Origin of the sequence: Treponema pallidum subsp. pallidum str. Nichols (assembly GCF_000410535.2) — a bacterium.
In the GTDB taxonomy this organism is placed as follows: Bacteria; Spirochaetota; Spirochaetia; order Treponematales; family Treponemataceae; genus Treponema; species Treponema pallidum.
The window spans coordinates 916,886-974,556 of the sequence record NC_021490.2 but is presented as its reverse complement, the minus strand read 5'-3'; the positions used below and the strand labels follow the sequence as shown (position 1 = coordinate 974,556).

At 52.3% G+C, this 57,671-nt stretch carries 49 protein-coding genes (2 of these 49 running past the window's edge); 34 read left to right on the top strand and 15 right to left on the bottom strand.

Annotation, left to right across the window (positions count from 1 at the left end):
* The 17 genes from TPANIC_RS04410 to TPANIC_RS04330 form a co-directional block, all read left to right on the top strand.
* Nucleotides 1-327, top strand: partial view of an NYN domain-containing protein gene (locus tag TPANIC_RS04410; RefSeq protein WP_010882337.1) — the final stretch only. It extends 696 nt beyond the left edge of the window; the window shows 327 of its 1,023 coding nt (coding positions 697-1,023); its start codon lies off the left edge, out of view; its stop codon occupies nt 325-327.
* A gap of 173 nt (nt 328-500) precedes the next feature.
* Nucleotides 501-971 carry a ribosome maturation factor RimP gene (gene rimP / locus TPANIC_RS04405; protein ID WP_010882336.1) on the top strand — a complete coding sequence of 157 codons (471 nt, stop codon included), beginning with the start codon at nt 501-503 and terminating at the stop codon, nt 969-971.
* Nucleotides 972-1,020: 49 nt separating this feature from the next.
* Nucleotides 1,021-2,478 carry a transcription termination factor NusA gene (nusA, locus tag TPANIC_RS04400; RefSeq protein WP_010882335.1) on the top strand — a complete coding sequence of 486 codons (1,458 nt, stop codon included), beginning with the start codon at nt 1,021-1,023 and terminating at the stop codon, nt 2,476-2,478.
* A gap of 175 nt (nt 2,479-2,653) precedes the next feature.
* Nucleotides 2,654-5,182, top strand: a complete 2,529-nt coding sequence (gene infB / locus TPANIC_RS04395) for a translation initiation factor IF-2 (RefSeq protein ID WP_010882334.1) — start codon at nt 2,654-2,656, stop codon at nt 5,180-5,182.
* On the top strand, nt 5,179-5,559 hold the full coding sequence (gene rbfA / locus TPANIC_RS04390) for a 30S ribosome-binding factor RbfA (RefSeq protein WP_010882333.1): 381 nt from the start codon (nt 5,179-5,181) through the stop codon (nt 5,557-5,559). Before infB ends, rbfA begins: the two co-directional genes overlap by 4 nt.
* Entirely contained in the window at nt 5,537-6,637 is a 1,101-nt protein-coding gene (gene truB / locus TPANIC_RS04385) for a tRNA pseudouridine(55) synthase TruB (protein ID WP_010882332.1), read from the top strand. Before rbfA ends, truB begins: the two co-directional genes overlap by 23 nt.
* A 3-nt stretch (nt 6,638-6,640) precedes the next feature.
* The gene (locus TPANIC_RS04380; RefSeq protein WP_010882331.1) at nt 6,641-7,468 is read left to right on the top strand and encodes an FAD synthetase family protein; all 828 of its coding nucleotides are present in this window, start codon (nt 6,641-6,643) and stop codon (nt 7,466-7,468) included.
* A 15-nt stretch (nt 7,469-7,483) separates the two neighbouring features.
* On the top strand, nt 7,484-7,753 hold the full coding sequence (gene rpsO / locus TPANIC_RS04375) for a 30S ribosomal protein S15 (protein ID WP_010882330.1): 270 nt from the start codon (nt 7,484-7,486) through the stop codon (nt 7,751-7,753).
* A 147-nt stretch (nt 7,754-7,900) separates the two neighbouring features.
* Nucleotides 7,901-10,009, top strand: coding sequence for a polyribonucleotide nucleotidyltransferase (gene pnp / locus TPANIC_RS04370; protein WP_010882329.1), 2,109 nt, complete (start codon nt 7,901-7,903; stop codon nt 10,007-10,009).
* Nucleotides 10,006-10,446, top strand: coding sequence for a dUTP diphosphatase (gene dut / locus TPANIC_RS04365; RefSeq protein WP_010882328.1), 441 nt, complete (start codon nt 10,006-10,008; stop codon nt 10,444-10,446). The genes pnp and dut overlap by 4 nt, the downstream gene beginning before the upstream one ends.
* Before the next feature lie 20 nt (nt 10,447-10,466).
* A complete protein-coding gene (locus TPANIC_RS04360; RefSeq protein ID WP_014342629.1) occupies nt 10,467-11,564 on the top strand; it encodes an LptF/LptG family permease in 1,098 nt (365 codons plus the stop codon).
* Nucleotides 11,561-12,679 carry an LptF/LptG family permease gene (locus tag TPANIC_RS04355; protein ID WP_013945460.1) on the top strand — a complete coding sequence of 373 codons (1,119 nt, stop codon included), beginning with the start codon at nt 11,561-11,563 and terminating at the stop codon, nt 12,677-12,679. Before TPANIC_RS04360 ends, TPANIC_RS04355 begins: the two co-directional genes overlap by 4 nt.
* Nucleotides 12,680-12,695: 16 nt before the next feature.
* Entirely contained in the window at nt 12,696-14,147 is a 1,452-nt protein-coding gene (locus TPANIC_RS04350; protein WP_014505642.1) for a HEAT repeat domain-containing protein, read from the top strand.
* Between the two features lie 78 nt (nt 14,148-14,225).
* A complete protein-coding gene (locus TPANIC_RS04345) occupies nt 14,226-15,032 on the top strand; it encodes an ABC transporter ATP-binding protein (RefSeq protein ID WP_010882324.1) in 807 nt (268 codons plus the stop codon).
* Nucleotides 15,010-15,747, top strand: a complete 738-nt coding sequence (locus TPANIC_RS04340; RefSeq protein WP_237249912.1) for an ABC transporter permease — start codon at nt 15,010-15,012, stop codon at nt 15,745-15,747. The genes TPANIC_RS04345 and TPANIC_RS04340 overlap by 23 nt, the downstream gene beginning before the upstream one ends.
* The gene (locus TPANIC_RS04335; protein WP_010882322.1) at nt 15,744-17,225 is read left to right on the top strand and encodes a GldG family protein; all 1,482 of its coding nucleotides are present in this window, start codon (nt 15,744-15,746) and stop codon (nt 17,223-17,225) included. Before TPANIC_RS04340 ends, TPANIC_RS04335 begins: the two co-directional genes overlap by 4 nt.
* A gap of 5 nt (nt 17,226-17,230) precedes the next feature.
* Nucleotides 17,231-18,181 (top strand): DUF4340 domain-containing protein, encoded by a 951-nt coding sequence (locus tag TPANIC_RS04330; RefSeq protein ID WP_010882321.1) that lies wholly within the window; start codon nt 17,231-17,233, stop codon nt 18,179-18,181.
* 12 nt (nt 18,182-18,193) lie between these two features.
* Here TPANIC_RS04330 and TPANIC_RS04325 read toward each other — a convergent pair whose 3' ends face one another.
* The 9 genes from TPANIC_RS04325 to TPANIC_RS04285 all read right to left on the bottom strand — a co-directional run bounded on the left by TPANIC_RS04325 (nt 18,194) and on the right by TPANIC_RS04285 (nt 25,803).
* Complete coding sequence (locus TPANIC_RS04325) at nt 18,194-19,291, bottom strand: HD-GYP domain-containing protein (protein WP_010882320.1); 1,098 nt, start codon at nt 19,289-19,291, stop codon at nt 18,194-18,196.
* A gap of 4 nt (nt 19,292-19,295) precedes the next feature.
* Nucleotides 19,296-19,961, bottom strand: coding sequence for a tRNA (adenosine(37)-N6)-threonylcarbamoyltransferase complex dimerization subunit type 1 TsaB (tsaB, locus tag TPANIC_RS04320; RefSeq protein ID WP_010882319.1), 666 nt, complete (start codon nt 19,959-19,961; stop codon nt 19,296-19,298).
* 46 nt (nt 19,962-20,007) lie between these two features.
* Entirely contained in the window at nt 20,008-20,415 is a 408-nt protein-coding gene (gene tsaE, locus TPANIC_RS04315) for a tRNA (adenosine(37)-N6)-threonylcarbamoyltransferase complex ATPase subunit type 1 TsaE (protein ID WP_010882318.1), read from the bottom strand.
* A 39-nt stretch (nt 20,416-20,454) separates the two neighbouring features.
* On the bottom strand, nt 20,455-20,730 hold the full coding sequence (locus TPANIC_RS04310; protein WP_010882317.1) for a hypothetical protein: 276 nt from the start codon (nt 20,728-20,730) through the stop codon (nt 20,455-20,457).
* Nucleotides 20,727-21,329, bottom strand: coding sequence for a hypothetical protein (locus tag TPANIC_RS04305; protein WP_010882316.1), 603 nt, complete (start codon nt 21,327-21,329; stop codon nt 20,727-20,729). The genes TPANIC_RS04310 and TPANIC_RS04305 overlap by 4 nt, the downstream gene beginning before the upstream one ends.
* 11 nt (nt 21,330-21,340) lie before the next feature.
* Nucleotides 21,341-23,509, bottom strand: coding sequence for a flagellar filament capping protein FliD (fliD, locus tag TPANIC_RS04300; protein WP_010882315.1), 2,169 nt, complete (start codon nt 23,507-23,509; stop codon nt 21,341-21,343).
* Between the two features lie 297 nt (nt 23,510-23,806).
* On the bottom strand, nt 23,807-24,664 hold the full coding sequence (locus tag TPANIC_RS04295; RefSeq protein ID WP_010882313.1) for a flagellin N-terminal helical domain-containing protein: 858 nt from the start codon (nt 24,662-24,664) through the stop codon (nt 23,807-23,809).
* A gap of 27 nt (nt 24,665-24,691) precedes the next feature.
* The gene (locus TPANIC_RS04290) at nt 24,692-24,928 is read right to left on the bottom strand and encodes a hypothetical protein (RefSeq protein WP_010882312.1); all 237 of its coding nucleotides are present in this window, start codon (nt 24,926-24,928) and stop codon (nt 24,692-24,694) included.
* Nucleotides 24,929-24,942: 14 nt separating this feature from the next.
* Nucleotides 24,943-25,803, bottom strand: coding sequence for a flagellin N-terminal helical domain-containing protein (locus TPANIC_RS04285; RefSeq protein WP_010882311.1), 861 nt, complete (start codon nt 25,801-25,803; stop codon nt 24,943-24,945).
* 319 nt (nt 25,804-26,122) lie between these two features.
* Here TPANIC_RS04285 and TPANIC_RS04275 point away from each other — a divergent pair, with 319 nt between their 5' ends.
* The 3 genes from TPANIC_RS04275 to TPANIC_RS04265 all read left to right on the top strand — a co-directional run bounded on the left by TPANIC_RS04275 (nt 26,123) and on the right by TPANIC_RS04265 (nt 31,264).
* Nucleotides 26,123-28,063, top strand: a complete 1,941-nt coding sequence (locus tag TPANIC_RS04275; RefSeq protein ID WP_014505635.1) for a YifB family Mg chelatase-like AAA ATPase — start codon at nt 26,123-26,125, stop codon at nt 28,061-28,063.
* Between the two features lie 87 nt (nt 28,064-28,150).
* Complete coding sequence (locus tag TPANIC_RS04270) at nt 28,151-29,590, top strand: UPF0164 family protein (RefSeq protein ID WP_010882309.1); 1,440 nt, start codon at nt 28,151-28,153, stop codon at nt 29,588-29,590.
* Between the two features lie 33 nt (nt 29,591-29,623).
* A complete protein-coding gene (locus TPANIC_RS04265; protein WP_010882308.1) occupies nt 29,624-31,264 on the top strand; it encodes a peptidoglycan DD-metalloendopeptidase family protein in 1,641 nt (546 codons plus the stop codon).
* Nucleotides 31,265-31,322: 58 nt separating this feature from the next.
* On the opposite strand, the gene TPANIC_RS04260 is transcribed toward TPANIC_RS04265, so the two are convergent.
* Complete coding sequence (locus TPANIC_RS04260; RefSeq protein ID WP_010882307.1) at nt 31,323-32,606, bottom strand: cysteine desulfurase family protein; 1,284 nt, start codon at nt 32,604-32,606, stop codon at nt 31,323-31,325.
* 134 nt (nt 32,607-32,740) lie between these two features.
* On the opposite strand from TPANIC_RS04260, the gene TPANIC_RS04255 reads away from it, so the two are divergent.
* Nucleotides 32,741-33,535 (top strand): FKBP-type peptidyl-prolyl cis-trans isomerase, encoded by a 795-nt coding sequence (locus TPANIC_RS04255; RefSeq protein WP_010882306.1) that lies wholly within the window; start codon nt 32,741-32,743, stop codon nt 33,533-33,535.
* A gap of 236 nt (nt 33,536-33,771) precedes the next feature.
* Nucleotides 33,772-35,679 carry a glutamine--fructose-6-phosphate transaminase (isomerizing) gene (glmS, locus tag TPANIC_RS04250; RefSeq protein WP_010882305.1) on the top strand — a complete coding sequence of 636 codons (1,908 nt, stop codon included), beginning with the start codon at nt 33,772-33,774 and terminating at the stop codon, nt 35,677-35,679.
* A gap of 74 nt (nt 35,680-35,753) precedes the next feature.
* Here the strand turns inward: glmS and TPANIC_RS04245 are convergent, their stop codons facing one another.
* The 3 genes from TPANIC_RS04245 to TPANIC_RS04235 all read right to left on the bottom strand — a co-directional run bounded on the left by TPANIC_RS04245 (nt 35,754) and on the right by TPANIC_RS04235 (nt 39,832).
* Nucleotides 35,754-37,238, bottom strand: coding sequence for a UPF0164 family protein (locus TPANIC_RS04245; protein WP_014342835.1), 1,485 nt, complete (start codon nt 37,236-37,238; stop codon nt 35,754-35,756).
* A gap of 81 nt (nt 37,239-37,319) precedes the next feature.
* Entirely contained in the window at nt 37,320-38,546 is a 1,227-nt protein-coding gene (locus TPANIC_RS04240) for a UPF0164 family protein (RefSeq protein WP_010882302.1), read from the bottom strand.
* A gap of 101 nt (nt 38,547-38,647) precedes the next feature.
* Nucleotides 38,648-39,832, bottom strand: a complete 1,185-nt coding sequence (locus TPANIC_RS04235) for a UPF0164 family protein (RefSeq protein WP_014342833.1) — start codon at nt 39,830-39,832, stop codon at nt 38,648-38,650.
* A 155-nt stretch (nt 39,833-39,987) separates the two neighbouring features.
* Here TPANIC_RS04235 and TPANIC_RS04230 point away from each other — a divergent pair, with 155 nt between their 5' ends.
* From TPANIC_RS04230 to lgt, 4 genes are all read left to right on the top strand, one after another.
* Nucleotides 39,988-43,371 carry a hypothetical protein gene (locus TPANIC_RS04230; RefSeq protein ID WP_010882299.1) on the top strand — a complete coding sequence of 1,128 codons (3,384 nt, stop codon included), beginning with the start codon at nt 39,988-39,990 and terminating at the stop codon, nt 43,369-43,371.
* Nucleotides 43,368-47,969, top strand: coding sequence for a SpoIIE family protein phosphatase (locus tag TPANIC_RS04225; protein ID WP_010882298.1), 4,602 nt, complete (start codon nt 43,368-43,370; stop codon nt 47,967-47,969). Before TPANIC_RS04230 ends, TPANIC_RS04225 begins: the two co-directional genes overlap by 4 nt.
* Before the next feature lie 54 nt (nt 47,970-48,023).
* The gene (locus TPANIC_RS04220; RefSeq protein WP_010882297.1) at nt 48,024-49,160 is read left to right on the top strand and encodes a nucleotide-binding protein; all 1,137 of its coding nucleotides are present in this window, start codon (nt 48,024-48,026) and stop codon (nt 49,158-49,160) included.
* A gap of 150 nt (nt 49,161-49,310) precedes the next feature.
* On the top strand, nt 49,311-50,309 hold the full coding sequence (lgt, locus tag TPANIC_RS04215) for a prolipoprotein diacylglyceryl transferase (RefSeq protein WP_010882296.1): 999 nt from the start codon (nt 49,311-49,313) through the stop codon (nt 50,307-50,309).
* 28 nt (nt 50,310-50,337) lie between these two features.
* Here the strand turns inward: lgt and TPANIC_RS04210 are convergent, their stop codons facing one another.
* Nucleotides 50,338-52,512: a DUF4954 family protein gene (locus TPANIC_RS04210; protein ID WP_010882295.1), complete on the bottom strand. Its 2,175-nt coding sequence runs from the start codon at nt 52,510-52,512 to the stop codon at nt 50,338-50,340.
* Nucleotides 52,513-52,674: 162 nt separating this feature from the next.
* Between TPANIC_RS04210 and infC the strand changes: the two genes are divergently transcribed.
* The 6 genes from infC to TPANIC_RS04180 are packed head-to-tail and all read left to right on the top strand — an operon-like array spanning nt 52,675 to nt 55,094.
* Entirely contained in the window at nt 52,675-53,214 is a 540-nt protein-coding gene (gene infC / locus TPANIC_RS04205) for a translation initiation factor IF-3 (RefSeq protein WP_010882294.1), read from the top strand.
* A 52-nt stretch (nt 53,215-53,266) separates the two neighbouring features.
* The gene (gene rpmI / locus TPANIC_RS04200; RefSeq protein WP_010882293.1) at nt 53,267-53,467 is read left to right on the top strand and encodes a 50S ribosomal protein L35; all 201 of its coding nucleotides are present in this window, start codon (nt 53,267-53,269) and stop codon (nt 53,465-53,467) included.
* Nucleotides 53,468-53,499: 32 nt separating this feature from the next.
* Complete coding sequence (rplT, locus tag TPANIC_RS04195; RefSeq protein ID WP_010882292.1) at nt 53,500-53,868, top strand: 50S ribosomal protein L20; 369 nt, start codon at nt 53,500-53,502, stop codon at nt 53,866-53,868.
* On the top strand, nt 53,862-54,197 hold the full coding sequence (gene zapB, locus TPANIC_RS04190) for a cell division protein ZapB (RefSeq protein ID WP_014342609.1): 336 nt from the start codon (nt 53,862-53,864) through the stop codon (nt 54,195-54,197). The genes rplT and zapB overlap by 7 nt, the downstream gene beginning before the upstream one ends.
* A complete protein-coding gene (locus TPANIC_RS04185; RefSeq protein ID WP_010882290.1) occupies nt 54,197-54,523 on the top strand; it encodes a cell division protein ZapA in 327 nt (108 codons plus the stop codon). Before zapB ends, TPANIC_RS04185 begins: the two co-directional genes overlap by 1 nt.
* A 37-nt stretch (nt 54,524-54,560) precedes the next feature.
* On the top strand, nt 54,561-55,094 hold the full coding sequence (locus TPANIC_RS04180) for a YaiI/YqxD family protein (protein ID WP_014342608.1): 534 nt from the start codon (nt 54,561-54,563) through the stop codon (nt 55,092-55,094).
* Nucleotides 55,095-55,148: 54 nt separating this feature from the next.
* On the opposite strand, the gene gap is transcribed toward TPANIC_RS04180, so the two are convergent.
* The gene (gap, locus tag TPANIC_RS04175) at nt 55,149-56,201 is read right to left on the bottom strand and encodes a type I glyceraldehyde-3-phosphate dehydrogenase (protein WP_010882288.1); all 1,053 of its coding nucleotides are present in this window, start codon (nt 56,199-56,201) and stop codon (nt 55,149-55,151) included.
* Between the two features lie 149 nt (nt 56,202-56,350).
* Here gap and TPANIC_RS04170 point away from each other — a divergent pair, with 149 nt between their 5' ends.
* Complete coding sequence (locus TPANIC_RS04170; RefSeq protein WP_014505625.1) at nt 56,351-57,118, top strand: J domain-containing protein; 768 nt, start codon at nt 56,351-56,353, stop codon at nt 57,116-57,118.
* 123 nt (nt 57,119-57,241) lie between these two features.
* Nucleotides 57,242-57,671 carry the 5' portion of a type I methionyl aminopeptidase gene (gene map / locus TPANIC_RS04165; RefSeq protein WP_010882286.1) on the top strand. 338 nt of this gene lie beyond the right edge of the window, so only the first 430 of its 768 coding nucleotides appear in the window; the start codon lies at nt 57,242-57,244; its stop codon lies beyond the right edge, outside the window.

Below are 57,671 nucleotides of genomic sequence, written 5' to 3'. Positions count from 1 at the left end.
GAGCTTTTTGAGGTGCAGTCTGACCGACGTATCCCTCCCAATTATTGGGTGCGTGCAGTGCGTGGTGCCCACAAGCGCACGGTGCTCTACGGTGTTATCAAGCGTTTTCGTGAGCGTGATCGGTGGGGTGTTATCAGTCATGAAGAGCTTGGTGATTTTCGTTTTGTGTACAGCAATCTCAAGCGTGAGTGTCGTGCTACTGCCTTGCCTGAAGGTACAACGGTCAGCTTCTCTGTGTTTCGTATGCCCAACGATCAGGGTAAAAGTGATGAAGAGCGTCACGGGCGCGCTGCCGACGTACTCGTGGTGAAACGGGTGGCCGGCTAGCAGACGGGAGTCTGTAACGTGCACCGGCGTGGTGCGGAGGTGCCGCCCGAGTGCGTTAGCACCCTCACAGTAACCGAGGCCCGCGTAGTGTGTAGCGGGCGTATCCTCATTTTTGTGGGCCCTTGTGTGAGAGTTTTAAACATGCTAGAGTGAGCCCCGCGAGGGGTGCGTGCGTGAACTTCAGTCCTAATACGCTGGGATCCTTTGAAAGCTGCGCTGAGGTTGTGAGGTCGCTCGGGTGTGCCCTTGTCGATCTGCAGTGGAGCGTTTCCGCTGTTTCTCGGCGTGTGCAGCAGGCTCAGGGAAGGGCGCGTGCCGTTATTTACAGCGCAGGGGGAGTGACGCTCGACGTGTGCGCGCGCGTTCATCGAATACTGGTGCCGCGCCTTCAGGCTCTCGGTGGTGTGCGCACTGTTTTTCTTGAAGTCGGCTCCCCCGGGGAGCGGGTTATTCGCAACGCCGCGGAGTTTTCCATCTTTTTAGGGGAGACTGTGAAGGTCTGGTTTTGCACGGGGCAGTTTCAGGTTGGGACTCTTGCGTTTGCGGATGAGACTTGCCTTACCCTGACCGCCGGCGGAGTGCCCGTTACTATCCCGTATGTTCAGCTAACAAAAGCGCAGTTACATCCTGCAGTCCGCGCTTGAAAGGGCTTTTGGTCTGCACCTTCGCCCAAAATCGCCTAAGGAGCCGCCTATGTTCGGCGTCAGTAACGATGACATTAGAAAGTATGCGCAGGAGAAGGGGCTTGATGAAGACTTTGCCTTTAAAATCGTCGAGCAAACACTGAAGGCCGCTTATAAGACTACATTTAAGACAGATGAAAACGCCGTCGTTACCTTTGGTGAGGAGCGGGTGTGTATCTATGCGCGCAAGCGCGTGGTTGAAGAGGTGTACGACCGCGTCTCGGAAGTGGATTTGTCTACGGCACTTGAGCTTGATCCCACTACTTCTTTAGATAGCGAAGTGCTGGTGGAGCTTGAGTCCGAAGATTTTAAGCGTGGATCTGTGCAGGCTGCCGTCCAGCGTATCACTGAGCTGAGCAGAGAAATTCAAAAGGACGCTCTGTATGCTGAGTACAAGAGCAAAGAAGGAGAGATTATCGTTGGCTACTACCAACGCGCGCGAAACGAGCATATCTACGTTGACCTAGGAAAAGTTGAGGGCCTGATGCCAAAGTCGCACCAGCTGCCCCAGGATGATTATCGTCAAAACGACCGCATTAAGTCGCTTGTGCGTGAGGTGCGCAAACATCCAAAGTCGAGCGTTGTCCAGCTCATTCTTTCACGAACTGACTCTGCTTTTGTAAAAGAGCTGCTCGCCGTGGAGGTGCCGGAGATCTACGACGGTATTGTTGAGGTGGCAAAAATAGTGCGGGAGCCAGGGTACCGTACAAAGATCGCCGTCACCAGTAGGCGTGATGATGTGGATCCTGTTGGTGCCTGCGTAGGTCCTCGGGGCATACGCATCCGCATGGTTATTAAAGAATTGAATGACGAGAAGATAGATGTGCTTGAGTATTCTCCGGATCCAGTTATTTTCATCAAAAATGCGCTTTCTCCTGCTGAGGTGCTGAACGTCGTGGTACTTGATGAGGAGAAGCGTTCTGCACTTGCCATTGTTGCTGAAAGCCAGCTGTCTATCGCGATAGGAAAGCAAGGTTTGAACGTGCGTTTAGCGAATCGGCTTGTGGACTGGAATATCGATGTGAAGACAGAGAGTCAGTTTGAAGAGATGGATGTGTACACTGACACGCGTCGTGCGGCAGAAAATCTTTTTGATAACGATTATCAAGAAGAGTCTGAGTTTTCTTCATACGTGGGATTTACGCCGGAGCTCATTAAGATTCTGCAGGACAACGGTATCCAAGACGTACAGACTTTGGTAGATTTGGGCGAGGAAGGCTTGCGTGCGCTTGAGGGCATGGACGAGGCGCACGTACAAGAATTGCTCGCCGCCATTGAGGAGAATTTTGAAGTTGTCGAGGAGGGGGAGGAGGCTTCAGTTACATCTTCTCCCGGGACTGGTGGTGATGAGGATCAGGCGTTGCAGTGTCCTGAGTGTGGGGTGCGCATTACTACTGACATGAGTGAGTGTCCTCACTGTGGTATTGGCCTCAGCTTTGAGTTTGAATACGAAGAGAACGAGGAATAGGAGAGCTATGACCCTACGAGACAATACGCCTAAAGACACTTCCCGTGTTGCTAGTGAGCAGGCTGTGCGTTCACCGGTGACGTCTGGTCAAACTACCTCTCGTACACGGGCGGATGTTGACGTAAAGGAGAAAAGACTCGTAATAAAGAAGACAATCAAAGTGCGCGCAAAGAAAGTGGTTGCCAAAGTTACTGCTGCGCGGCGTGTGTCGTGCGCGGATGAAAATCGCACGCCGGGCGACGCGAGTCAGGCGACTATTTCTGCCGCGCCCGAAGATAAAAAGCAAGGTTTCCCTGACATTCGGGAGGATGGCGTTGCGCGTGGTGTATCTGCCTCGTGTGGCGCTGTGCAGAACGCTGCGTCTGCACAGGTTCCCGGTGCCCGTACTCCGGGGGTTATAGGCGTTCCTGTTGCCAGCAAAACGGTGGAGGAAGCAAGGGGTGGGGGAGCTAAGCGGGTAATCACTAAGCGTGTGGGTGGGGTTTTCGTGCTTGATGACTCTGCGGCACGCCCTAACCGAAAGGCAGGAAACCTTGCATCTGGCGCGCGCCTTTCTCGGTTTAGCCGCAGTGATCGTCAGCGCAGCGATGGGTTTTCTGGTACTCAAGCGCGTGCTAACGCAGGTGGTGTGCGGCGTGGAGAGGGCCGTCCGTTTGCTCGCGATTTCAGTCGTGGGTCCACGGGTGGGTATCGGCCCGCAGTGAGAGGTCCGGCTCGGCCGGCTGGACGTGTTGGTTCGGGTCCAAGAGGGCCGGCGCCCCTGCAAGTAGGTGCTGGTAAGCCTGCCCAGAACAAAAGGTCTTTCCGGGGCAGAAAGCAGCAGACATATCAGTATCAGCATAAGGATCGTCTTGAACTGGAAGAAAAGCTTCTCCAGCAGAAGAAGAAAAATAAGGAAAAGCTTGCGGCGGTCCCGCGCTCTGTTGAGATCATGGAGTCCGTTTCGGTTGCAGATCTCGCAAAGAAGATGAATTTAAAAGCCTCAGAGCTTATCGGTAAGCTTTTTGGCATGGGCATGATGGTTACCATGAATCAGTCTATCGATGCGGACACCGCCACGATTCTTGCTTCTGAGTACGGGTGTGAGGTAAGGATTGTCAGTCTTTACGATGAAACAATTATCGAAAGTGTAGGTGACGAGCATGCGGTGCTCCGCGCACGTCCGCCAGTAGTGACTGTTATGGGACATGTTGATCACGGAAAAACTAAAACGCTCGATGCCATCAGAAGTACGCGCGTTGCTGAGGGGGAGTTTGGCGGTATCACGCAGCATATTGGTGCTTATGCAGTCTCTACTCCGAAAGGCTCAATTACCTTTTTGGACACGCCAGGTCACGAAGCTTTTACCATGATGCGCGCGCGTGGAGCAGAAATTACCGATATTGTGGTGCTCATCGTAGCTGCAGACGATGGGGTAATGCCCCAGACGATCGAAGCGATCAATCACGCAAAGGCTTCGAAGGTTCCCATTATTGTTGCAATCAACAAGATTGACCGTGCGGATGCGAACCCGAATAAGGTCATGACGCGCCTTGCTGAGCTTGGCTTAGCTCCAGAGGAGTGGGGTGGTGATACCATGTACGTGAGTATTTCTGCGCTGCAAGGTATTGGGTTAGATCTGTTGCTAGATGCCATCATGCTGCAGGCGGAGGTGATGGAGCTTCGTGCAAATTACGGGTGTTGTGCAGAAGGGCGCATTATAGAGTCTAGGATTGATCACGGGCGGGGGATTGTCGCGAGCGTTATCGTGCGTCGTGGGGTGCTTCGTGTTGGTGACACGTACGTTGCAGGTGTGTACTCAGGGCGTGTGCGGGCAATTTTTAATGATCAAGGGGAGAAGATTCAGGAGGCGACTCCTAGTATGCCCGTTGAAATTTTAGGGCTTGAGGGAATGCCCAATGCGGGTGATCCTTTTCAGGTTACGGATTCTGAGCGTATTGCACGGCAAATTTCGCTTAAGCGTCAGGAGTTGAGGCGTTACGAAAATGCGCGCAACGTGAAAAGGATAACGCTTGACAAGCTGTACGAGTCTATCGAGAAGGGTTCGGTTTCGGAGTTCAAGGTTATTATTAAGGGGGACGTGCAAGGATCGGTTGAAGCGCTCAAGCAATCGCTTGAAAAACTTTCTACCGATGAGGTGCAGTTGCGTGTCATTCATTCGTCGGTTGGTGCGATAAATGATTCTGATGTTATGCTCGCAGCTGCTGATTCAAATGTGACCATTGTTGGTTTTAATGTACGTCCCACTCCCCAGGCTGCGGTTCTTGCAGAAAGGGAAAGAGTAGAAATCAAAAAGTATACTGTCATCTACCAGGCGGTGGAGGAGATGGAGCGAGCTATGGAGGGTATGCTCAAACCATCCCTCAAAGAGGTAGTGCTCGGTTCGGCGGAGGTGCGCAAGGTGTTCAAGATTCCCAAAGTGGGAAGCGTTGCAGGAGTATATGTGCTTGAAGGGGTAATGAAGAGGAACGCCATTGTTCACGTTGTGCGCGATGGGATTGTCCTGCATTCGGGGAAGGTTTCCTCATTGCGGAGAGAAAAGGATGATGTGAAAGAGGTACACAGCGGCTTTGAGTGTGGGGTTGGAGTTGAAAATTATTTTGATTTTAGGGAGCGTGATCGGCTTGAATGCGCGGAGATGAAGGAGGTGTCGAGGAAACTGAAGGATGCCGCTCTTTCCGATGCGGCGCGCTTACAGGGATGAAACAGGTAAGTCAGTTAAGGGTGCGCAAATTGGGGGAGCATATCCGCGCAGAAATAGCGCAGCTTATTATGCTCGGCAAAATAAAGGATCCACGTGTTTCTCCCTTTCTCTCTGTGAATTGGGTGGATGTGTCTGGGGGGATGGTCTGTGCGCGGGTATATGTGTCGAGTTTTATGGGTAAGTACAAAACGAAGCAGGGAGTGCAAGGCTTAGAAAGCGCGGCAGGTTTTATTCGCTCTGTCTTGGCTAAGAAACTCCGTCTGCGGCAGTGTCCGCGTCTTAGCTTTGTGTATGACGAGAGTGTGAGGGATGGATTTTCTCTTTCGAGAAAAATAGATCGGTTAGAATCCGGCGGTGTGCAGACTGAGCATGCCTGACGCTATTGTTCCTTTCGCAAAGGTTTCCGGTCTTACGAGTTTTGCGGCACTGGCACAGGTCAGGCGTCTTCTGGGAGTAAAAAAGGTAGGGCATACGGGGACGCTTGATCGCTTTGCTGATGGGCTGCTGTTGCTTTTGGTAGGGGGCTTTACCAAACTCGCGCCGGTGATGACTCGCTTGGAAAAGAGTTACGAGGCTCGTATCCAGTTTGGGGTACAAACAGACACTCTAGATCCGGAGGGGGCTGTCGTGCGGTGCTCCTTGTTCCCAACATTTGCGCGCGTGCGTGCGGCGCTGCCTCACTTCACTGGGAGTATTGATCAGGTGCCGCCTGAATATTCGGCGCTAAAATTCGGAGGTGTGCGTGCGTCCGACCGGGTGCGGCGTGGGGAAGCAGTGTGCATGAAGGCTCGGCGTGTGTTCGTCTTTGACTTGCAGGTACTAGGTTGCGAGGCGGATCTGGGTGAATTCAAAAAGACGCAGGCGGGGAGGGGGGCTGCGATTGCTGATCTTGATCTGACGCGCGTGCGTGCTGTAACGCTGTACGTACGTTGTTCGGCAGGCTTCTACGTGCGTGCACTTGCGCGCGACATAGCAGCCGCTTGCGGCTCTTGCGCGTATGTTTCACATTTACGGAGAACACGCATTGGACCCTTTGATCTTGCACAGGCGGCGGGTGTGTCTCGTCTCGGGTCCTGGACATGGGGCAAAGAGCGTGCGTCTTGCGGTGCCGCTTGCTTTGATGTGGGTGCTCCACCGCCTCCGTCCTCAGGCGGCGTGGCGACCGATTCAGTCTCTTTCGGGTGTGAAGACTTGACGGTGCGTGAGATTAAGCAGGCAGTGGTTAGCTGTGATGTGGACTTTGCGAATCGTATTGGACTTACGGCGTGTTCAGTGCATGCGCAGTATGCGTCGCGGTTTTTGCATGGGGAAAGAATACGCGCATGTTGGTTCCAGTCGTTTGGTACGCGAAGGCCCGGGGAACGTGCGTTGGTGTTTTCCGAGGGTCGCTGTCTTGGATTAATAAGGAAAGCGGCGAATGGGTTTTCGTATGATGCGGTATTTTGTACGGAGTGAGGCGTGCGCATTTTTCGTTGGTCTCAGTTGCAGGAGGGTGCATGTATAGCGTGTGATCGGGGAGCAGCAATATCGGTGGGGGGGTTTGACGGTCCTCACCGGGGACATGCTTTTCTCTTCGATAAGGTGTTTGCCGCTGCGTGCGCTCCTGTGGCCGATCGGGCGCGGTGCACCGGGCTGATCACCTTTACTCATCCTCCCAGGAAGCACAAAACCTCTTCTTACGAGGGGGATCTGTCAACGCTGCGTTTGCGACTCCGTTATTTTCGTGCGCGCGGCTTTGATTTCGTCGTGCTCATTGACTTTTCCAAGGATTTTGCTAGAATCCCGGGTGGTGTCTTCTTCAACACCCTGTTGCGTGCAGTGAGGGTGTGCTACCTCGCAGTTGGTGTCGACTTTCGGTGTGGACATGGGCTGGACACCGGGGTCCGTGAGCTGCGTCGGCTTGGTGATGCGCATAGCTTTGTCTGCGACGCGGTGGGTCACTACACTCTCGAGGGAGTTCGGGTGAGTTCGAGCGCGGTACGCCGTGCGGTGCGCTGCGCAGACTTTGAGAGCGCGCGGCGTCTGCTGGGGCGTGCGTTTTCGCTTGACGGGGAGGTAATTCCCTGGCAGCAGAGCGGGGGGTGTGCCCGCACGTTGTGCGCCGAGCGTGGGCGTGTGAGTCAGACGCTTCCACCTGAGGGCGAGTATGCGGTACGCCTTGTACAGGGGAGTGGGGTGGGTCTGCGTGCGCAGCTTAGTGTGGGTTCCTCTCTCGTGCAGCTGAGGCTCGGTACCGAGGCGCTGTCGCATGGGCGGGAGGCGCTTGACTCTATCGAGTTCGAGTAGGAAAGGAGAAGGAGAATGGCACTGACAAAGGAACGTACTGCTTCGGTAGTGCAGCAGTACGGCTCAGGAGAAAAGGATACAGGATCTTCGAGTGTGCAGATCGCTCTTCTCACTGAGAGGATTAGGCAGTTGACTGACCACTGTAAGGTTCATCCGAAGGACAAAAGTAGCAACCGGGGGTTGCTCGTTCTGGTGGGGCGTCGTCGTCGCCTGTTGAGATATTCCCGGCGCGTGAGTATGGGGGCGTATCGTTCGCTTGTCAAAAGCCTCGGTTTGAGGAAGTAGGGGCTTTGCATGGGGAAGTTTCGCAGTGCGTGCCGCCGAGGGGTTGTGCATAGGACGGTTGTCCGTTCTGCTTTCTTTGTCTAGCTTCGCAGGTGGCTGTGCCAGGGCTTGGTGCGGCCTGCGATACATTCTGTTCTTAGGAAACGTATGAAACACAGCATAACCGGCACTATTGGGGACCACCCCCTTCTCCTTGAAAGTGGGTATCTGGCGCGGCAAGCGAACGGGTCCGTGTATTTACAGTGTGAAGGTACGGCGATTCTCGCGACCGTATGCTCCTCTGCTCAGCGACAGGAAGGGCTCGACTATGTCCCGCTCACTGTTGACTTCAACGAAAAGTATTATGCGGTGGGGAAGATGCCTGGCGGCTTCATCAAGCGTGAAGGCCGTCCGAAAGACAGAGAGATTCTCATTTCGCGCCTCATTGATCGTCCGATGCGGCCGCTCTTTGAAAAGGAGTTTGGACGTGATATACACGTTGTCCCTACGTGCATATCGTCGGATATGGTCCATCCTCATGACGTCTTGGCTATTGTTGCCAGTTCAGCTGCCGTTACTCTTTCGGATATCCCCTTCCATGGACCGGTTGCTGCAGTCCGCGTTGCATATCTGAACGGTTCCTATGTTATTAATCCTACCTTTTCTCAGATTGATGCCGCCAGTATGGAGGTTGTCGTTGCAGGCACTAGGCAGGGCATTACCATGGTGGAAGGTGGTGCGCGAGAGGTGTCCGAGGACCTCATGCTCGGCGCGCTCGAACAGGCACAAGAGCATATTAAAGCCCTTTGCGATATGCAGGAGCGTCTGCGTGGACTGTGTGGCAAGGAGAAACAGACGGTTATCCCTTCTTCTGCGCAGCTTGTAGGTCGCGATCGTATTTATGAGCTCGCCTATCCGCGTCTTGCGCAGGCTTTGTATGCACAGGGGAAGGGTGAGCGGCGCAGTGCCTGCGACGCGGTGAAGCGTGATGTTGCACAGCAGTATGCTGCTCAGCTTGAGAACGATGTGCAGCGCAGGTTGTTCGACGCGTTGTTCCACGAGATGGAGTATGAGATACTACGGCTGAACATTCTTGACAGGGGTTTGCGCATCGATGGCCGTGCCATTGATGCCATTCGGCCCATCGCCTGTGAGGTCGGGGTGTTGCCGCGTCCGCATGGGTCTGCGGTGTTTACCCGGGGGGAGACTCAATCGCTCGCGGTGGTCACGCTCGGTGCTATGTCGGACGGGCAAGTGTACGACGACATCGAAGGGGATAGACGGGAGAATTTTATCCTTCACTATAATTTTCCTCCTTTTTCAGTGGGGGAAATAGGGAGAATGGGGGTTGGTCGGAGGGAGATTGGGCACGGGTGTCTAGCGCATCGTTCCCTCTCGGCAGTCATTCCGGATCCAGAACAGTTTCCTTACACCGTGCGTGTGGTTTCAGAAATTTTGGAGTCGAATGGATCTTCCTCCATGGCGACTGTGTGCTCAGGGACGCTTTCTCTTCTCCATGCAGGGGTCCCAATCAAAAAGCCTGTTGCGGGAATCGCGATGGGGCTCATCACCGATGGCGTGCGATATGCGATTCTTTCGGATATTTTGGGTGAGGAGGACCATCTCGGTGATATGGATTTCAAGGTAGCAGGTACGTGTGACGGCATTACCGGTTTTCAGATGGATGTGAAGGTAGAGGCGGTGTCTGCGTCTCTGATGAAGGAGGCTTTGCAGCAAGCTCGTGTAGGTAGGCTCCATATTCTTTCTGTCATGAATCAGACAATCAGCGCACCGAGCGTGCACATTTCTCGCTATGCGCCGCATATTGAGAGTTTTAAAATAGCGGTTGAAAAAATCGGCGCGCTCATCGGTCCTGGGGGGAAAACCGTTAAGTCGCTTTCTGACCAGTATCGGGTGACTATCAACACTGATAGTGACGGTACCGTAACCGTCTCCGGAAGGGATGCGCAGTCCGTTTTCGACGCAAAGGTCGCCGTGGTGGGCCTTACTGAAGATCCTCGGGTAGGGAGGGTGTATCAGGGTGTAGTGAAACGAATCGTAGAGTTCGGTGCTTTTGTGGAGATCTTTCCAGGGAAGGAAGGACTCTGCCACGTTTCAAAGCTGTCGCGCAGCCGCGTGTCCAAAGTCAGCGATGTGCTGCAAGAGGGTCAGCGGATATGTGTGAAGTTGATTGATATCGACAGGATGGGTCGTTTGAATCTTTCCTATATCGATGCTCTTGAGGGGAAGTCTGGAGGTCTGGACACGACGAAATGATCCGTGTGCGAGCTGTCGTGTATCCGGGAGCTTCTTTTCCCGAGTACCAGACGTTAGGCTCAAGTGGAGCCGATTTGCGGGCCTTTCTTCCCGGAGGACCGCTTGAGGTTCATCCCCTGGGCCGGGTTCTCGTCCCCACGGGTGTTTGTGTGGAGCTTCCTGTGGGGTTGGAGATGCAAATTCGTCCCCGCTCTGGGTTAGCACTCGAATACGGAGTGACGGTTTTAAATTCCCCGGGAACGATAGACGCTGACTACCGGGGGGAAATACGCGTGTTGCTTGTCAACCTTGGGCTAGCTGCTTTCGTAGTCTCCCATGGAGATCGTATCGCGCAGGCGGTGATTTCTTCTGTGCTCCGTGTTGAATATGTGCGCTCCGGTAGTATCTCGCTGACTGAACGGGGAAAAGGAGGGTACGGATCCACAGGGGTTCTGTAGTTACCTAGATGTGGAGAAGAGTGCTTTTTGTGTACGTGTGCGAGGTAGTGTTCAAACACATCCTGGTGGGCGTGCTGTGCTTTTTCTTGGTTTTTTTTGTGAACAACGTACTGCTTTTTGCGCAGACATTACTTACCAAGCACGTGAGCGCTGCGGACGTGGTCCGGCTGTTGCTGTATTCCATTCCCGCTGCGTTGATTTACGTTACTCCTTTTGCCGTGTTGGTCGGTTCCCTCTTGGGGTTGGGGCGGCTGCGTAACAACCTTGAACTGCTTGCGCTGCAAGTGCTGGGCGTTTCGCCGCGGTTTTTGATATTCCCTCTTTTGTCGATTGGTTTGTGCAGTGCGCTTTTTGTATTTGTTTTTAGCGACGTGGTGGTACCTGCAAGCTTTATACGATTAAGGCAGGTGTATTGGCGCGTACTCAGTTCCGTGCCATCCTTGGGATTTGAATCTCACACAACTAGAAAACACAATGGGGTTATACTGTCGGTTGGTGAAGTATTTCACTCCGTTATGTATCAACTTTTAATTGTCGACAAAAGCGATTCCCGTAGTTTGAAGGTTGTGAGTAGTAGAAAGTCCGTACTCGAATCGAGCGCAGATCAAACTGTACCGTTTACGATACGAATGCATGATCCTTGTATGCTCATTGTATATCGCACCCGCCCCCGTATTTGCGATCTCATTTACGGTGGAAGAGCTGACTATCACGTGCATACGCAGCAAACACAACCAGAGTATTTTATGGGATTGGGGCCGGGTGGCTTTTCGACCTGTAGTTTATACCGGGAGATACAGGAAAAAATAAAAGCAAAGGAAAACCCGAGACATATCGCGACGTACCAATTGGAATTCCAAAAAAAATTTTCTCACCCGATAAGCGTAGTGCTTTTTATTTTTTTGTCTTTTGGTTTGAGTACACTTAGCAATATTTCTTCCCAGGGGAAAGGATTTGTAGGAGGGCTTATTGTTGTACTAGGGTATTGGATTATCTCTATCGGAGGACAAGAACTTGCGTTGAGGCTTAGTATTGTTCCTTCCCTTGCACTGTGGATTCCAAACGCCGCATTGTTTTTTACTGCATTGATTTTGTCAATGAGAAAATCTGCAGTATGAAAATACTGCAGGTGTATATGTTGGACATGTTCTTACCAATTTTTTTTCTAGTGCTCGTGTGTGCGAGTATGATTCTCGATGCTATTGATATTCTGGTTAATCTTACGCAGTTTATTTCGAATGGGTATCGTTTTTCTTCTTTGGTGAAGATATGGTATGTATCTATCCCACATTATGTACTGCTGTGCTGTCCTTTGTCTGTGCTTTTTGCTGCAACGTATACTGTGCGAATCTTGTATGTCCAAAATGAATTTCTTGCCATCCATTTCGGTGGGTTATCTTTTTTTAGTATCGTAGGCCCGTGGTTTGGTTTTATGTGTTTCTTAGCAATTGGAATATTTGCATTTGACAATAGTGTGGTAGTTGTTTCTCAGTCAAAAAAGGATGAAATCATTGCACGTACTGTGAGCTATGCTCAGGGGAATAGTGAAAATGACGTTGTTGCTTCTTCTTTTGATGGTAAGATAATCTCCATTGCGGGTGCGTATCACAGAGGACAAAAGGTGCTCGTTGATATGTTAGTTATTATGAAAAATAGTAACGGTACTATTCAGAAGCTTATCGAAGCACACACTGCACATTGGCAGAAAGACAGGTGGGTTCTTATAAAACCGGTTGTATATACTATCACTCATGAAATGAAACTTATGGTTTCTGAATATCTTGATTCTTTCGAGTTGAGAGAACCGCTTGAATTATTTGATCATCAGGATTTTTTAACAAAAGGTATGTCCATCCAGAAAATAAAAGAGACGCTTCATACGTTAAAATATGCGTCAAAGCCTCATAGAGAGTTGTCAATCCGATTCTACAAGAAATTTTATTTTCCTCTTACGATGTGCATTATGCTCTGTTTGTCCTTTTTGACAGGTTCTTTTCTAAAAAAGAGATCGCTCATCATGTACATCTTTTGTAGTGTAGTCCTTGCAAGCGCATACTATGTTGTTGAAATGACGAGTATCGTCTGTGCGAGGGAAGAATATTTTTCTCCATTTTGGGGAGTGTTTTTTCCCGTCTTGACGTTTTTGTTTTTGATCTTTTACGTGTGGTGTGCTGGATTCATGCAGGAAAGACAGTATCGTGCATCTTCGCTCAGACAGTCCGTCTGTCTTTAAAATAGAGAGATATAGAATGGAACGGAGGGGAAATGGGGTGAAAGGGAGCAGTCTTTTCGTGCACTACTGTAGCGTGCATGTAGCAATCCTTTTCTTAGGGAGGGGTGTCCCCATGTTTGCTAAGGAAACGGGAACGCAGCACGTGCAAGAACAGGAGCGTCATATAGATATCACTGATGAGAAAACGGTTCTTCTAAAGAAAAGGATGAATACCATCAAGTATGGATTAGTTTCTGATATTATCTCCTTGATAGAAGAGTTAAAGAAGGAAAATAACGCCTCATTAAACGAAACGTTGTGTATGTTGTGCGGACGCACAAAAAGTTCTGAATTAAAGGCGTTGTTGTTTGATTTTTTCTTGTTTCAGAAAAATGATTGTGCGCAGTCTGTTGCGGTGGATGTATTGCAACAGGTAACGGAACATAATCCGATGGTAGTTAAGTCAGCGATACGATACATCTCAGGTCTTGAGGCGAGAGAGTTGACTCCTTTATTAAGGGAAGTGTTGAGCAGTGAAGTGTCTCAGTATGCTGATGAATGCATTGTCGCACTTGGAAACATGGGGAGTACGGAAGATTCCGAATTTTTAGTGAGGTATTATGAGAATATTCATTTCGATGACGATAAAAAGACGTTGATCAGGAAACAAAACGTTATGGCAGCTCTTGAGCAGTTGCATGCTGAGCATGCTTTTGATTTTTTTAAACTGGTGGTAATGAGCTCGGAGGAAAATAGTGTCGTTCGAGCTTCTGCTGCTGTAGGACTGGCAGGTATTGGACGTTCCGATGCGGTGGAAATATTATCCGTGTTATCTGAGGAGTCAGATCCTATTCTGAGAATAGCCTCGATTAAAGGAGCAGGTTTGCTCGATACAGATGAAGCGCGTAATATTGTCATTGAAGGTTTTAGGGATACACATTACAGAGCAAGACTAGAGGCATTAGCAGTTGCAGAACGGGTGTTGTGTGCGTCGTATTTCCCGTATGTTTTGTACCGGGCACAGTCTGATCCCGTTGATGCGGTGTTACATAAGGCTGTTGATCTTGTTGCTAAATATAATCTTGGGGAAGGAAATGATTGGCTACGTGATGTCCTCCTGGATGAGAAAAAAAGCGACACACTGCGTGCACGCGTTGCTGCAGCAGGGATGCAATATACCATCAGTGCTTTGTATCAGCATATCGAGAAGGTAATGCTTGATGTTGTTCTCAACGATACGAAAAAACAGTTGAGGTACGCCCTGGGGAAAGCATTTGCAAAGACACGTACTGAGTTGGGACAGACAATAGCAGCTGCTTACCTCGCATCAAAGGATGTGTTAACCGTGGGTATTGGACTTGATATGTATCAAACAAATCAGTATTCAGCTCTTTCTGAGCACATAGAAAAAATAGCGGGGGATAATAAGTTTGGAGCTCTACAAGCAAAGGCAAGGCAAATTTTAGCACGTCAAAAAAAAGAATCGTGAGGATGTGTTTTCTATAAAAATCTGTGTATTAACTGCAGTGGTGTGTCTGCTGTCTTGAATTCTTTTTTGACGGTGAATATGGAAGTACTTCGTGTAACCAGTTTAACGAAACATTATGGCTCCAGGCGCCATCCGGTACGTGGGTGTGAAGACGTAACCTTTTGTGTTGAAAGGGGACAGGTGTGCGGGATATTGGGGTTGAACGGTGCAGGGAAAAGCACTGTACTTCGCGTGATTGGTGGGTTGATTCATCCGTCTTCGGGGGAAGTGTATGCGTGTCATTGTTCTTTATCACGCTACCCGGTAGGGTATCGGCGTCATATTGGTGTTCTGCATGAGCAGAATCCGCTATACGCAGATATGACGGTTGAGCAACATATTCTTTTTGTTGCCCGCATATTTCAACTTGCCGATGGGGAGGCACGCACCGCTGAAATGATAGAATTATTCCAGTTGCAGTCTGTTGCACACAGACGTGTGCGCAATCTTTCTAAAGGATATAAACAGAGGGTTGGGCTTGCGCAGGCATTGGTACACCGTCCCAAACTCCTTGTCTTAGATGAGCCTCTTTCTGGTTTGGATATTGTATATCTGAAGGAATTCCATAAAGAGATTGTTGCGCAAAACAATAATCTTGCTGTGGTGTTTTCTACGCACGCGGTGCAGGAGATCGAAGCGTTGTGCGACGTGTTTGTCTTATTGCATGCAGGACATGTTCTTTTCTCAGGAAATAGAGCGCAAATAGCAGCGCGCATCGTGCGAGAATTTCCTGAGAAAAAGCAAACAGTAGCATTGCACCTTGAAACAGGAACCTTTATCGCTTTTGTATTTGAGCAGTATATGCAATGGCAGAGTGCACAGGATGCTGCGTGCTATGCAGTGTAAACAATTTTTTACTTTGTATAAAAAGGAGCTGCGTTCTCTACTCACTTCACCGGTAACTTACGTGTGTCACGTACTACTGCACCTTGGTCTGACCATACCGTTCATTGGAGTAAATTTTTGGTTAAATGCGGGGATATCTGAGCTTCAAAGTTTTTTTCTTAATGCACCACTTCTTTTCTGCATTATCATACCGCTGCTGACAATGCATGTATGGTCTCATGAGCGAAAGTCAGGAACCGATACACTGCTTTTTTCTTTTCCGATTGCAGAACGAACGATTGTTTTGACAAAGTATCTATCGCTGCTTTCAGTGTACGGTGGGATGATTGTTGTCAGTACTGCTATCCCTCTTTCTATTTTTTCTCTGGGATATTTTGATTATGCACCCTGTGCTCTTGCATACGTGACGCTTGTTCTTTTTGGTGCAGCTCTTCTTTCGCTGTCTTGTGCGGTAGCCAGCTACGTTTCTTACGCTGCAGTGGGTTTTGTTTTGAACTTTACGCTTGCGGTGATGGCATTGCTGGTGCATATTCCCGCACGAGTGTTCATATCACACAGATATATAAGGGCATGTGTTTCGTGGGTTTCTTTCGTATATCATTTTGAATCTGCCGCTCGTGGCATATTCGATTTAAGCGATTTCGCGTTCTATATTTTTGTAGCGATAGCGGGTATCGAGTTGCAGTGTTTGATTGTAAGGGTTCGTTTTAGGTGAGCAGAAAACATCATATACCCTGTACCGTGATGATTCTGAATATAATGATGAGCGTGTTTGTGACGTTCTGTACACCTGTCCGGTGTGATTTAACAGCACAGAGAGCATATTCCCTTTCGGCACACACCATTAAGCTTTTTGAGAGTGTCGAAAGTACTGTGGAAATAACGTGGTTTTATTCCACCGATGTAGATAGGTACATTCCTACCGTCATATATGTGAGAGATTTGCTTAAAGAGTACGCTCATCAGCTGAGTAAGCAGTGTGCAGTAGCGATGAAGGATATTAATCTCCTTTCTCAGTCTTTGAGGAAAGAACTTGGATTTGTTGCTCGGCGCGTTACGTATACGCGTAACACTGCCAGCATAGCGTACGATGCGTATTCTGCAATACTTGTTGAATATCGTGGTATGGCTCGTGCCGTACCCTTTGTGTCTGACACCAAAAGGCTGGAGTATGACATCGCGCGTTTGATCATCCAGATGCAGCAGGAAATGAGTGCAGATATGATGTCCCGTGGGATATATGTTCTTGCTCCACCAGAAAGTTTAAGTACCACATATGCCCATGTATTACCGCGTTTGCAATCTGAAGGATTGCTCCCAGAGATTCTCTCTATTTCTTTGCCTCAGCTAGATACCCGTATTCCACTTTTGATTTTAGGTTCTGGCTACGTGGATGAACACGCCGTAACCTTACTTGATGCTTTTTTGCAGAAGGGAGGAAACGCATTGTGCTTTGTATCAGGAAATAGCGTGCAACTCAATGATCAATGGACTGTTGAGGAAAAGCGCCATGATTTTCTTATTAATCTCCTGAGCACGTACGGAATTACTATTAACTCAGATCTCATTCTCGACGAGCAAAGTTTTGCTGTATCGTTACCTTCAGTTTACGAAACTCAATACGATAGAGTGTCTTATCCGTTCTGGCCAGTTGTTACTTTGAAACCGTATACGCACGGAGTACCTGTAATGGTACAAGCGGGAATTCAGTTCCTTCGATTATTTTGGCCCTCGTCAATACGAGTTTCTTTTCCTGCCCGTGTATTTGAGTCTACGAGTAATCATTCTCTGTGTATGACTGCGCCTTTTAATATTGATCCTTCTGTTGATCACCTGAAAGATCTTGCAAAAGGTAAAATGCCCGCTCCCCAGGCATTTGTTGCATTTCGTGATTACCCTGGAAAGCTCATGGTAGTGTCCGATGAGTACATGGTCAGTGCAATTGTGGAACATACGCACAACGGAGAAAATCTTGATTTCATGATAAACTGTATTCAGTGGCTGTGTGGTAACGATGGTTTACTTATGCTGAAAAGCAAGAATCCCGCGTGGCTTCCATTGAAATCTTTCCGTGATGAACAAAAGTTCGCACGCATTGTGCACCGTGCGCGCTATCTGAATATCGTAGCTATCCCTGTGCTTATAGGAATGCTGTTTGTGGTGATGCAGATTCTTTATCGGAGAAAACGGTGAGGGTTATGCGATCTGTGGATTCGCGTAGCAGCGTAACACGGTGGGTATGTTTAACCTCAGTGATTTTGTTTTGCTTTTGTATTGCGGTGATGAGGTATGGGGGAGTAAAAAAGAGGCGTTACTTTTATGGATTTTGTCTCCACCCTAGAGAACGGGCGGATATAACGGAAGTCATTCTCCGTTTTCCAAGGGAGGAACGTAATGCATCTCGTGAACTGCGCTGGGTGAAAAAGGATAGGCAATGGTTTATACAACTGGCGCATGCGATACATCCTGCAAAACAGGAAGTATTAGAACGATTATTTCAATATCTTTTTACTAAAAGACGTTTTGAATTTATTACAAATAATACTCGTTTTTTCTCAGACTATGCTCTCGGAAAACAACCTGCAGTGCAGATGAAGTTTACAAAAAAAAATGGCGCTGCTATAGGCGACATATACTTTGGTGCGTTGAACGGTACAGGACTTGGGCGTTATATTCGAATTGGAGATAACGCAGCTGTTTTTTTGACAGAGGATGATTTTACCCCTTTTTTCAGAGATGAAAAGCGGTTTTGGTGTGATACGCGGCAGTTCCATGAACTCTTCACACAATCGCAGATACAAATGATGGAAGTTTCAGGGAAATACATCGTGAGGAGTCGGACGTCTGTAGTGTTTAAAGAGGTCGAGCAGTTTTTCGCACGTTTCTCTTATGTTGATGTTGGACCTACACCGACTCAATGGAAAGAATCAATTGTCATTCACCGGGGAGACGGAAAGATTATACGGTTTCGTCTTCAGCCTGCTGCTCACCAGGAGTGGACTCTGTGGGATGCACAGAGCGTGCACGCATACACCCTGAGCGCTTACACCGCACGGTACCTGTTTGCTCTCATTTCCCGCATGCAGACAGAAACTGGTATGAGCTCCTTGCAGCAATTTGACACCGAAGAAAACCTTATCTCTGACTAGGATTGAGGATGCTCAGTCCTGTAGCGTGTCCCACACGTCGTTGAACTTTGTATGTATTTTCTGAAATACACGTGCCAAAATGGGGTCAAAGCTTTGTCCAGACTGTTCTAAAATCATGTGTGTAGTTTGTTCATGAGAAAATCCCTTTTTGTAAGAGCGTTCCATACGCAATGCATCATATACATCGGCGATGCTCGTAATACGTGCAGAAAGCGGTATCATCTCTCCTTCCAATTTGAAGGGGTATCCTGTGCCGTCCCAGCGCTCGTGATGACTGAGCGCTATTTCCTTCGCCATAGGGTCAGGGTAAGAAGAAAGAATGAGCGCACCGTTGATAGTATGCTCCTTCATGAGCTCCCACTCTAATTCGTTTAATCCACCACGTTTTTTCAAAACGTAGTCGGGAATACCAATTTTCCCCACGTCGTGCATAGCTGCAAGAAAGGCGATATTCTCTACAAAGTCCGTATCGACTTGGGGGTATAAGTTGATGTCATACAGGTATTCTGCAATGAGTCTGCAATAGTGATTAACGCGCTCGCAGTGCAACCCTGTTTCATTGTCTTTAAGCTTTGACGCTTGTAGCAAACTACTCAGCATATTACTGATCTGCTGCGAGTACATATCTGAAATGTCTTCGAAAAGAACGATATATCCAGAAGGTTGGGCGTCGCTGATGGAAAGCGGGATAAAACTTGTGCGCGTGTATAGCGCTCTTTTTGCACGAATTTTATGGGCCATCGTGCCTCTCCAGGTAAATCCTTTAGAGTGAGATCGGACACAAGAGAAAAAGTCTTCAAGTTCCTTACGGCTGAGGATATTCCCAAACACATTAAAGAACGGCTTTCTCTCCAGATGGTAATAACCTCTAAAAAGAGAATTCGCTTCGGCGCTGATATATTCAATCAGCAGATTGCTGTCTAAAAAGAGCATGGGCAGTTTTGCACTTCCGATAAGATCAAGTCCTGAGCCGAGAATGGGGTTTTGTTCACGTATAAAATTGTAATCCTCTCTGATTGGATTGGCATTTTCTCGTATAGGTGCATCACCTTCTTCAGATTGAAGTTCTTCGATATCATTAATGTCAGAACAGATATCTGAATTGCCCATAGTATTAGCTTCCTTTTGCGTAAGTTCGTGTTGTGTACTGCGGCGCTCCGCGCTCCCCCGGAGTGGCGGCGCTGTGATTGAGCACTTTTACCAAAGCAAGGAGTGTCTTTGCTCCTTCATGAGCGTCAGTTTCTACGTACATGAAAGGAACCGTGTTGTCCTGGCTTTCCATTACACTTTTAAAAAGTGCTGTTCCCGTGCCGCACACCAGGCATGGAACCCGTGTGTCCACTTTTTTTACGATTTCTTGTGCGTGGTTGTGAGAGTCTTCAAAGAGCGGCTCTCCTGACTTAAAGCAGTTCCAAAAAAAACGACCACGTTTTGCATCTAGTATGGACAACACCCGTCCTGTGAACGCGCGGAACGGATGTGCCGCAAGGCGCAGCGTAGGCACGGCAATAAAACGGGCTCCGACACCCAGCTGTAGGGCTTTTGCAACTGCAAAACCGGTACGCAAGCCGGTAAATGAACCAGGCCCCCGAGGACAGGCAACGATTTGTGTTTCCTGTACAGGAAATCCTGCGCGTTTTACGACAACGTCAAGCGCACGCACGAGCTGTTGCTGTATGCAACAATGCGCACCTTCGATGCTCACAACAGCGGTGCCTTGTGCTCCTTCAGCTGCAACGTTGAGGGCATGCGCAACGGTGTTGATGGCAAGTATATTCATACACCCCGCCCTCTTTGCCTTTTTGCAAGACAGGAAGCACTCTGCGCTACGCTACGGTAATCTCTCGGTTACCATCTGCGAGCACACGCAACGAGATGGTAACAGTGTACTCCGGCAGTTCTGACGCGACCCGTTCTCCCCATTCAATGACACAGACTCCCGTGCCGTATACGCACTCCTGCGCACCGATATCAAAGAAGTCTTCCAGGGAAGCGAGCCGGTACACGTCCATATGATAGAGCGTCAGCCTGCCGTGGTAGACTGCCAGCAGTGTGAAGGTAGGACTCGTAATCTCCTCTTGGATACCGAGTCCCAGAGCGAGCCCCTTTACAAAACAGGTTTTCCCTGCCGCTAACGCCCCCTGCAAGACTACTACGGAACCTTCCTCAAGCAGCCTTCCGACTACCGTGCCCCACCGCGCAGTATCCTGCGCTGAGCGACTGACGCACCTCACCGCGGCGAGTCTACCGTTTTTAAAAAAACTGGACAAGATCTAACGCGGCAACTGATTCTTCTCGATCAACAGTCTCACTACACGCTTGAGTGCTTGTACAAGCGGTAAGAGCGGATAATCAATTGCATCAACTAATTTTACCTGCACGCTCTTTTCCCCAACGGGAGTGGTCTCTACCGAAAACTCAACCCTTCCTGAATGAATTCGACCGAAGAGAGAGTAACATGCAACAGCAGAAAACTCCTCCCGGTAGTAGAGATACGTATCCTTTCGCGTAATGTGGTCGAGATTGCGAATCAGTCCGTCAAACTTCATTGTACACCCATGTCCATATGCAAGATACCGTCACTTAAATCCCGAACAACCGGTGCCAACTCGTACTCCGCAATATCACCGACAGCAACGCTGTCCCCTTCTTCCATTGCTTCTAGTAAGCCCTTAAGCAGGGGAGAAATCTCGCGCTGGTAATCGTGCAGGGCTTTTCCCTTAATTCTCAGGCCATGATCCAAATCAGCGATGTCCGAGAGAGTAAAGCAGTGATAAAGACTTTTCAAGAGAGCAGAAAAGTCACTGACCATAGCGTAGCTCTCTGCAAGATTACCGCTATGCATGTTTACTGCGATTTCTTGTAACGCAGCTGTGCGTGCAAGGAGAGTGGTACTAATCTCACGCAAGAGTGCACGCACGTCTCCCCCTGAAAGAGTGGTAAGATTAAGGGTGACGTCGGTATCCAAGGATTGGCAAAAAAGTGTATCCAATTCATTAGCAGACAGTTCCCTACCATTGACCGTCACCGCCGATACCGTTTGTTTTTCTTTTTTACACGCAGCTTCTATCGCGCCTAGAACCTCCCCAATAGTTTTTTCATGTTCAATGACATACTGCAGTGTATGTCCGTTAATCGTAATGTCCATTAAGACTCCCACTAATTCCTGTTGCGAACAGACTGGTTGAAGTTCTGAATTGCGTCAGACTGCTTTTGTAGAGAACGAAGCGCGCCATCCATGGTGTGATACTTGTGTCGCAGCTCCCGTTCCTTCTTTTCCAGTTGCTTGTCGTACGTTTCTACGCGTTTTTCTGTCGATTTAATACGCTCGTCAACGCCGTTTGACCGTATGGCAAAAATACCCGATCGTCCCAAATAAGGGTTGAGCAGTTCTGTTAGGGTGAATGCAACGCCATTGTCCACAAGGAGGTCACCATCTGAATCGTGCCCAAAAAGAGCACGCACCTGATCCTTTTGTGCGTTCAAACTGGAATGTAATTTTTCTTCATCAATTTCAAGATAACCGCGTAGCTGTGCCGTGTTAATGCCAGACGAAGCGTGCGCTTTTGTGGAAATGCCGATGTGTGCAAGTGTCCGCGATGCACCGTCATCGCCGGCGCGGTACGCATTGCTGGTATTGCGTCTCAGTCTGTCTTTCAGCATAAGAAGCGTGGAATCCCCGTGGAGGCTGCCGAGTTGTTCTGTCTCTTTCTTTTTCTCCTCGGGGGTAAGATACGCAAGCTCGTCGATAATGGCTGACTTGTTACTGGTGACAATGTTAATTTCTGCCATGAGTCGATTGTACTTAGCAACGAATTCTATAATAGCGTTCTTCATGGCGTTCACGTCGGGGGTGACAGAGAGCGTTTCGGTTTTTTCTGTACGTTCGTGCAGCGAAAGCGTAACGCCGGGGATAAGGTCGGTGATAGAATTAGTTCCGCGCGTAACGTGCACCCCATCGAAATCAAACGCTGCATCCTGTGCTTGAGAGGCAGGGTTCACGGGGACATAACCACCTGGTGCATCCTCGGCACGCACACGGATAGCGCGCAGTGTCAGTGCGCCTCGCGCCTGCGCGTTATCCAGTATGAGCGCGCGAACATCCCCGTACTCGCGCAAAGGAATGGATACCATCTGCGGTGCGTTCTGTGTAAGCACCAGCGGTGGTAAAGGAAGCGCGTGGCCCTGCAGAGACTCAAGTGCAAGCTTACCCGATCCTGCCAAGGCACCAGTTGAGCGTGTGTCATCCGCGTTGTCTGTGGACGACCCTGAACCTTCGTGGGTGGCCGTGCCCTGCGACTCTCCAGGTGCGCGCGGATTGTCTCCTTTGTCGTCGACAGCTGGGTATTTTTCCAAGCCGTCCGTGGTAGGCAGATCTCCCTGGGAAGCCTCGTTCTTTACTGTGACCCCCTCAAAGAACACTGAACTGGTTTCTTCCTGTACAGGAGCGCCGTTTGCCGGTTCAGTAGGGCGCACAGCAGCTGCTCCGTCCTGATTATGTGCAGCGGACGCCGTATTTCCGTGGGAAGACGTGGGAGCGCCTCCCTGTGCGGGCGTGTGCGCACGCGACTCTTCGTTTGCAATAGATGCCCCTTCCAGAGACGCGACAAACTCCAGCGTAAGCCCTGCCTGCGCGCGCAGAGGGTGGGGAAAATCCAAACGCGCGTGTTTTCCAGGTCCAACACTGAGTACATCCTGTGTAAAAACGTCAGAACGTGCTTCCTGCACGACGCGCAGGCGCAGTGCAAGGTCCAGCGCAGCGTCTTCAAAGGAAAGACGACTGCTCTTTCCCGTTAATTCTGAGCGAAACAGGAGCGCACGGCTCGCACCGCTCGTTTTTATCTCTGAGAGGGTGAGTGAGTCTTTGCCCTGCTTGTTGACGGCACGTATAAAATCACGATAGTGCCCGCCTTTCCACGACACGCATATTTTTTTTTCTCCAATACAGAACGTATACGTCCCGCTGGGAACGCGAAAATCCTCAGGGAGGGGGTCTGAGAGAAACGCATCCCCTTGTGCGATGTCTTTGACGCGCAGTGTATGATTCTGCTCGGCAGCGTCTCGAGTAGCATCGACGGTGAACGCACGCTCGTTGCTAGAATGAGCTTCCTTCTCTGCGAAAGGGTTGTTGAAGGAATAGAGTCCTTTGACGGCGTCACGCAAATCGCGCGCATACCGCTCCACGTCCTTGAGCGCGTTGTTCTGAACCTCGTAAACCTTCACCTTTGCCGCAGCGTTGTCCCGAGGAATGCGCTCCTTTTTCATAAGCGACTGGATGAGGTTATCGTACTTACCGGCCCCTACTCCGGGGATGCGGACATCAGACACAATGACTCCTCGAAAGCTGCGGAGAGTGGATCAAGACTCCAGCCGAGTTCCCTTCAAAAAAACCCCACGCGCGGCTTGTCGGCTTACAGATACGCAAACTTAACAAATACAAAGTACATCCCCAGCGTTTACGCCGTAATGGCAACCGCAGGGTGTGATGACAGAAAGATAAAGAGAAAAGAAAAGGGAAAGAGGCATGCGGCTCCTCTTTCCCTCATGGGCGTTCACAAGAGATGACATCCGAAACTCTCTAATGAAGACGCTGAACGTTTAAAAATATACCGTCGCGATATGCGCTTACTGCATCAAGCGGAGCACTGCCTGTGGCTGTGTATTTGCTTGAGCGAGCATTGCCATAGTCGACTGCTCGAGAATCTGGTTCTTCGTGTAATCGACCATCTGCTGCGCAAGGTCCGCGTCCCTGATGCGAGACTCGGCTGCCTGCAGATTTTCCGCCGCGATAGCGATTCCCTGATACGCGGTTTCAAATCGATTCTGGTAGGCACCCAAATCCGCACGTTGCTTGTTAATCTCCTTGAGCGCGCTATCAAGCGTACCGATGACCTTGTTCGCCCCGTCGACGGTCGCAATGCTGATGGAACGACTGCCGTCTGTCCCTTCATCGGAGAAAAAGCCCAGAGCACTTGCCGTCATGGTGTTAATGAATATTTTCTCATTCTGGTCCATGTTCGCACCGACGTGCAGCTGCATGGGCCCAAGGGCAGACTCGCGGGAGAAGCGGCCCGTGAGCAAGTTCATGCCGTTAAACTGGGCCTGGCTTGCGATTCGGTCTACCTCGTCGACAAGCTGTGAAACTTCCACCTGGATCTGCATGCGATCCTCGGCGGAGTAGATGCCGTTTGCCGCCTGGATTGCAAGCTCCCTCAGGCGCTGGACGATTTCAGTTGTCTCCGCCAAGTATCCTTCGGTAGCCTGAATGAAGGATATACCGTTTTGGATATTTTGCCCTGCCTGGTTGAGGCCGCGGATTTGGCTACGCATTTTTTCTGAGACAGCCAAACCAGAAGCATCATCTCCTGCACGGTTAATGCGGTAGCCAGACGAAAGCTTTTCAATGTTCTTAGCAATTGCAAGTCCGTTGATGCCTCCCTGGCGTTGCGCGAACATCGCACTCATGTTGTGATTGATAATCATATGACCCTCCCTGAAGTCCTTCCACCTCTATTCCTTTGATCCATAGGGTGGAAAACCGTATGCACGGACGCAGGCGAGCACGCCGCACCCTGCACGCACCGCGCCACGGAAAACGGTTCTGAAGCTTTTTAGAAAAAGCCTCAGAACCGCCCACACGAAGGCCTGCAAGGGAGAAATCTTTTCAAAGATCATTCTAGAAGGGCACCACAGGGCAGCCCCTGTGGCCCAGTGTACTCCTCTTGCCCTTTTTGGACAAGAGCGCACGCGGCGTAGCCGGCTTACCGGAGAATTGAGAGAATCGACTGCGCGCTGGTGTTCGCCTGCGCAAGCATTGCAGTGCCAGACTGGGTGAGCACCTGATTCTTAGTGTATTCAACCATTTGCTTTGCGATGTTTGCGTCCCTGATGCGAGACTCAGCTGCCTGCAGGTTCTCCGCAGCGATGTCAAGACCGACAACTGTGTACTCCATACGGTTCTGGTAGCCTCCGAGATCCGCACGCTGCTTGTTGATTCTCTTCAAAGCAGCATCGATGGTGCCGATGCTCTTGTTGGCCGAGTCTGCAGTCTCAATGGACATGATTGACTCATCCACGCCGTTTCGTACGCCCAGCGCCACCGCAGTCATAGTGCCGATGTACACGCGCATGCGCTGGTCCATGTTAGCGCCGATGTGAAACCACATGGAGCCACCGATGACGTTCTCACCTTCAGTGCGGGAGAAGCGGCCCGTGAGCAAGTTCATGCCGTTGAACTGGGCAGAACTAGCGATGCGGTCTACCTCTGCCACAAGCTGCGAAACTTCCACCTGGATCTGCATGCGGTCTTCAGCAGAGTAGATGCCGTTTGCCGCTTGAATTGCAAGCTCTCGGATACGCTGCATGATGTCGGTGGTTTCTTGCAGATAGGCTTCGGTAACCTGAATGAAGTTCACACCGTTTGAGGCATTGGTGGATGCCTGGTTGAGGCCGCGGATTTGGCTGCGCATTTTTTCTGAGACAGCCAAACCAGAAGCGTCATCCCCTGCGCGGTTGATGCGGTAGCCGGATGAAAGCTTCTCGATGCCCTTTCCAACCTGGACATTGGTGTGCCCGAGTGTGCGTTGCGCGAACATCGCACTCATGTTGTGATTGATAATCATGCATTCCTCCGTGGAATCTCTGACATTCCTGCAAGACGTCCGTGCCCTGCAGGGGCCCGTGCACCGCACGAGAGCAGAAACGGGCCAATCCTATTTTCGGAAAAACGGAAAAGGACTTGAGGTTTTTTTCGCCTTTTTTGTTACGTTCCTTGGTAGGTACGTCCGGGTGTGCGTTGGCTATGCAGGTTGATCGGCTATCGTTATGGGTATGCGGTATGCGGCGGCTACCGTAGGCAGGGTGGCAGGTGTAGCGCCCAGCTCCATGCACAGTACACGCGTGTATCGCACTGCGTCCTGCGCATCGCATGGGAGGTAAACGGTGCAGATTATGAGCTTTTCCGCCTTTGGATATGAAGGCGAGGTCATAAAGGTGGAAGTGGATCTTCGGAGGGGACTGCCGGTAGTGGATATTGTGGGACTGCCAGGGTCTGCGGTTAAAGAAGCGAAGGAGCGGATCCGCGCTGCTATCCGCAATGCAGCGCTTCCCTTTCCTCAGGAGCGCATTCTCATCAATCTGAGCCCTGCAGATCTGAAAAAGGAAGGGAGTGCGTTTGACCTGCCCATCGCATTGGCAGTGCTCCGCGCCCAGGTACACGCGAGCTCTGCAGAGGAAACGCCGGAACTGACAGGTGGTGCGCGCGGATGCGCACGCGAGGTTCGCCGTGTGATGGTACTCGGAGAGCTTGAGCTTTCAGGACGTATCCGGCCAGTGCGTGGCACGCTTGCAGCAGTTGCCGCAGGATTAAGCGCGCACATTTACGATTACATCGTGCCAAAGGAAAATGAGGCAGAAGCGCGTATCACGCCTGGAGTGCGCGTTTTTGCCGTGCAAGAACTTCGTGCAGCTCTTGTTGCCTGCCAGCAGCTAGCTGTAGAACCGCAGGATGCGCCGCATGAGCAGTCCGCTCCTGGGTGGGGTCAGTCAAACTCAGTTCTCTTGTGGGAGGGGAAGCAGGTTTCTGTGGAAGACACCGCGCATCGCGTGCACCTTCCGGCAGATACAGGTGCGTCTGTGCACCAGGACGCGGGTATGGATGCAGGGGCAATTATGGCGTTGTTCCCAAAGCGGTGTCCGGGTGCGGTGGGAGAGACAGGCGCGCGCCCTGAGGGGACAGCGCCGGGTGTATCGCCATTTCTATTTTCGGTTGGCAGGTCCACGGGAGACGCATCTGATTCTGCCGGGGGAACAGGGCAAGAACGCCCGGTGCAGCACTGGCCACACGCTGCGTTGGGGGTTACCGGTGGGTTTGAAGACGTGCGGGGACAGAGAAAACTGATCCGGGCACTACAGATTGCAGCTGCTGGAGGACATCATCTTATTGCGTACGGGGCGCCTGGGTGTGGCAAGACGCTTTCGTTGAGTAGGTTTGCGCTTCTTCTGCCAGACTTGGATGCACGTACGGCACTTGAGGTGACAAGAGTACACAGTATTGCAGGCCTCCTCCCAAAGGGTGCTGAGCAGGACCCGCTCATGCGGCGTCCGCCGTGTCGCACGCCGCACTCGAGTGCGAGCGCAGAAGGAATAATTGGGGGTGCAGGCACCTGTCTTCCGGGAGAAATTTCTCTTGCGCATGGGGGAGTGCTCTTCTTAGATGAGGCGACGCAATTTAAGCGTCCGGTATTAGAGACGCTGCGCACACCGCTTGAGACAGGGCAGATAACAGTCAGTCGCGCAGGAAAAAGCAGCACGTATCCTGCACGGTTTCAGTTGCTTTTGGCAGTCAATCCGTGTGCATGTGGGAATTTTGGGGTGCAGCACAAGGTATGCACCTGTGCGCCTCAGGCGGTGGAGCGGTATTGGCGCAAGCTGACTGCGCCTCTTTTAGATCGCGTTGATTTGCGGGTGGAGGTGCTGCCGCCTGCTTCGCATACGCTGCTGTCCGAACCGGCATGCTGTACCGCGCGCTTGCGCAAGACGGTTGCGTGCGCACTTGAAGCGCAGTGGGAACGGCAGGGGAGCTGTCTATGTGCGCCGATTAACGGGCGGTCATCAACGGTGGAAGATTGGATTCGATACCGGAATGCGCGTCTTTCTCCTGAGAATGTGCAGCGTTGGTGTATGTTGACAGATGATGCTGCGCGGGAGTTCCATCGTGCAGTAGGAAAGGAGCAGCTATCGGGGCGCGGAGGACATGCGGTATTAAAAATAGCGCGTACAATTGCAGATATAGAAGGTGTTGCGCGCTTACAGGTGGCGCACGTGCAAGAGGCCGTAGCCCTTCGTACGTGGAGTGCGCTTTTGCCCCATTCTCTGACGTAATCGGGGCACTGGTAGGGGCGCAGCGTATGGGAAAGGGAAGGGACTGTGCGCAAGGGTTGCACGGAGCGGATGCGGTGAGGTAGTCTAGTGGTACGGATGAGGCGGAGAAGAGCTTGTTCAAGCGGTGGCGCGTGCGGATGTGCTGCGGTGCGCGGTGCGCGCAGCTTTCTATCAGTTCGGGTTCTGGGGATGCGTATTGGGATGTCTGCCTTGTGTCTTGCCCCGCTTTTTGCGCGGACAGCTTCTTTGGGCGCGTGGTCTTCGCAAGGGGGTGAAGTTCTGGGGGAAGTTCGCGCACGAGTGCCGGCGCACCGCAGGGTGCGGCGTGCCGTGTCTGGAACGTCCGTGACGCCGGTTGTTGCAATGGCAGCAAAGACATCCGAGAAGCAGAAGGGAGTGGGCCGTCGTGCCCTCTCGCTGAGGACAGGCGGCAGATATGAAATGCTCGGCTTGGCATTTACCGCTTTAGCAGACGATGCAAGTTTTTTTGAGGCGAATGCAGCAGGGAGTGCCGCGTTCCCCTATCTCCTGGTGGGAGGGTTTCACTTTGCCCGGGTTAATCAATCGCACACAGATACGATTGCACTTGTGCACAGCATAGGACGGACCGGCTACGGTTTTTCTGCGAGTGTTCAGTATCCCTACCTGACAATGGAGGGAAAGGCAGTAGGCGGCGTTGCCATTTTCAATGTGGCGCACCGTTTTTTGTCTGCCTATCGTTTTAAAGGCATCAGTGTGGGAACCAACGTGAAAGTTGGCTACCGCGATTCTTCAGCCGGCGGGGAGAGGAATAAAAAAAACCAGGGGGGTAAGAAGCACGTGGTGGTGACCGCAGACATCGGTCTGCAGGGGACGTGGTCGGTGGCCAAGAATTTTGGTTCCCATGAGCCGAATCTGTGGGTGGGCGGTACTGTCAAAAACGTTGGACTTTCAGTTGAGGTGGACGCATCCAACAGCGGTTCTAGCATGAGTGGCGGCAGGACGGTGCACGCTACAAACTCGAGTTTTATTCTCGCATGTGCGTATCAACCGATACGGTGGTTTCTCTTTGGCACGGGGATTGAGTGGAAGTACAACGTGCAAGAATTTGCAGACAACAATAGATTCAGATACGGCGTAGCGTTCCTGCTCCTGCCGGTGCAGTACGTTGCGTTTGGCTCAAATGTGTTTCTCACCGGGCTCGCCTCAGATATCCGTGCAAGTGCAGGAGTAGAATTCAAAAGTACGTGGGTGCGTGTGGATCTCACATACACCTATGAGTCAGACAAGGATGAGCATGTCATTTCCTGCGGAATTGCAGGATTTTTTAATCGAGACCGACGCAAGCACTTGGAAAAGGAAGTATACACTTCATACCTGCGGGGGCTGCGTCACTATGATGCGCAGCACTATGAGGAAGCGATTGCCGAATGGCGCCGCACCCTGCAGCGTGCCGGTAGCTTTGAGCCGGCGCGAGAAGGTATCGAGCGTGCAACGAAGCTTTTGCAATTAAACCGGCAGGTTTACGATTTTCATTTTCTTCACTGAACTCTGCTTTATCGGGAAAGACACCCTCGGCGGTTGCGCCCGGCGAGGTGTGTTCTTTATACGGGGCGTGCGCCGTGCGGTTCAAAAACAAGTGGCACGCTGCTGGGGACTCCGCCGCCTGTGGCGCTGCAGGCGAAATGCTCAACGCCTGGAATAAATGTTCCGATACCGCCCGTTATGGACGTGATTACGTACACGGGTGCGGACTTAGTTCCGGATCATGCGCGGGGATGTGAGCCGTTCAGCGTGTGTCCGAGCCCTGCAGAAGTGCGCCGCGCAGTTCTTTCAAGTAGTGCGTTTTCCGATAGCGGGGGTGCGCGCGCTCGTACGCGTAACCGTCTTGTTCCCCGTTTTCCCCTTGAGGAAGAGATAATTTCGTTTCATGAAAGTCCTGATACCCTCGATATTCCTGAGTCAGGCAGCGGAGTCAGTGGGAGACTCGGAGGAGGGCGGGGCTTACGCGCGCGCTACGCAAAATGGAGCACACGTGCAGAAGCGCGTTTGATACGTGCGCAGGCGCTCAACGCTTCGGGGTTGCTCAGCAGTATTTCAAACCGTTCTGTTCGGGTGAGCCGCAGGCGGGGTATAGGGGGGATGCGTTTTTTCCGGAGAGAAAAGAGTGCACGCACGCCGCTTGCGCGCACCGCGGTGCCTCGTTTTTCTTTTCCTTCCTTTTCGGTGCCTGTACGTTCTTTGCAGGATGCTTCTTGTGTGCCGTTGTGTGCGGCGTTGGCTTGCGCGCTGCTCTTTGTGCTCATGGTGCTGTGTATCCCGTGGGCGGTGCACGTTACCGGTGGCAGAAGGCTTGCGCTGGTGCGTTTTGAAACAGACAGCACGCTGGCGCATGCGCTGCGTCGTGGGGTTTTTCGTGCAGAGGAGGTAGAAACGCGCGAGGGCGGCGCGAACGCTGCCGCGCTTGCAGAGGCGTTGGATACGCAGCTTGCGACGGTGAGCTACCGCACGTACACCGTACGTAAGGGAGATACTATTAGTGCCATTGCGCTGCGCGCAGGACTCAAGCATATGGGGACGCTGCTGTCGGTGAACGGAATTTCAAACGCGCGCAGACTATCGGTAGGGGATCAAATTACTATTCCGTCCATGGATGGACTCATGCACACGGTACAAAAGGGGCAGTCGCTTAGTGCAATTGCCAGTCTCTTTCGTTTGCCCCTGAATACGTTGCTGGATGCGAATGATTTAGTCAGTCGTGCATTAACAGTTGGACAGCGTTTGTTTATTCCGGGTGCAAAATTATCTGCTTTTGATTTGAGGAAGGTGTTGGGGGAGTTATTCATGTATCCAATTCGCGGGCGGCGCACCTCTGGGTTTGGGTACCGCTCAGATCCCTTTTCAGGCAAAAGGAGCTTTCACAATGGGATTGACCTAGCCGCACCCTATGGGACGCAGGTGAAAGCAACGCTCGATGGGAAAGTGGCAGAAATTGGATATAGCAGAATTTACGGGAATTACCTGATCATCGTGCACGGCGGTGGATACCAAACCATGTATGGGCATTTAAGTTCGGTGATGGTAGGGCGTGGGGCGCGGGTAGTCCAGGGGACGACCATTGGGCGCGTGGGGGCTAGCGGTCGGGCAACTGGTCCGCATTTGCATTTTTCAGTATTTAAGAACGGGTCGGTGGTAAATCCGTTAAAAATTTTGACAAAATAAGGGGTTGTGTGCGGCGCTTGAGTGCTTCCTGTGCGTGTACCCTTTCTGTGTGGAGCGGTCATAGTTTTTGCAGCAGGGTACGGAAAAGCGTTAAGACCCGATCGAGATCTTCGGCGGTGGTGTGTGGACCAAAAGAGAAACGCAGCACGCCGCGCGTTGCGCGGGATTCTACCCCGAGTGCACGCAGAAGGCGTGTTGAAACGCCACCTTTCTTTGTCGAGCAGGCAGAACCGGTGGAGATGCACACACCTGCGTCTGAGAATGCACGTACTAATGCCTCGCCGCTGGCGTCTTGTACCGCACAGCAGACGATGTAGGGAGAGAAGTGCGCTTCGTCTTCTTTGCGCGTTGCAGGGACTAGTTGCACCCGCGGTAAATCGCTGAGTGCACGCACAAAGGCGCACGTACGCGCTCGGACACTGCGTAACCCTGCAGGAGCTGTGGGCTTCGTATGCGGTGTAGGGCCTTCCGGAGTGGTATGTAGAGTACGGAAGAAGGCGCCTTCGCGCACGCAAGCGGCGAGCGCGAGCGCACCTGCAAGGTTCTCAGTTCCCGGGCGGCGCTCTTTTTCCTGTCCGCCTCCCAGGACAAAGGGGGTAAATGAACGGTGTGCGCACAGTAGCCCAATACCCCGTGGTGCGCCTATTTTGTGGCCACTGATTGCTACCGAGTAGGTAAGCGCGCGTTGTGCAGTGGGTGCGGGGTAGCCCGGTGGTGTCTGTGGCGCGTTGTTTTCCTGTGCATGTTCCTCTATGCGCGGAAGGTCCATATACAGATTGAGCGGTATTTTCCCAAAGGCCTGTGCGGCGTCTACGTGGAGCTGGATAGAGCGTCCGCGTGTGCCTGTATGTGCAAGCACGTGCGCAATAGCAGGGAGCGGCTGGATGGCGCCGGTTTCACTATGTACGGCGCTCACGCACACTAGCGTGGTACGGGGACTGAGCGTTGCACGTACAGCCTCAGGGGTAATGAAACCGCGGGCATTGACGGGGATGTGGCGTACGGATACCTGCAACCGCTCAAGCCGGGGCAAAAGTGCAGTGACCGACGCGTGCTCTAGCATACTGACGCTGATTTCTGCGTGAGGAAGACGAGTAAGGACAGAAAGGAGGGCAAGTTGATTTGCTTCGCTCCCGCCTGAAGTGAATATAAGGCGTTCTGGATTGATGCCTAAGCTCTGGGCACACGTGTGTCGTGCTCGTTCGAGCGCATCGCGCGCATCGTTTCCCAAGCAATGCACAGCAGAAGGGTTGGCAAAGAGAGTACAGGCCTGTTGCGTTTCGCGTAGGATAAGCCGGGTTTCGGGTATAGCAGCTGCAGCCCAATCCAAATAGAGGTTCATGGTGCGTACGATGCCTGAAAAGTGGGTGTGGCTCAAGGAAGGATCGGGGCATTAGCTATCTCCTTGACGTGTGAAGTACGGATGGGGTAGGCTGGTCGCCTCGGGGCGGCGCGGATGAGCGCGCAAAAGGAGCGGTGATTTTGAAAAAAGAAGCTGCAGGGGTGTGTTCTTTCGCGCTTCTGCTCCTTGCGGGTATGAGTATTTTTTCCTGTCGGAAGGGTGCTGAGGGGGTGTCCTCTGCCGGGGAGGCTGCGGATAAGAAGGCGCTGACTGCTGATCAGCTCGATCCGCGAAAGGTGCAGGAGCAGGAGCGGCAGAAGACGCCGCTTTCAAAGAAGAGTGTGGGGTATGCCTTTGGGGTTCTCATGGGGGTGACGCTGCAGGATTCGAAGTTAGACGTTGACCTGGGTCAGGTGTGGAAGGGTCTAAAGAAGACAGTCAGTGCAGACAAGGATAAGCAGGCACTTGCGGATGCGCAGGACGTGCTACAGCGTGCGTTCGAGGCATATCGGCAAAAAGAGGTAGAGAAGAATTCGCAGGAGGCAAAGGCCTTTCTTGAAGAGAATGCGAAGAAGCCAGGTGTGCAGGTAACTTCCTCTGGGTTGCAGTACGAGGTGGTAAAGGCTGCAGATGGTCCAAAGCCGCAGGGCGGTCAGAGGGTGCGCACTCAGTACAAGGGGACGCTGCTTGATGGAACGGTGTTTGATGCCTCTCGAGATAAGCCTGCGGAGTTTCCGGTGGATGGTATGGTGCCTGGGGTATCTGAGGGCTTAAAGCTGATGCCGGTGGGTTCTACCTATCGGTTTTATGTGCCTTCTTCCTTGGGGTATGGGGAGCGTGGTATCGAGGGGGTTATCCCTCCAGGTGCGCTCCTAGTTTTTGAGATAGAGTTACAGGAAATACTCCCAGATTCAGCTTCGAAAAAGTGAGCGATGTGCAGCAAGGCAACGGATGGGCATGGGATCGCCTGTGACCTGTGGGTTACCTTGCTCGTTCGTCGGGTCTCCCCTTGGGGGAGGTGGTGAGTCTCCCTGTTGGTGCGCTGGACCGTAGCCTGCGAGGCGGCTCGTGGCTTGGTTGAGTCAGAATGGTTCCTACGCGTGCGTGTGTTCTGTGGGTTTGAGTTTAACGTTCTCCCGTGTGCTTTTGCACTGAAAAGGCGTCTATGTGTGGAATCGTTGGGATGGTGGCGGGGCGTGATGTCTCAGGTCTCTTGCTTGAGGGGCTGCGTCGTCTTGAATACCGCGGGTATGATTCTGCAGGGATCGCTGTCGTTGGCTCGGACTGTGCGCTCCGCCTTTTACGCTGTGAGGGTCGTGTTCAGTCGCTCTGCGCGCTATTAGGTCAGAGTCCTCTTTGCGGGACCATGGGCATTGCGCACACCCGGTGGGCAACGCACGGCAAGCCGTGTGCAGCGAATGCGCATCCGCATTGTTCTGAATCCGTTGCGATAGTTCACAACGGTATTGTTGAAAACCATCGGTCTTTGCGTGAAATGCTAGTGACCCGTGGCTATTTTTTTCATTCACAAACTGATAGCGAGGTGCTCGCGCATCTTTTGCACTGGGAGTTGCGGTACACGGCGCACCTCCTGCTTGCGGTAAAAAAAGTGTTGACGCAGGTTCGGGGTACCTACGGGTTACTTTGCATGGACGCTGCATCTCCTGGGCGGTTGATTGCTGCGCGTTCTGGCAGTCCGTTGGCGGTAGGACTCGGCTGTGGGGAAAATTTTGTTACGTCAGACCCGCTTGCGCTTGCGCATGTTACGCAGCGTTTTTTGTATCTTGAGGAAGGAGACATCGCAGACGTCCACCGAGATAGCGTGTGCGTCCACGACGCGCAGGGAAACGTTGTGGCGCGTCCTGTTGTTACGTATCAGATGCAGCTTTGTACGCAGGATAAGGGTACGCACCGTCACCATATGCATCAAGAAATATGGCAGCAGCCACACGCTATACGGCATACGCTGAATGCCTATATGTCGTTTTCTTCGTCTTCTCGCGCACAGGTGCGGACGTTCGGGGAGGACCGGGTCTTGGACGGTACCTCGTGTAAGACGTTTGAGCGGCTGTTTAGACGGATAACACGGGTGCGCATTATCGCGTGTGGTACCTCGTACCATGCAGGGTTAGTGGCGCGTTACTGGTTTGAGGCATTTGCAGGGGTGGGATGTCAGGTGGAGATTGCCTCAGAGTACCGCTATCGCACGAGCGTCGTGCACGCGCGTGAAATAGTACTGACGATTTCTCAGTCGGGAGAAACGGCTGACACCATTGCCGCACTGCGCCTGGCAAAAACGCAAGGGTATCTCTGTGCGATTGCCATTTGCAACGGGGCACGTTCCACGTTGGTGCGTGAGTCGGACGCAGTGCTGCTCACCCACGCGGGGTCAGAAATAGGGGTTGCTTCAACGAAGTCTTTTACCACCCAGCTGGTGTGCTTGCTCGTGCTCACCCGCATGATTGCGCAGGCAAAAAAGATACTCACGCAGGAGCCCGAGGACGCGCTCTCTGCGGCGCTCCAGCGACTGCCTCAGGATGTGGAGCACGTGCTTGAGTGTGAGGCAGACGTTGCGCGGTGCGCGCGGCATTTTGTGCATGCGCAGCATGCGCTCTTTTTGGGGCGTGGGGAATTGTATCCGATTGCAATTGAATCGGCGCTCAAGCTGAAAGAAATTTCGTACATCCATGCCGAAGCATACGCAGCGGGGGAGCTAAAGCATGGGCCCCTTGCATTAGTGGACGCGCAGATGCCGGTGGTTGCAATCGCGCCGGCGTCACCTGGCGTCCTGTTTGAAAAAATGGCCTCAAACATCGAGGAAGTTCGCGCGCGCGGCGGGATGCTCTACATCTTTACGGACGTGCCGGAGCGTTTTGGCCCGGTATGCACGCCCGAGGCGGACGCGCCGGAAGGGGCGTGCAGTCAGATAGTCACCGTACCTTCGGTATCTCCCCTTACCGCGCCGATTTTTTACGCCGTACCGCTGCAGCTGTTGGCATACCACATTGCCCTGCTCAAGGGGACTGACATTGACCAGCCGCGGAACCTGGCAAAATCGGTGACGGTCGAGTAAGGGGTCCGCCCCCACTTTCCGCCGGTGCCGGCAGCGTGGCACAGGACGGAGCAGATGATGCCGCGGCGGCGCGGCTAGAAAATGTTAAAATCGTGAACCTTTTGGTTCAGCTGCAAAAGCTTGGTGGCGCGCTCGATGCCTTCCCGCGCAGGCTCAAAACTGACGCCCTGCTGCAGCGTGCGCTTCCACTCGGCGATGGCCTCTGCGTAGCGCTGCGCGTGGTAGTGGCGCAGCCCGCGCAAATAGGAGCGGTACACCTCTTGCCACAGGGGTTGTTCGGGAACCGGTTTGAGAAAACCGGCTACCCCAATTGAAACGTAGTGGGGCCGTGTGGGTGTCGCACTCCAAAGATACGAATACGAGGCGGTGCACCGCACGTGAGAAAACTGCACTTCTGCCCCTGCGCTCGCGCGGACCTGCTGTGGACCCATCCCCTTCATAACCACGCTCGAGCTGAATGCCAATTGCCTGAGCGGAAAAAGCATGAACGCCGCCCCATACCGGAGCGAATTGACGGCTTTGATAGACCCCACATTGTAGAGCCACTCAAGCCCGGCGCCAAAAAGAAAATACCGCACCGGCTGGTACGCAAGCGCAAGGATAACGCGGGAGTCCGTGACGTGGGCAGGTTTCCCGTCGCCATTGCCCCCTCCACCGCCGCCGCTGCCTCCGGCGCCGTTATTTCCGTGAAGGTTTGTGGCGTTGATTGACGCGCCAATGTTGCGGAATGCTACTCCTGCCCACAGGTTTGGCTCATGCGCACCAAAGTTTTTAGACACCGTCCACGCACCGCGCACCCCTACGTCCGCGGTCAGGACTATGTGGTGGTTCTCCTTCCCGTTGGAGCTCTTTGACTGGCTGCTACCCCCCCCCCGGGTGTGGCGATACCCCACCTTAAGGTTTGCGCCCACGCTCACGCCCTTAAAGCGATAGGCGGAAGAGAAAGCGTGCGATACGTTAAAAATTCCCACGAAGCCGGTGGTTTTGCTGGACATGTCTGGGTAAAAGGCGCGTGCCGAAACGCCGTAGCCGGTGCGCCCCGCCCGCCCGACAAAGGAAAGTACGTCTATGTGGGAGTCGGAAATGCGCATGGTGTGAAAAAAGGCGAGCGTCATGCGCGGTATGGTGGCGCTTCCTGCGGCGTTCGCTTCAAAGAAGCTGGCGTCATCCGCCGTTGCGGTGGCAACAAGGTCCAACGAGCCTTGTCTGCCGCCGGCCTGCAGGGAGAGCGGACGGTAGTCCACGTCATTTCGTGCCATGACCTTCGGTTTCTGCGCGGTGACCACGAGCGTTCCCCCGCTCGCGCGGGAACTGACCACGCCGCCCCGAGATCGCAGCGTCGTAGCCCGGGCCGCCCGCGTGCGCCGAGGCAAGGAGCTGCGCGGAACAACCCCGCGTGCGCCCAAAGGAGCGTCAGCAACGTGCTGTGCCAACACGATGCGAGGGGAGAGCAGGAGGGCCCCCAAGCAGAGCCCGCGCGAACCGACGCGTGCAAAACCGAACACCAATCGTCCTCCTACGCGTACTGGCGCAGCCGACACACACGGCCGCCGCACCAAAAAAGCGGCAAAACCCCCTCCACGTCTTGCCGCTCCGCATTCTTCAGCAGGGCACCGGCGGGCGCCCCGGCATATTATGAATTAATTTCGGCCGAGCAGTATCGCGCCACCCAAGGAAAGGTAGTGCGAAGCCTTCGCGCCTGTGCACCCACTCCCACTGCTGATGTCGCTGACGTCACAGCGGTATCCCGCGTTCAGCTTAATGCGGGCAATGCGCGCCTCTGCACCCACTCCCACTCGCATGTTAGCCTTGTGGTTGATGCGGAAGCTCGAACTCAAGCTCAGGAAGCTGAAGGGATCAAACATGGCGCCTATGCTGTAAGCCAGGTTCTGGTACAGCGACTTGGCGTCACTACTAGCCAAGGTCTGCACATTCATGCTGGTGGTGGCACCAAGGCTAAAGAGGAACCAGCTGAAGGGCCGGTATGCAAACCCTGCACGCAGCATGGTGTCTGTTGCGTGCACCGTACCTTTGTCGTTGCAGTCCTGACAGGGGCAGTTACAGTCGCAGTCCTTGCAGCACGCCTTCTTGCCGTTGCAGCAGCACCTCTCCTTGCAGCAACCACACTTTTCACAGGTACTCGTGCAGTTCTCTATCTTGTCCGAGACCTTTACGGTCAATCCCAAGTTGGTGGCCGCAAGCCCGATGTACAGGTTGGGCTCTTCAGAGGTAAAGGACTTGGCAACGTTCCCCACCCACTGCAAGCCGATGTCACTGGAGACAGAGGTGTGCTGCAGGCCCTGCGCGTCGCGGAACCCCGCCTTCAGGTTGGCTCCCAGGGAGAGACCTCCGATACGCCGGGCAAAGTTGATGATTCCAATTGCCCCGCGCTGCTTAATGGGGTTCGAAGCAGGTGTGCACACGGGCTCCGTGGTGGTAGAAAAGTCAAACCCAGATTCAGGGAAAAACATACGCATCGACGCGCCGTATCCCCAGTTGCCCGACTGGCCAACGTAAGAGAGCGTTTCGGCGTGAAACGAGCCAAAGCCAGTGGTATGGAAGAAAGCCAGCTCCCCGTGCGTCATGTTCGCACTTCCTGCCGGATTTGCCTCAAAGAAACTTGCATCATTTGCCAGCGCGGTAAACGCACCGTCCAAAGACGCATACCGCCCGCCGGTGGGCGCCCACACCGGCCGCTGCCGCAATTTCTGCATTTGCCCTTTCTTGGGTTTTGCAGCGGCGGTCGCAGCCATAGTGGAGCTTCCCAACGCCAGCGCGCACAGGAGCGCTCCGCACCTATGCGTAAATGTATGTCTGATCATGGTGCCCATTGTAATGCACGCGCGCGCAGTTGGCAAGCGGAGCACCGCCGCTCACCCAGAAAACCCCGTCGCACGCGCGGAGAAAAGAAAGGCGGCGCCCCTGGGCAGCCGCCTTTGGCAATCACGCAGCGCTGGCGCCGCGCGCTTTACTTGCGTCCGAGCAGGATAGAGGCACCGAGCGACATGTTGTGCGGCGTGCCCTGTTGCTCATCGCCTGTGGAGTCGTAGCGGTACGACGCACTCACCTGGAAGCACGCGACGCGTATTTCGGCGCCCACGCCTGCGCGCACCTTTCCATTTGCGTTCACGGCGACTCCCGAAAGCAAGGTGAGGAAGCGAACCGGGTCTAATATCATCCCAAGCGCATAGGAAGAGCGCTTCCAGAGGTGGTCCACCTGCAGGTTGCTTACGTTCACGCGGGTGGCCACACCCACGCTAAAGAGGAACCAACTGAGCGGCCGGTACGCAAACCCTGCGCGCAGCATGGTGTCTGTCGCGTGCGGTGAGCCCGGCGTTGCTTCGTCCTGGCAGGGACAGTTACAGTCGCAGTCCTTGCAGCACGGCTTCTCGCCGTTACAGCAGGTCCCAACGCCCGTGCAGCGGCCCGAGCACGTCTTGCAGCACTGCTCACCCGTCGCTCTGCACAGGACAAACGGCGACCCCGGCAGTTTAACGGTGAACCCTAGGTTAGTAGCGGAAAGACCGACGTACATGTTGGGTTCTGCAGAGCTAAAGAACTTAGCAACGTTCCCCACCCATTGCAGACCCACGTCGGTACCCAGCGACAGGTGCGTTAGGCCCTGCGCGTCGCGGAACCCCGCCTTCAGGTTAGCCCCTATGGAAAGTCCCCCAAACCGACGGGAGAAGTTCACAATCCCCAAGCCCCCCAGTTTTTTAATTGGGTTGGAGGCAGGCGTGCACACGGGCCCCGTGGAGGGAGAAAAGTTAAACCCGGATTCGGGGAAAAACATACGCATCGACGCGCCGTATCCCCAGTTGCCCGACTGGCCAACGTAGGAAAGCGTTTCGGCATGCGAATTGTTAAATCCGACGGTGTGGGCAAAGGTTAGCTCACTGTGCGTCATGTTCGCACTCCCTGCTGGGTTCGCCTCAAAGAAGCTGGCATCGTTTGCCAATGCGGTGAACGAACCGTCCAGAACACTCAGACGCCCTCCGGAAGGGGAGGAAACTGCGCGCCTCTTAAACTCACTCATCTTTGAGCGAGTCTTCGCCGCAGCTTCTGAAGAGGCAATCGCCACGCTGGCTCCCGCGAGCACGAAACCACAGACGAGCGCTGCGCTCTTATAAAAAACAGATTTGTAATGTACCATCTGCCCATGATATGGTATCTGCGGCGTCCGCGCAAGCGCTCCCCCGCAGCCCCCTGATTGAGCGCTCGTCCCCTACAGTCTCACACTTTTTGCCGAGAATATCTTAACCGTGCTCTGTCAGCTCAATACTTTGTCTACAAGGAGACGCGCCTGCCGTGAGAATCCATCAACGCTCTGCTCCGTGCGTGCCTGTGCTTCTTTTTCTCTTCTTGCCGAGTGCGCCGCTTTGTGCGCGGGGTAGCAAGGACTGGACGCCGCCGCAACTGGGCGAGGTGATAGAGAGTACCGAGCAGGACCTTGCAGAGTTTGATGCCGGCCTTTTCCGTGCGGATCGCATCCTGGATCGCCATGACCTCTACCGCAAAACCATGCACCAGCTGTTCTCCACGCTCCTTGAAGAACCTAAAAACCACGCTAAGCACCTGCAGCTCATCGAAACGTTAGAAAAGCTCGCCGGTCCAGAGAGCAAAGAAATACACGAGTTTCTCAATCGACTGCGCAATTCTTCTACGTACGCAGTGTACGCTGCCCGTTTCTTTCACCTCATGGAGCGGGCGCGCATCCTCATGGCTCGCCAGGAATACCTGAAGGCCGCGCTCCTGTACCGAAGCGGCTACGAGCTCTACTACGATGAGTACCTTGCCGACCCGTCAAGTCCGGGGAAAAAGGAGGTGCGTGCTCGCGTCGAGCACGCACATGCGCATGTTTCCCGCGCAAAGCCCCTCCTAGAAGCGGTCGCCGCTGCACGGGCTCAGTATCAGAACACGCAGAAAAGGACGTATGCTGCCAGCGCCCATGAGGCTGCGCGCGCGCGCGACGCGTACTCTGCCGCCCCCGCTGCGCCTGCTGCACCCGGTGCCCGCGCACCGAGTGCAGCGTATCCTCACTCCTTAACGGTGGAGGCAGAATTAAGGATTTTGCAGGACTTTTCTAAAACCACTGAGGAAAGCGCCGCGCTCACTTCCCTGGTCCAAGCGCTTGGAGCGCTTTTAAAGTTTTCTCGCGACATAGAGCACACCGGTGTTGTTTTTGAACAGCTATCCACACGCGCGCAGAAAAATAACGAGACACAAGAGGCCTTCTTGGCCGTTGCACGCAAAATTACGCTCGGGCGCAGTAAACTTGAGTTCGAAGGTATTCTCGGCGCGCTCCAGGCTCCTGCCTTTGACGCTTTTGTAGATCTTTTTGAAGCAGGTCGCGCACATGTAGCGGCGCTCCACGACCAGGCGCGCGCACAGTTTACGTTTGCACATCCTCCGCACTCAGGCAGAAACATTCCCGCACCCACCGACACTGCACTGGCAAGTGCAGGCGCATGGGCAGCAGTCGGTGCAGGACCTGCAGGATCGCTCATTCCTGGCGCTCCTCTCAGTGCGGGAGTCGGCTCTCGCGGCGCGTGGGGAGCGTTGCCTGCGCCAGTAGAGCCGCTGCTCCGCCAGGCGGATGACGCATTGGGTGCGCTTGCAAGACTGTGGGCAGCGTGCGCCCCGCTCGGTGCCCAGCATGGCAGATTTCCCCGCGATTATGAGACCTTTGGCGCGCAGATTGTAGCGCTCAGTGCGCACGCCGACGCGTTGCGCGCCACAAAACACGCGTACGACTTTTACCATGCACTGCTCGCCTTCCAGCGCGCCCCCACCGTGCCTGTTTCGGCTGCATTGCGGCGTCAGGACCTTTCCCAGAATGAAGCGTTCGCGCGGGATCTGAGCGAACTTGCACACCACCAGGAGTTTTTGCGTCGTGCCCTTGCAGAAACCGAGTCTCTTTCCCCGCCTGCAGATACGGCAAGCACCCCGTCACCGGGGGGTGCAGGGGATACTCCAGTGCCCAGCCAGGCTGATAAGGGAGGGGCAAAACAGAGCGCTGCCCCTGATACTGCGCAAAAGGCAGTAGCCCAAAAAGCGGGTGCGTCGGAGGAGGCTGACGCGTCGTCTTCCCCCTCCGAAATGGCGGTGCGTGCGGCGCGTGCACAGCTGCATGCCATCCAAAGTGAGCTGTTGCGCCGCTTCACGGCGCTCAAACGCAACCGCTATACCGCACATATGGCGTTTCATCAGCACTCAGGCGTTTCTGCGCTCGCTGAGTATGCGCAGCAGCTTACCAGTGCCGAGGAAGCATTGCGCTTTGACGCGAAAGACGAGCGCAGGGTACGCGCGTTGAGCTTTGTGTCTGAAACGGGTCCTCAGCAGGTGAGTAAGGATATGGAGGCACTTGATCGGTTGCTTTCTTTTTTTTCTGGCGAAGAAGAGTTCCTGTCTGAGCGTGGCTATGCGTATGGGCTGCAGTCCCTGCGTGATTTGCGCACTCAGTTTGAACAGTTCTCTGCACGCGTGCAGACACTTTTTTTGGCAGCAGAACAACGGGCTATTCACGAACGACTGGCGCGTCAAGAAGCAGAGTACCGTTACCGACAGGCAGTGGAAGGTCTAGGTCAAGATGACTTTGGCGGTGCCCGTAAGAATCTGGTGCTATCTCGAGAAAAGGCCGATTTGGCGCTCTCGTTGCGGTACGACACCGGCTACGCTACCGAAACTGACACGCGATTGAGCACGCTTGATTCCTCAATTAACAGACGGGAAAATGAACTGGTTGTAAAGGACGTGCGCGCGTATATCGCACAGGCAAAAGATAAATATTACAAGGGAGAGGTGCTCGATGCGGAGCGTTTGCTCATTCGTGCGAAAAATCGCTGGGCAGTTACAAACGTCACCGAGAATGGGGAAATTACAAATTGGCTTTCTGTCATTAGTACGGCGGTTGCGCTCAAAATCGGGCGGGTAATTCCTGACTTTGCACCTCTTTACCCGCAGATGAGTCAGTTGTTACACCATGCAGAGCAGCTGTACTTGCACGCGGCATATTTGAACGCGTCGCAGCGCCAAGAGATGGAACGGTTACTCGCCACCTCGCGAGAGAATATACACAAAGTACTGCTTGTCTATCCGTTGAACGAGCGCGCAGGGCAGCTGAGTCTGAGAATAGACCAACTGCTCGATCCCCGCTCCTTCCGGCAGCAGTTTGCAAAAAAGCTCGATACCATCAGAGGAACGTACAAAACCGAATCAAAAAAGGCCTACAGTTTGCTCCTAGATTTGTACGCAATCGATGCACGCTTCTCTGGTATCGAAAAGCTGAAGCAGGAAGTGGAAATCTACCTGGGGGTTCGATTGCCGCCGCCAAACCCGCAGGCCATTGCACAATCGTCGAATTTTACGCTGGCTGCGCGTCGTATCTTTGAGCGTAGAGACGCGGCGCTCTATCAGGTAGCAATTCAGCAGTTAGACGAGGCGCTTAAGCTGAATCCTGATAACGATGCGGCTGCGCAGCTGAAAGATCGTATCCAGTCGCTCACCGGTGACGGTGCGGTAAACGTACTCAGTAGCGAAGACGAAAAAGAGTATCAGCGCGCCTTGCAGGAACTCCAAAAAGGAAATAAGCTCGTCGCCTCCGCGGTGGTTGAGCAGCTGTTACAGAAAGATCGCAATAAGAAGTCGGCAAAGATTCAGCAGTTAAAAAAGAGGATTGACGCACAATTATGAATGCTCGTCTGTGCTTTTTTTCGCGTCTTATCTTTTGCGTACTTTCTATCTGTGCTTTGCCACTTGTTGCTCAGGAAGATAAGCTCTACTGGGAAGATCCGTGGGCACTCAGCACTGAGCGTGCCGCTTTCGTCAAAGTTGCGTATTCGCACGATGTCGTTGCCGTCGTATGGCAGGAAGTGACGCCAAAAAATGCTACCTCGGGAGAAATACGACTGTCTGCGTCTTTTTACGATGGCAGTACGTGGCATACCGTGCGTACATTTTCTCCACCCCTTTTGTACAACCACCGTTCTCCTTCTCTTGCCTCCGTTGCTGTTAACAGAAAAAATGAGATTTTTGTTGCTGCCGCTTTTGATGCACACACCATCACCGTCTTTAAAACTACGGATTTTGGAAAATCATTTACGCATACTGTATTGCGTTCTCAGGGAAGCGATATTGTCGCCCCCTATGTGAGTGTTGCTTCAGATGACTCGCTGCTGCTGTTTGCCTCTCACGGTTCTGAGGATCACTTTTCTATCTTGCTTTGCCGATCCGAAGATGGGGAGCGTTGGACTCCCTTTCAGGAGTTTTTGTCTACCGAATTTAGCCGCAGACTCTTTTTGCCTTCGCATGTTTCAACGCAGGCCCAAGAAATAGTGGTGTTTCAGGCACATCACCAAGAGGGTGAGAGAGCAAGCTATCAGTTGTATTCAACCGTTAGCTTTGACCAGGGCAATACGTGGTCTGCGCCTGTGCCTGTTACACAACCTGATGAGTATCACAATCAGCGGCCCTTTTTGGATCGTCTCTCAGATGATCGTTTTGCAGTTACGTGGGAGCGCTCTGAACGTACGTCGACGCGATACGAGATGTGCTATGCCGAGCTCGATCGCTATGGGAGAAAAATCGGGACTACGCTCCGCCTGGCAGAACCTTCTGACCGTCTCATCACTCCCAACTTTGTGCATATCGACGGTACCACATTCTGTGTGTGGGCAGGAGAGTCAGCCGGGCTCAATACCATTTTTCTCGCGCAGAAAAAGGAAGGCGCGTGGAGTACTACTGCCGTACGTTCTAGTGAGGATGCCTTGCTGTTTCCGCATGCGGTGCGCGTTGACAATCACCTTGAGGTTTTTTGGCAAGAGGGAGAAGGGGCGCGTGCACGTGTGATGCGTTTGCGTCCAGATCAGAGTGTACAGCCACCGACCCTGATTGCAGAAAATTTTTCGCCAAACGCGGTAAGAAAGGGGACGCGCGCGCGGGTACGCATTGTATTTCCTCGGGATTCGTCAGGCATTGCAGGGTATAACTACGCGTGGCAATGCGGCGTGCAGCCTGCTGCTCCTCCTGATTACGTTGCACACTTTCCGGACAAACCTCAGATAGAACTGGAGGCAACGCAGGATGGCACGTGGTTTTTGGCCGTAACGGTGTGGGACTTCGCCGGCAATAAGTCAGCTCCCGCGTACCTTTCATACACGCGGGGTACTACGCCTGCTGCGCGTCCACAATTGCAAACTCCTCTACTGGAGAACACGCATGCGCTGAAGAGCAACACGTTTACACTCAGTTGGAATCAACCCAGTACTGATGCGCAAGGAAACGAGGAGCGCGATCACACCAGCTTCCTTTGGAGCTTACAACAGGTGGCACCGCTTTCAGCACTAACGTCCCTGCGTGTGGATACTGATGTACGAACGTTCGAAGAATTTCAGCAGCGCTGCGTGCGCGCCTTTCCTATACCTGTGGACGTGCACGGCACGCGCAGCAGGCAGTCGTCCGTATCGTTCACTAATAAGGAGAACGGCATCTATCGCTTTAGCGTATATGCCCTTGATCGCTCTGGAAACGTGAGCGAGCCCGCAGTTGTCTTTTTTGCCTTACGGCATTTCGTACCCTACACCGCCATTCGCTATGTGGATGTGAAAAAAGATCCTGCCGGTTCATTGCAGATGTCGATTGTTGGTAATGGGTTTCGTGCGCAAGGGACAGTCAGTCAGGTATACATCGATCGGGATCGCAAAGCTCCATATGACTTGGTATTGCATGCGCAGGAGTTCGCCGTTGGTTCAGACAACCTTATTTCAGACATACACATCGATAATTTAAAAAAAGGTTCTTACCACGTGGGGGTATGGCACCCTGCTCGTGGGGTGCATTTTGCAGAGTCAAGAGTGACGGTTTCTGAAATGGGAACGGTAAAATTCGGCGCGTACGACTATGAGCATCAGGTGCGGTGGAGTATCCCACACACTGGTGGATTGAGAGTGAATTTTGTTTCACTGTTCATGCTGATAGCGCTTTTTCTTGCGGGTGTGGTGTTTGCAGCGTCACTTACCAGGATAGGTGATATCGTCGGAGAAGCGTTTGTACTTAAAAAGCAAGTGGAAGCGCTCATGATAGGAGAGCTTATGCCGTCAGAGAAGAGACGAAAGGCTATGGCACTGAAAACACACGGTGCAGGATTGCGGGTGAAGTTCATCCTGTTTGCACTTACGCTGGTTATATCTGTCATTTTTATTGTGTCCGTGCCGCTTGGAGTGCGGTTTTCAAAAACACAAAAAGATTTGCTGGCTAAAAATCTTTTTTCTCGGGTTCAAGTGTTGCTTGAAAGTCTTGTGGCGGCAGGAAAGGTATACCTTCCAGCGAAGAATAAGCTTGAGCTTGGCTTTTTGCCCAATCAAACAACGGCATTGCACGAAGCGCGTTACGCGGTTATCACAGGAGAAAGTGAAGAGCCTCACGAAGAAGGTATCGATTTTGTGTGGGCAACGAATTTTAGCGATATTGAAACGGTGCTCAATGAGCCCGAATATCGGCAAGGCAATTCTCGTTTTGTTGACAAAAGGATTGCGCAGATTTTGCCGGCAATGGAGGATTTGAACAGACAGGTTAAGAAAGATGCAGAAAAGATAGCAAAGGGTATTGCGGATCTGACGCAGGAGGCAGTTGCGCTTGCGTTGCGCACTGATCAGGGGTCAGTACGTCGCCGAGATGATATTCAGTCCATTACGCGGCAAATGGATCAAAGGCTTTTGGAAATTTTTTCTACATTTTCAAACAACGCGGTGGGCTCCTACCCTGAATATCGGGTTGATAATTTATCAAAGCGTCACAGCTCCTACCTTTTCTATAAGCCCATCCTGTACCGCCAACGCGGACACGCGGATAGTTTTGTGCACGGCGTTGTGTTTGTAGAAGTCTCTACGCAGGAATTGCTCGAGCACATTGAGGGTTTACAGCGCGATCTCATTAAAATGGTATTTTACGTTTCTTTAATCGCACTCGCCTGTGGGGTCTTTGGCGCGTGGATTCTTGCCTCTATTATCATCAAGCCTATACGCAGGCTGGCAAGTCATGTGGCGATGATTCGCGACACGGAAAAAAAGGAAGAACTTGAAGGAAAACTGATTGCCATCAAAGGGCAGGATGAAATCGCTCTCCTCGGAAGAACTATCAACGATATGACAGAAGGGTTGATCAAGGCGGCGCTTGCCTCAAAGGATTTGACGGTTGGAAAGGAAATTCAAAAGATGTTCATCCCGCTTGATACCAACACTGAAGGGAGAAAGCTTACATCTGGGTATACGTGCGATGATCACGTGGAGTTCTTTGGGTATTACGAAGGCGCGCTCGGCGTTTCTGGGGACTACTTTGATTACATTAAGTTAGATGATCAGCATTATGCCATCATAAAATGCGACGTTGCAGGAAAGGGAGTTCCCGCAGCGCTTATCATGGTTGAAGTGGCAACGCTCTTCCAGAACTTCTTTAAAGATTGGAATATTCAAAGTCATGGTATCAACCTAAGCGACATTGTCTCTCGCATTAATGATCTCATTGAGGCGCGCGGGTTTAAAGGAAGATTTGCAGCCTTTACCCTGTGTATCTTTAATACAGTGTCCGGTACGGTGCACTTTTGCAATGCAGGGGATAATATAATTCATATTTACGATGCGCAGCAAAGAAAAATGAAGCGTATTACGCTTGCGCAAACTTCTGCTGCAGGGGTATTCCCGAGTTTTATGATTGATATGAAAGGTGGGTTTGGTGTGGAAACCCTCACCCTGCGTACAGGTGATGTCCTGTTCCTCTATACTGATGGCATAGAAGAGGCGAAGCGTCTTTTTAGAAACAAGCGGTTTGAACTGGTACTGTGCCAGGAACAGGGACTTGCGCATGATGCGCCCCATGAGACACATACGGTAGGTCAGGCCGGAGAGGAGCTGGGAGCTGAGCGTGTCAGCAGCATTATCGAATCAGTCTTTCTGAGGAAAGGTTTTTCCCTACAAAAGTGGCATAACCCTGTCGAAGGCGAAAAGTTTGAATTTGATTTCTCCTCTTGTGAAGGAAATCTAGACGAAGCGGTGCTCGCACTTGTGGCGGTGGAGCAGGTGTTCCGTATGTATAAGCACCCTCGGGCAACCAACCTTGATAAAATCAGGGTGGATAAAAAAGTGGATATGTTTTTAGCACGGTATTTTGTTCAGTACCCTGAGTACTGTGCGCGCAAAGAGGTAAACAGCGAGTACGAAGAGTACCTGTATTATACGTTCATTAAAGAAGACGACCAATACGATGATCTCACTATCTTGGGAATAAGAAAGAGATAGTGCCGCTGTTGTGCAGGTTATTGCATGGTGTGTGGGTTGTGACAAGGAGACGCAATGCAGATTATACCCATTGCGAGTGGAAAGGGTGGGGTTGGCAAGAGTTTGCTTGCGGCAAATTTGTCCATAGCGCTCGGTCAAGCGGGGAAGAAGGTAGTAGTAGCGGATTTAGATCTTGGCGCGTCGAATTTGCATCTGGCGCTTGGCCAAAAGGGAAATAAGCACGGAGTGGGAACATTCCTTATGGGTGCCTCTTCTTTTGAAGAGATTATGGTGCCAACTGGATATCCCAATGTATATCTTGTGCCAGGAGATTCTGAGATACCTGGCTTTGCTGCATTGAAGGTTTCTCAGCGGCGGGCTCTAACAGTGGGTTTGTTAAAAACGCATGCTGATTATGTGGTGCTGGATTTGGGGGCAGGCACTCATCTTGGAGTGCTTGAGTTTTTTCTCCTTTCTTCACGAGGGATTATCGTTACTGAGCCTGCAGTTTCTGCGGTTTTGAATGCCTACCTTTTTCTAAAAAATGTGGTGTTCAAAATGTTGTGCGCTGCCTTTAAGAAAGGGACTGGGGGAAGTATTTTTTTAGAGAATCTCAAGTCTGATGCTGCGGCGGTACAGCGCATGTATGTGCCTAAGATTCTTGCTGAGCTTGAGCGTGTGGATCAGCGGGGAGTTGCAGTACTTCTGGATCGGATGCGGTCTTTTAGGCCGAGACTAGTCATGAACATGATTGCAGATCCGAAGGATGTGGATAAGGCGTTAAAGATTCGCCGCTCGTGTGAGCAGTATCTGAATATTACGCTTGAGTACCTTGGGGTCATATACCAGGATACGCAGCAGAATGTCGCGCTCTCCTCTGGTCTTCCCATTGTTGTGTACAAACCGCAGTCACTGATTGCCCAGGCAGTGTACCGGATTGCCGATAAGATTTTGCAGTCAGAGGGTGAGGAGGCGTCTTCCATTGAGGATTATGAAGGGTTGGTGGAACGAAGTTTTGCCTCTGCAGAAGCAGAAGCAGAAGTGGATTTCCAGTTTCGTATGGACTATCTTGAGGATTTGATAAAAAGCAAAACAGTGTGTGTGGGAGATCTTGCTGAGATCATAAAAGCTCAGCAGTATGAAATTGCTACTCTGAGGAAGCAAAATCTGCTCCTCCAAAGGAAAATAAATAAGACATTGCGCAATGCGTGAACTTCATGAGGGTGGGGTATAACCCCTATTTGTGGGGGTGTTTTTGGGAGAATACAGTTTACGCGGAGCGTGGTGAATGGTGACAGGATAAACGGAAAACGGTGGCGGGGTAGTGCGCGGTGCATTTCCTTACGCGGTGGAGGTTGTGTGATGTTGAGTATTGTCTATCCGTCGTGGATTCGTCCGGAAATAATTCCTTCTTTTCCCTATTTTCGCTGGTACGGCTTCATGTATGTGGTTGCATTCAGTATCGCGTACATACTGTTTCGCTACCAGGTGCGGCGCGGTGAGCTTGATAAATGGAGTCGGGTGAGCGAGCCTGTCACGCAGGATGACATTATGAGTTTTTTTACGTGGACGATTCTGGGCATTTTAATAGGGGCGCGTGTTTTTTCCACCATGGTGTATGAGGTCGATTTGCTGTATATGCGCAAGCCATGGCTGATTTTTTGGCCGTTTTCTTTGCAAACGGGTGAGTGGGTTGGATTGCGAGGAATGTCGTACCACGGTGGGTTAATTGGCGCGCTCGTGGGGGGTGGCTTGTGGACTCAGTCGCATGGGAGAAGCTTTCTTGCATGGGCCGATGTCGCTGCAGCGTCAACTCCACTTGGGTATACTTTTGGAAGAATTGGTAATTTCCTTAATGCTGAATTATATGGGCGTATTACTGATATCCCCATCGGCATGATTTTCCCGAATGTTCCCTTATCTGACATGTTTCCTGCCTCTGAACCTTGGGTGAGGGAGTTTGCACAGAGGGTGGGGATTCACGTGCAAGAAGGTGCACGGCTCGTGAATTTGCCTCGTCACCCTAGCCAAATCTATGAAGCTTTTTTTGAAGGAATTGTGCTGTGGTGTATTTTGTGGTGTGCGCGTCGGGTAAAAACGTATAACGGCTTTTTGGTGTGTTTGTATGTGGTGGGGTACGGAGTGTTTCGTTTTTTTATTGAGTATTTTCGTCAGCCTGATGCGCATTTGGGGTACAGGTTTTCCGCCACGCAATCGTCTCCGATTTACCTTTTCCAGTCATGGAGTGATGTTTCCACCGGGCAGATTCTGTGTGTTCTAATGATTCTCGCAGGTTTGGGTGGGATGTTCGCACTTTCGGCGTATCACAAGCGGGATAGTGTGCGGAAAGCGCGTGTATGAAAATGAAAAGAATGCACCGACTGGTCCATCAGCCGAGATGGGGTGGCGCGATGTACCTTGCGTATAATGCGCAAAGGTGAGCCGATTCTTCTTCCGTCGTCCTAATGAGCTGGTCTTCTTCTGGTGTACCAAGCACCGCATTGCGCTCCAGAGGGTTTCGGTATGTGATTTCTCGAAAGGGGTTCAGATAGTCTTTGCATCTCGTTTTGTGAATTTGTGTTACTCTGTACTTTTCGATGGTAATTGCGTGTTGCACGTAGGTGCAAAGTAGCGGTGCGTCTATCCTTGTTCGTGCAAGAGAACATAACACTGCATAGGCGTGGAGTGCTTTATCCGTTTCGTACGTGGCAGCAAGCGCGTCGTATTCTTTGTGGATGTGGTGCCAACTTTTGAACTTTCCCGTTTCAATGTTTTGTAGAAGTGTCTCAAACTTATCTTCAGGTACGAGTTGTCCTCCCATGTTTACCCAGTTGTGTGTGATAGTTTTAGGATCGTGCGAAGTAAAGTGGGAGATGCAGCGTGTTGTTTGCTCAAAGAAAGACAGGAGCGTTTTTGTGCAGTACCATATGAGTATGTCTCGGTATGCTTTGCGGGCTTCTAAGGGTTTTAGCACAAGTGTTGATCGGGTGGAGTGTTCTATGCCGGTGAGCAGTACGGGGATTGTCTGTGCTTTGGTGGGATGTTTGAGGACAATGTCTTCGGCAGTGAGCGCGCTGTTTCCCGCGTTAACCCACGCGCGCTCTATCGCGCTGTCTAGTAAAGCGAGTGCGTTTTCAATTTCTCCTATTGTGTCGGGAGCGAAGACAGAGATTTCTACTGTTTGTGTTTTCGTTTTTCGTTTGTCTCGCGCAGCGAATTTTTTTTCGTTGCGTTCAATCGCATACATGTTGTAGAGCCAGTAGTACGCGGGCATGATTTCTAATCTGTTTTCCCGTTCATTGTTGGTGACAAGACTAAAAGGAAATGGAATATCAAGTTCTGCGGGGTAATTTTTCCCCGTGATTAATACGAAAGAAGCAAAACGACAATTATGTTTGAGGGTACTTGCAAGTCCTGACCAGAACCCTCGTCCCGCAATAATTTCTCCGTCATTTTTGCGTGTATTGTGATTTGACCCAATGGTGGAGCCAGCAGCAATATTTGACTGACCACGTATGAGTGCTGCGATGAGGAAAGAGTTGTTGTGGTGTTGTTCATGGTAGGGAAAGATGAGTGCGTTAAGAACCTCACAACACGAAATCGTGGAGTTATCACCTAAAACTGAGTGAATGAGTCTGGTACCATATTTAAGTGCGCAGTTATTTCCCAGTACAAAGCGCACCGCCTTTACCCCATAGAACACACGGCAACCATATCCGATCACCCCGTTCACTAACTCTACTCCTTCTCCTATTTGCGTAGGTTCCTGGAGAGATGACTGAACAGTAAGGTTTTTTAGTTTGTTTGCTCCTTTTACGTATGATCCAGGACCGAAGCACACATCCTTGATGATACGGCAGCTTTTGATAACGGATTGTGTTTCAATCGTTCCGTAGTATCCGCGGCGAGTGTCGTGTTGTTGTTGAGTCATTGACTCGAAGCGTTGCATGAGCAATGTTCTGTCTCGGTGGCATGCCCACAAAAACGCGTCTGCTGCGATCATCCCTACGAAGGGAAATATTTTCCGTCCGCCTGTTTCGTTGAGAGGATCAATGGTGATGCGGACTGCTTCTTGTTCTCCGTCTTTTATAATTCCTGCGCCGAATTTTGCGTGGTTAGTGGTACACAGCTCATCAATCCTGCTGAGGATGACATGATTTCCAATTATGTAGTGAGAAATATATGCGCAGTGATGGATGGCGCAATTTTCTCCGACGTCGCACGAAATGAGTGTACTGTGGGTAATACCGGTTGGTACGGTAAAGTCGTGATATCGCAGAAGGCGTCGCTCGAGCGACGCGATGCGTACGAGCCCTGCAAATGATGAATTACGTATGAGTGACGCGTCGAACGGATCTGCTACTAAAACGTCGTGCCAGGTATCGCAGTGATTGCCCTTTTGTATAAGGGTGTGAATTTCCTCCTTAGACAATGGTCTCCATGCACGTGGGGGTTCGGCGCTCTGGGAAAAGCGGAGATAGTACTCGTCTTTTCCGCGAGGGATATGGGTTTGTGTGATGAAGTGGTATCCAAAAGAGGGTAGGTCTAAAATTTGCACACGCATTCTCCCTTTTGGATGCCCACTATAGGTGGTGAATTTTTACATGTAAATAAGGAATTGGGGTTGTGATGGGGATGGTGATTTCCTGCATGTTTACTTGACATGACATATTAGGAATGGCTAGATTGGGGCCCAGTCTTGTTTTTTAGCGTGCATTAGAAGTGGATGTACTGGGGAGGATCGTTGGCGGATAACAAAAGCTTGCGGATTAATGGAAGTATTCGGGTACGAGAAGTGAGGTTGGTTGACGCTGTAGGGCAGCAGTGTGGGGTGGTGCCCACCCCTGAGGCGCTGAGAATGGCACGGGATATCAATCTTGATTTAGTAGAGGTCGCTCCGCAGGCGAGTCCGCCGGTGTGCAAGATCCTGGACTATGGGAAGTATCGCTTTGAGATGGGCAAAAAGTTGCGTGACTCGAAAAAGCGACAGAGATTGCAGACGCTCAAGGAGGTGCGTATGCAACCGAAGATCAACGACCATGACATGGCGTTTAAGGCCAAGCATATACAGCGGTTTCTCGATGAAGGGGATAAGGTGAAAGTGACTATCCGCTTTCGTGGAAGGGAGCTTGCGCATACCGATCTGGGTTTTAACGTGTTACAGAATGTGCTTGGCCGTCTGGTGTGTGGGTATAGTGTTGAGAAGCAGGCAGCAATGGAAGGTCGGTCTATGTCCATGACGCTCACTCCGAAGTCAAAGAAATGATGGAGTGTCGGGTAACTGCAGTTCGTGTTGTTGGATAAAGGGGAGAAAGTATATGGCTAAGATGAAAACGAAAAGCGCAGCAGCAAAGCGTTTTAGTGTAACCGGGGCTGGTAAGGTAAAGTTCAAAAAGATGAACCTGCGTCACATTTTGACGAAAAAGGCCCCGAAACGCAAAAGGAAATTACGTCATGCGGGTTTTCTGTCAAAAGTTGAGCTTAAAGTGGTGAAGCGGAAGCTGTTGCCTTACGCGTAGGTGGCAAGCGTGAGAGGACGGAGGAGCGTGGTATGTCTCGATCGTTGAGTAGTAACGGCAGAGTGCGCCGGAGAAAGAGGATTTTAAAGTTAGCCAAGGGCTTTCGGGGTAGGTGTGGCACGAATTACAAGGCGGCGAAGGATGCGGTCTCGAAGGCTCTTGCGCATAGCTATGTTGCGCGGAGGGATAGGAAGGGGAGTATGCGCAGGTTGTGGATCAGTCGCATCAATGCATCGGTTCGTACGCAGGGGTTGAGCTATTCTCGCTTTATGAATGGTCTCTTGCAGGCTGGGATTGCGCTTAATCGCAAGGTTCTCTCCAATATGGCAATTGAGGATCCAGGTGCGTTTCAGACGGTGATCGATGCTTCTAAGAAAGCTTTGGGGGGTGGAGCGTGCTAAACCTCGGTCAGGTAAAAGTGCTGGAGGAGAAGGTTGCGAAGGCGGTGCACCTTGTCCAAATGTTGAAGGAAGAAAATGCCGCGTTGCGGGCTGAAATTGATGGACGTGGTAAGCGTATTACGGAGCTGGAGCAGCTGGTGCTTGCCTTTCAGGATGATCAGACGAAGATAGAGGAAGGAATTCTTAAGGCACTGAACCACCTGAGTACATTTGAGGATTCTGCGTATGGAGAAGCGCTTACGCAACACGCGGCGAAGGTTCTAGAAAACCGGGAGCATGCGGGGCTGTCTGAAGAACTTACCAGCCGTACCCAGATGGAAATTTTTTAGTGGTCAGTGTAAAGGGGCAGTTGCACATCGATCTGTTGGGAGCGTCTTTTTCCATCCAGGCTGACGAGGACTCCTCGTATCTGCGTGTGTTGTATGAGCATTACAAGATGGTGGTGTTGCAGGTGGAGAAGACGTCAGGGGTCCGCGATCCCTTAAAGGTCGCGGTGATTGCGGGTGTGCTTCTCGCGGATGAACTGCATAAAGAGAAGAGGAGACGTCTTGTACAGTCCGAGGAAGATCTGCTGGAAATAGGGGAGTCTACCGAGCGTATGCTCGAATCCATCAGCAAAGTGGTGGACGAGGGGTTTGTGTGCGGGCGCGATTGAGGGTTGTGTCCTTCTTTGTGTACGGGACGTCCCTGCGGTGACGCTGTGGGTGGACGCGGACTCATGCCCCGCGCGCGTCCGCGTACTTGTCGCGAGAGCGGCAGCGCGCCTGGGGTGTGTGGCTCGATTTGTGGCCAACCGTCCTATCCCTCTCGTGCAAAGCCCGCATTGTATCATGGTCGAGACTCAACCTGTTGACCAGGCTGCGGACCGTCACATCATCGCGTATGCGCGAGCGGGTGATTTGGTCGTCACGCGTGATATCGTGCTTGCAAAGGCAATTGTAGACGCGCGCATCTCTGTTATCAACGACCGGGGTGATGTGTATACGGAGGAGAACATACGCGAGCGACTCTCGGTGCGTAACTTCATGTACGACCTGCGAGGGCAGGGACTCGCCCCTGAAACAACGTCACCGTTCGGCAGGAGGGATGCCGCACGCTTCGCAGACTCCCTAGATAGGGAAACCGCGAAGCTCCTGCGGCTTGCCAGGCGGCGGGAGGCGAAGACAGGGGAGGAGCAGTGCGACTGGCCCTCCGCGCAAGGGAAAAGCCAAACCGGCCGCCGGTGACCGCACGCAAGACACTAAGAGTCCAAGGCCGGGCGGGTGGACTCCTAGTGTCTTCTACCGCTTCTGCGAGATGAACTTAAGCAAATCCACCACACGGTTTGAGTAACCCCACTCGTTGTCATACCAGGACACTACCTTGAAGAAGCGCTTCTCGTTCGGGAGGTTGTTCTGCAGCGTCGCCCTGCTGTCGTAGATGGAGGAGTACTGGTTGTGGATGACGTCCGCGGATACAATATCCTCGTCGCAATACTGCAGGACACCCCGCAGATAGGACTCCGACGCCTTCTTGAGCATCGCGTTGAGGTCCGCAACGCTCGTCTCTTTTTCCGTGCGGAAGGTTAGATCCACCACGGAACCGGTTGGTGTCGGGACACGGAAGGCCATCCCCGTCAACTTACCTCTCGTAGACGGCAGCACTTCGCCTACCGCTTTCGCAGCTCCAGTGGTGGAAGGGATAATGTTAACCGCTGCAGCGCGGCCTCCGCGCCAGTCCTTCAAAGAAACCCCATCTACAGTTTTTTGCGTTGCGGTATAGGAGTGGATAGTCGTCATCAGTCCCGTTTCAATACCGACTCCCTCTTTGAGAAAGACGTGCACTACCGGCGCGAGACAGTTGGTAGTGCAGCTCGCGTTGGAGACGACCTTGTGCTCAGCAGGATCGAACTCATGCTCGTTCACCCCCATTACAATAGTCTTCACCGGCTTAGACGCATCCGAGCTCTTAGCCGGAGCACTGATGATGACTCGCTTTGCTCCTGCTTCAAGGTGACCGTATGAAGACTCATTCGCGTAAATGCCGGTGGCCTCAATAACCACCTCAATACCAAGATCCTTCCAGGGAAGTTGGGAAGGCTTTAAGCCGCGACCGCAGACACACTTGATCCGATGCCCGCCCACCTCGAGGATATCCTCGGCAGGAGCACTGAGACTAGAACCCATTTTGCCCTGCACGGAGTCATACTTTAGCTGATAGGCAAAGTAGCGCGCATCGGTGGAAAGGTCTACAACTGCCGCCACGTCGAACTCTTTCCCCAACAGCTTCTGCTCCGCCATGGCCTGGAGTACGAGACGCCCGATACGCCCAAAACCATTGATTGCAACTCTCATTTGCCCAACCTCCTCTAAAAAGAGCACACATCCCGCGCAACGCTATCTGAAAAAAGATCGGCACGTCAATCCCTCTTTGCTGTAGGGCTCCCTTGCATTTTTCTATGTGCCCAGATACCATGGCCTCGCCTTGGAAGGTCTGGCCTCTAGTGGAAGATTATTACCGCGTGCTTGGTGTGTCGCACCGTGCCTCGACCCCTGAAATTAAGTGTGCCTTCAGAAAGAAGGCAAAGGCGTTACATCCGGATCTCGTTTCCCATACTGCAGAACTTGAGTGCGAGGCGGTAGCGCGCGAGCGCGCTCTTCGCCGTATACTCACCGCATACGAGGTGCTCTCTGATCCGGGGCGTCGCGCGAAATTTGACCTCCTCTACGCGCGTTTCTGCGCACGTCCTGCTCCAGCGGGCTTTGACTACCGCGTGTACCTGCGTGCGCAGGGTACGCTCTGCGCGATGGTGGAGCTTATCTTGTTTGATCTCTTTCACGGTTTTGAGTGTGACGCTGTCCGCGCGTACTTGTCCCTCAAGTGTCGGCCAGAAGGGTTCAACCTCGCCACTCACCTTACACGAGAGGATTTTATGGACTGTGGCTTTGTGCTCGCAGAGGAATTGCATGTACGGGGAGAGTGCTATGAATGCTTTACTTTGCTCCAGGACATCGTTTTTGAAGAATTGCGGTGCGCGTATTTTCGTCATTTTTTTCCTGAAGTACTGAAGCTCGCTGAGCATATCGCGCTCGGTACTGCGTCTGTGCGTGGTCGCAACGGTAAATCCTGCGTATACTGCGCGCGCGCGCATGCCTGCTTGCCTGCGCAAGAAATTGTCACCTTCTACGCGTGCTTAGTTGAGTATTACGAACGTACGGGAGACCGCAGGCGTGCGCGTGGCTATGCCCAGAAGATGGATTCTGTCAGGTGAATGTTTGACTGCACCCTGGCGGAGGAGTACCGTGGTCCTGGGGGACCTCCGAAGGGCTGGAGGTCCCCCTGCAGCTAGTGAACGGACAGAGGAGGGACGCTTGAGCAGGAAGGAAAGGACCTCATGATCCGCATTAAAACACCAGAACAAATCGACGGTATCCGTGCCTCTTGCAAGGCATTGGCGCGCCTTTTCGACGTTCTTATTCCGCTTGTCAAACCGGGCGTTCAAACCCAGGAGCTTGATGCGTTTTGCCAACGCTTCATCCGCTCAGTCGGTGGTGTTCCTGCCTGGTTCTCGGAAGGTTTTCCTGCCGCTGCTTGCATTTCAATCAACGAAGAGGTCATCCATGGTTTACCTTCAGCGCGTGTGATTCAGGACGGGGATCTTGTTTCCCTTGATGTTGGTATCAACCTCAATGGATACATTTCTGACGCGTGTCGTACTGTTCCTGTCGGTGGAGTTGCACACGAGCGACTAGAACTTTTGCGTGTAACCACTGAGTGCCTCCGTGCGGGCATTAAAGCGTGCCGTGCCGGAGCGCGCGTGCGCG

Bases quoted from the DNA above. Each gene is read 5' to 3' on its own strand.
- nusA (WP_010882335.1), top strand. From the start codon at position 1,021: ATGTTCGGCGTCAGTAACGATGACATTAGAAAGTATGCGCAGGAGAAG.
- rbfA (WP_010882333.1), top strand. From the start codon at position 5,179: ATGAAACAGGTAAGTCAGTTAAGGGTGCGCAAATTGGGGGAGCATATC.
- rpsO (WP_010882330.1), top strand. From the start codon at position 7,484: ATGGCACTGACAAAGGAACGTACTGCTTCGGTAGTGCAGCAGTACGGC.
- pnp (WP_010882329.1), top strand. From the start codon at position 7,901: ATGAAACACAGCATAACCGGCACTATTGGGGACCACCCCCTTCTCCTT.
- dut (WP_010882328.1), top strand. From the start codon at position 10,006: ATGATCCGTGTGCGAGCTGTCGTGTATCCGGGAGCTTCTTTTCCCGAG.
- TPANIC_RS04355 (WP_013945460.1), top strand. From the start codon at position 11,561: ATGAAAATACTGCAGGTGTATATGTTGGACATGTTCTTACCAATTTTT.
- TPANIC_RS04350 (WP_014505642.1), top strand. From the start codon at position 12,696: ATGGAACGGAGGGGAAATGGGGTGAAAGGGAGCAGTCTTTTCGTGCAC.
- TPANIC_RS04345 (WP_010882324.1), top strand. From the start codon at position 14,226: ATGGAAGTACTTCGTGTAACCAGTTTAACGAAACATTATGGCTCCAGG.
- TPANIC_RS04340 (WP_237249912.1), top strand. From the start codon at position 15,010: ATGCTGCGTGCTATGCAGTGTAAACAATTTTTTACTTTGTATAAAAAG.
- TPANIC_RS04330 (WP_010882321.1), top strand. From the start codon at position 17,231: ATGCGATCTGTGGATTCGCGTAGCAGCGTAACACGGTGGGTATGTTTA.
- TPANIC_RS04325 (WP_010882320.1), bottom strand. From the start codon at position 19,291: ATGGGCAATTCAGATATCTGTTCTGACATTAATGATATCGAAGAACTT.
- tsaB (WP_010882319.1), bottom strand. From the start codon at position 19,961: ATGAATATACTTGCCATCAACACCGTTGCGCATGCCCTCAACGTTGCA.
- TPANIC_RS04310 (WP_010882317.1), bottom strand. From the start codon at position 20,730: ATGAAGTTTGACGGACTGATTCGCAATCTCGACCACATTACGCGAAAG.
- TPANIC_RS04305 (WP_010882316.1), bottom strand. From the start codon at position 21,329: ATGGACATTACGATTAACGGACATACACTGCAGTATGTCATTGAACAT.
- TPANIC_RS04295 (WP_010882313.1), bottom strand. From the start codon at position 24,664: ATGATTATCAATCACAACATGAGTGCGATGTTCGCGCAACGCCAGGGA.
- TPANIC_RS04285 (WP_010882311.1), bottom strand. From the start codon at position 25,803: ATGATTATCAATCACAACATGAGTGCGATGTTCGCGCAACGCACACTC.
- TPANIC_RS04260 (WP_010882307.1), bottom strand. From the start codon at position 32,606: ATGAACCTCTATTTGGATTGGGCTGCAGCTGCTATACCCGAAACCCGG.
- glmS (WP_010882305.1), top strand. From the start codon at position 33,772: ATGTGTGGAATCGTTGGGATGGTGGCGGGGCGTGATGTCTCAGGTCTC.
- TPANIC_RS04235 (WP_014342833.1), bottom strand. From the start codon at position 39,832: ATGGTACATTACAAATCTGTTTTTTATAAGAGCGCAGCGCTCGTCTGT.
- TPANIC_RS04225 (WP_010882298.1), top strand. From the start codon at position 43,368: ATGAATGCTCGTCTGTGCTTTTTTTCGCGTCTTATCTTTTGCGTACTT.
- TPANIC_RS04220 (WP_010882297.1), top strand. From the start codon at position 48,024: ATGCAGATTATACCCATTGCGAGTGGAAAGGGTGGGGTTGGCAAGAGT.
- lgt (WP_010882296.1), top strand. From the start codon at position 49,311: ATGTTGAGTATTGTCTATCCGTCGTGGATTCGTCCGGAAATAATTCCT.
- TPANIC_RS04210 (WP_010882295.1), bottom strand. From the start codon at position 52,512: ATGCGTGTGCAAATTTTAGACCTACCCTCTTTTGGATACCACTTCATC.
- infC (WP_010882294.1), top strand. From the start codon at position 52,675: ATGTACTGGGGAGGATCGTTGGCGGATAACAAAAGCTTGCGGATTAAT.
- rpmI (WP_010882293.1), top strand. From the start codon at position 53,267: ATGGCTAAGATGAAAACGAAAAGCGCAGCAGCAAAGCGTTTTAGTGTA.
- rplT (WP_010882292.1), top strand. From the start codon at position 53,500: ATGTCTCGATCGTTGAGTAGTAACGGCAGAGTGCGCCGGAGAAAGAGG.
- gap (WP_010882288.1), bottom strand. From the start codon at position 56,201: ATGAGAGTTGCAATCAATGGTTTTGGGCGTATCGGGCGTCTCGTACTC.